This is a genomic window from Paracoccus niistensis (assembly GCF_042432925.1).
In the GTDB taxonomy this organism is placed as follows: domain Bacteria; phylum Pseudomonadota; class Alphaproteobacteria; order Rhodobacterales; family Rhodobacteraceae; genus Paracoccus; species Paracoccus niistensis.
On record NZ_JBHLWE010000019.1, the window covers coordinates 1 to 55,221 of the forward strand.

The following is a 55,221-nucleotide window of genomic DNA, read 5'->3' on the forward strand; positions in this document are numbered from 1 at the left end:
CCGTAGCGCCAAAACCCGTCATGCACTAAGATTGCAAACGGACCACCTCATTGGGGCAGGCCACCTTGGCCTTCAAGGGAGGTGTTTCCTTTGCTCTCGGAGTAGTGGAGTCGAACCTCCACCGTGACGCTTCCCGTTACATACCCATAGAGCTCATAGCTCTCGTAGTAAGCCGTTGCTGGGTTTGTCAGCCCAAAAAGGGGCAGAATGAGCAACGCTGCCCTTGATGGGGCGCCACTGAGAGCGAAATCCTTCATTGTCGCGCTCGGGTAAGATTGCGAAACGAGAAGATGTCTGTGTTGTTTTAGGATACCACACTTCCTTGCGCCTGTTAAGGCGAATCCTGGTCATTCAGTGGAGCGCGTGATTAAAGACTTGGCACGAACTCCTGACTTCGGAAGAGCAGATCAGGCTTTGATCGGCGCCTCGTGCCAGATCTTGATCCGCCTGCATCCCGGCAGGTCGTTGCTGATGAAGTCCAGCCGGCGCTCCTCTGCCTCGAGGGCGCTGATCAGCTCATCCTCTCCGGGCAGGTCCACCCAATCGTCATCATCCCTGGGCTCGTCGCCCGGCAGCCATCGCGAGAGATTGGTCCTGAAGCTTGCGGTCAGCATCCCGGCCTCATGAACATCGCGATCGAACTCGATCTCGACTTCGCGTTCGATCGGGAGATGGCAACTGTATCTGCCCTTCCTGCGTCTTGCGTTCTTGAGTACGGCTTCCGGGATCTGCACCTTCGGCAGTCCGCGGCGCAGGATGCCCGAGACGCGGGACAGGTCCGGGAGAGCGGGCCAGTGGTTGCGGCGCAGACCATCCAGATCGAAGTCGAGCTGGGAGCTCACCCGGCCGGTAAGTCTCGTCTCATCGAGCATGCGCCCGAGGGCCACGCATATCGCGTGGTGGGCCGCGACCATGCGTGGGGTAATCTCGCCCTTGGTGCCATGCTGCTTCAGATACTCCCCTCCTGGGATCGTTTCACTTGGCACCAGGTATGCTTCTACGCGATCGGCCACTCTCTTGACCACGAGGCCCGCGAAAGTCGCGATGCGCGTCTTGTCGTAGGTGCGCAGCATGTAGCGGCGCGGTGCCTTAGCAATGGGGAAATCATGCCCGGCGGCCCAGTCGAGCGCACGGACAAAGAGCTCGAGCCCCGTGAGGCTCCTGTCCTTCCAGTCCGGGAAGAGATGCGCGGCGCCGGCGAAGCGCAGGTCTGCCCTCTCCATCTTCCGCGTGTCCAGAACTGAGCGCCCTTGCCCCTGGAATTCACCCATCCAGGCTCGGGCTTCCTGGAAGCTCAGCTTCTCGCAGCAAAGATGAAGATCCTGTCCTGGCAGCCCCTCATCAGGGTCGAGCAGTCCCAAGGGAGGGATGATCGTCACATCGGGAACAGGCGCATCCTCTTCATGTGCCGAACGATCGGGGCTTGGTGTCGTCCGGGGGATGATCTCACCGGTCAGGCTCGCTTCCGAGCGCGTCTCCCAGTCATAATCGAGGACGACCCTGTAGGCGCAGCCCAGCTCCTGTGTGACGTCTTCGGAGAGGGAAAGGCCCTTAAGTCCCTGCCTGATCTCCTTCTTCGCCTGCCGCTCGTCCCATCTCCTCTCCGGCTGGTGCCGCAGGATGGGATTGCTGTGCCATGAGTCTGGAACCTTGGCCGAGAGGAGTTGCTGAACCCTGGCGCACTCCTCTTCAGGCAGTGGCCTGCGGCAGAGGGTAATCTCGATATCGACATCGCCGAAGCTCGAGGCTGCCTCATCCAGGAGGCTGCCATAGAGGCGCGCGTCCCGGACATAGACGAGCCGGTCGGGCGCGGCGTTGATCCTGCGGATGCGCTCGAGCACCTTGTCGAGAATGGCGGTTGCCTGGGCCCGGTTCATCCGCTCCTGCATAGGGTCGGCGATCAGCCGACTACCATGCGCCGTGAGGCTCCATTCCTCATTTGTGTCATGGGGCGCCATCCACTCGATATACCCAGCGGCCGCGACCTTCCTGAGCAATGCGTCTGCCTCGGGGGCATTGAGATCGAGTGCGTCCATGAAGACAGGAAGAAGCCAGCGGAGCCGGTTCTTCTCCCTGTAGGCAAGGAGACGCCGAAGGGTGGCCAGATCTATGCCCGGGACGGCTCTGTGCTTGGCGGGTATGGGCATGGCCTGGTTCATGTGTCTGTCTTTCTTTCTGGCGATCGGCAGCTTCATGTTGCGCGATGCCATGCGGATTTGACCTTCATGCAGGTGTCGCAGGTCATATTGGCCATTCATTCCGGCAACGAAATGCCGGCGTCAATCGCGTCATCCAGGTCGGGGGAGCGCCAGGATCTGCGCTTCCCCGGAGACGATCAGAACCGGATCCTCCGGCCATCGAGGGCCGTCATGACAAGATCCAAGGTGTTCTCGACCGTAACGGAGTCGCACGCCGCGCGTGCCTCCGGTTCCTTTGCCAGTTCCGGAACCAGGCGGAACGCTGTCCCGATTTCCTCATCAGACACGCCGAACTCCTTCACAAGCATCCCGAGGTTATCCCGCAGGTGCTTTATCCGCTCGGAGTATGACCAAGTCTCCCATCCCGAGAATACCGCGCCGACGCTGAAAGGCCAGGTGCAGCACCACCCACTGGGTAGGACATCTATGCGCGCCACATTGTCCGAGACAAAGATCGCATCATCGAGAGCGATCCGCCCGAAATGACTTCCCTCACCTCCGAAGTCGACGAAGCCCTGATCGTCCAGGTCATCCTGTGGGTGCCGGAATCATGATCAGGGAGTGAACCGGATCGATGGGTATCCCTCCCGTCAGTGAGAGGCAGTCATAGGCTGAACCAGCGCCATCTGTGCCGGTTTCGGCCCGGTGGCTCACCACATGGTCGATATTCTGCTGCCTCACCACGGAGAATGTAGCATGATGCCGCTGTAGGCTGACTTCCCATGATTTCGGTGCGGGCATGTTGAGGAGACGCCAGATGAAACCCGAAACAAAGGGTGCGATTATTGGCGCGATTGTTGGTGCAGTCGGTACTGTTCTTGCGTCAGTAATCGGGCTGATTCCTTGGATGTTTGGCCATGGAGAAACGACACGCGTCGTCCTTGCAACCCAAGATGGTTCTGAAGCATTACCCTTGAACCTTGCATCGCTTCCAAGACCATCAAATAGGGTTGCCAAGGTACTCGCCCTGCTAAACGAGCAGGATACACGACGAATTGTCGACATCGCGCTAATCGGACGCGACAACAGCGGCCTCTCAGGTCTTTGCCTTCATACCCCAGAAGACGAAGCCGAACTGGCCGCGTTCCGCAGGTTGGAAGAAATCGGCCTTGGAGCAGTTCATGTCGAGGAGGTGCCGGAGAGGCTTGGATCACATACGGTGCAAGCGGACTTTCCGGATGTTGATGGAACCTGGTATGCGCGGATAGATCCGGAAATGCTTGATGAGATGTGCAGGGGCGTACGTGTGTGCCCACGCTCCTTTTCGTTTACCCCGACGGATCTTGGTATCGAGACCAGGACCTTCCTGCGAGATCTGCTCGTCACCCAGATCAAGGATCCAGCGGCTGATGATGGATCCACGTGACCCTCATCCACCTCTTTCCATAGCCCTACGATCCGTTTGCATCCTGCCGGATGCATGAAAAGTGATGCTGCGCGTGGCGGATCGGCAATCAAGGGCCGGAGGACAAGAACGCCGGAATTCGTTTGCCTGGCTCTGCCGAGTCCATGTGCAGGAACGCGGAATGACGCCGAACTATTCATACGTGGATGTCATCAAGGCGATGGGCATGTCAGCAAAGTCTGTGGGTGACGCTTCGCGGTTGGCGTGATCCGCCAATATCTGCTCGTCCCTGTCATCAGAGGAGCGCAGCCATGCCAAAGCATCACACCCCTGCGGGCACCCTGGACCGCCTGCTGAGCCTTATCAAGCGACTCCCGTCCCACCAGATCGCGGAGGCCGAACGAGCGCTGACGGAGAGCCGGCGGCGTGCTGAGGCCGGCCTCGAGATCGACGGGGCGGCAGCCGAGCGCTCTTGTCCTAACTGCGGCGGCGACGAGCGGCGCAAGTGGGGTCGCACCGAGCGAGGCGAGCGGCGCTGGCAATGCAAGGCCTGCAAACGGACCTGGAGCGGCCTCACGGGAACCGCTGCGGCGGGGGTGCATCGTCCGGATCTGCTCTTGGAAGCGATCAAGGACATGTTCGGCGACGCTCCGCTCTCCTGTCGCAAGCCGGCCAGCAAGCTCGGGGTCTCACGCGACACGCTCTGGCGCTGGCGCATGCGCGTGCTGTCGGCGCTGCCGAGCGCCCCGGCCGAAGTGTTCCAGGGGATCGTGGAAGCGGATGAGACCTTCCAGCGCGAGAGCCGCAAGGGCAGCCGGGAATGGGTGCGGCATCGTGCGGAGCCCCACCTTCATCCGCGGCCGCCGCCACCGCTGGCGCGACTACGGCCGCCAGGGTCCGCCGCAGGCGATTGTCCGGCGCTTCCTCAAGCCATTGCTCGGGGTCGCGGATCGCACCGGGCGCACGAACCTCACCTACATCCCCGACCGGCGGCAGCCGACGATCGCCGCTGCGCTGCTGCCCCAGGTTGCGCCGGATGCTCTGCTGCTGTCGGACGGCGCTCCGCAATACGAGGCGATCGCCAAAGCCGCGGGAATGGGCTACTGGATGCTCGTCGGCGGACGCCGGAGCCGCCTGACGCCCACGACCTACCACCTGAACACGATTAACTCTCTACATGCGAGCTGGAAGGCCTTCCTGAAACCCTTCCGCGGTCCGGCGACCAAGAACCTCGATGGTTACGCCCGATGGCTCATCGCCCGGCGCGATGGATATCTCCCGGTATTCAGAAGGATTCTCGCGTGATCAAGAAGAGCACCAACAGACTTTGCTGACATACCCTTCCACTTCATATCTATCATACGCCGCCGCTGCCTGTGGGGCCGGAAGAAAGGTTAGACAAATAGGCCAAAACAGGCAAACCGACACTCGTCGAAATAAGATAGACAGCGGGTGCAGAGAGGATAGCGAAGGCCACAAAGATCAGTCTCGCACCGGCATTAAACAACTTGAATTTCCGGAGCGCAATTTGGCTATTGATGTTGGTCTGAGTAGAGAGATCGTCCAAGTAGTTGCGTGTTGTCGTTTCACCTTCAGGCGGATAATACCGATCGCGAATCCGATCACGGAAAGATTCCAGGGAAAAGGCAGCCGCGTCGCCAAAGAACAGCATGACCCTCTCGCGGTCAGGATTCTTGTGAAATCCTAATATGTTGGTCTTCGGCAAAAAGGAACAGAGCGCCGCAGAGGCGAAGAACGGGAGCGCAGCCATGAAGGCCACCCTCCATTCTCGCGCAAGCGGGTTGCTACCGTTAAGCAGGGTGACTGAGGCAATGACCCAGGCAGATGCGAAGGTGAGTAGCGCCGCATTCTTGGCCTCCGCAAATTTCGTAAAATCGATTGCTCTGGCCAAGCACAATGTCAGTAGCCTTTCATAAGCTTCCTGTTGATCGTCTTTTGCCATGCCATCCCCTCAACGTAGCCACATCAGGCAACTACCCATTATTGGCGCCGAGACGGAGCATATGCTCTCGCAGCTTGTTGCAGGCGGGCGACATAAGTCGGTGATTTTCTCCGCCCTTAGCAAAGCGGTACGGGATCGTAGTGACGCCCGCCAGATCGCTCGGCAGTTTCACGTCCACCCCACGGGGCTCCATGAGGATCGCACGGGATCGGCCCAGACGACCCATGAAGAGACCCAGTTCGAAGATTACGTTGTCGCGCGGAGCCGGCCACTTCTCTTCTCGACTCTCCGTGACATCATCGGCATGGGCGATGGCGACTGCGAAATCTGAGTTGTCGACGGCAGCTTCGAGATCCTGGAGAGTGTAGTTCGCCACCTTGAAGCAGCCGTGAGTCCAGAGCTGAACCGCGAAAGGGTCGTGCTCGAATGCGTCCTCGATGATCCGTGCAATGGGAAGAGCTTCTACCGAACTGATGATGAACACCCGGATCTGCTCGCGATAGGCGCCGATGGCCTTGTTGCGTTGAAGCAGACGTCTCGAGAGTTCCTGGGCAATGGCTCGATAGATCGACGAGTGGCGGTTTGCTATGTCCGAGAAAACCTCCTCAGATAGCCGCAGAACCACAACTTTTTCTGCGGCCTGAACGGTCGCAGATCGGGGCTGGATCGGCTGCACGGCGGCCATCTCGCCAACGTGGTCCCCCGGGCCGCGCTTCGCAATCAGCCTACCGTTGACAATCACATCGCAAGTCCCGGAGATGATGAGAAACACATCGTTCGTATCGGCTCCCTGCTCGATGAGTACATCGTTCAGTTGTAATTCCCGCAACTCGCCTCGTTCGGCCGTCTCCTCCGCGAGTCCGGCCGACCCTTGCAGCATCTTTTGGGTGGCGAGCGCCTCTACGAGAAGGCGCCGCCCTTTTTCCCCTTGAAACCTTTCGATCATTCCGCTCCCCTACTCAAGCCAAGCGACAGCGGACAGCAGTCCATCGTTCCACAGCAGGATGTACCCTCAAGCCCTGCCCAGAATGCCGCCTCAGCGGTGGCGCGGTCCTGAAGCGCGAAAGCAAGCTCAACAACGGCATCCGCATGGTCTCCGCAGCTCCGAAGAACTGCTGGAGGGCTGGCCCTCCCCATGATGCAAATGCAGCGCTGCCGAAGGTTCACAGCGCGTCGGGTGTCCTCCCAAACCGAGTAGAGCCTCCGACCGTCACGCAGCATCTGAAGTCCGGCCCCTCCGCTCCCATGTCCCTTGCGCGCGACCCCAAGCCGGCCCTGCGCTAAGTCCTCAACGAAGGGAGAGCCCAGCCGATGCGCAGCCCACTCCGCGCGAAATTGATGGCCTGCGGCATCCCCGTGAGGCCACGTCCGCCGATCCGGCCAGCGCCGGAGTCTTGTGGCACGCTCTTGAAGGGTGAGGAACTTGAAGAGGCGCGCCCACCAGGCTCGCGCGGTCTCCTCGTCACGAACCTCCAGATCGTCGGCCCTGCCCCATCCGAGACAGAAGGTGCCATCGCGGTTGATGTGGCGCTCAGGACAGAAGGCGGGCAGACGGGTCGGCGTGGCCTCACGCGCGGCGACCTCGTCTTCTCGTACTTCCGCCACGATGGCGTAGGTCGGGGCGGTGCCATCTGGTCGAAAAACGGGGAAGGTGAACTCCAGGTAGGTCGCCTGCACGGCCGTCACAGTTGCCCCGAACTCGGCGGCCCAACGGGTCAGGAGGTCGATCGGAGGCTGAGTCACGACCGGCGCGCATAGGGTCTAAGGGGCACGCTGGACGCGCTCTTGATCTCGGGGGCCGCTATGGCGAAGGCGGCATCCTGCGCGGCCTTGGCCGTGCTGTCCCCCTTGTCCGCGAGCGCGTCGACAGCCTCGTCATAGTCAACGTTGGCGGCCTTGCGATCCTGGCCGAACAGGCTCTTCACGCCTTGGCTCCCGGCCTTGTACGCCGCTTCGCCAATTGCCGTCTCGGTGCCGGCGCAGCCCCGCTGCTTATCCTCCGAGGCGAGAACGCCGCGGCTCACCGAGCAACGGACCCGGCGATCGCCCTTCAGGCCCAGCCGCGTGATCGTCATCGGCCCAAGCTCGAACCCAATCGCGAGGCCGAGATCATCCACGTCCACGTCCGCTTCCTCCAGCTTTTCGAGCGAGAGTTCGAAGCTGGACCGGAGCGCCCCGGCGCAGAGCGTGGCAGTGCTCACCGTTTCCTCCTCGTCGGTGGTCTGCGCGGTTCCCTCGCAGACCAGACCGTGCAGGCAGTCCCCGATGAAGCGGATTCGGCGGCCCGCGAAGTCGCTGGACAGGACCCGCTCCATTTCCGAGCGCAGCACATGAAGCGCCCTGACAACGTCCTCCGGGCTGTCCTCAATATGCCGGCCGACGTAGGCGGTAAAGTTGTCGATGTCCGCGTAAATAGAGATCGCCTCCTGCCGCTTCGAATTTCTGGGCGTCAGGGCCGTGATGTCCAAGTCGCGTAAGGGTGGCGTCTGACGGCTGAACTCGATGCTGCCGATCGGGTTCTTCTCGAGATCGTCGCGCCACTCCTTCACGATCTCATCGACTGTGACCCCGAGGTCCGCCGCCTCCTGACAGGCCGCGATCTCGCTCGTAGAGAGGCGCACGTTCTCAGGCTTATCGACCTTCTCGAGGCCGATCGCCTCCCGGGCCTTGTTTGTGAGAAAGATACCCTCAACACGGTCGGCGCCCGAAAGCTTCGCCGCATGGTTGGCGGGCTCTCCCAGAAAGAGCGGCTCGCGGTTGCCGCGGCGGCCGTTGTTCACAGCCAATGCCTGACCTGTGTCGATGCCGACCCGCATCTGAGCGTTCGGGATCTTGTCGTCATCGTCGCCCGTCTCTCGCAGGACGTCGATGATCAGTTTCGCAATGGCGATTGCCCGCTCGACCCGAAGACGCTCCGCCCCTGCCTCCGAGTTGTAGGGCTTGTGGACCACCCCGTGGAGGCGCTGGTTGTGGAAGTCCACCCGGCGGGCGTCCACACGGGAAAGGATGCGGTCCACCGCTCGGTAGTGGAGATTGAGGAAACGGAGGGTCCGGCGATGGCAGGTCACGCCCTCGTCGCCCGTCACGCCCAGCATCTCATCGAGATTGAGGATGTCGGCGTAGAGGTGGACAGCATCCATCCTGTAGGCCTTATTCACCCGGATGCTCTCGAGCGACATGTCGCGCGCGAAGTCGACGACCGTAACAGTCTCGACCTCCTTGAGCCGCTTTCCGATCTGCTCCTCCGCGCGCGTGCGCTTCCAGGTCTTCGCCACCGTCCTGCACTCCTCTACGTCTGCGTGGTCCATTGCTTCGGCCAACGCTTGCCCAAGTCGCGCCAGCAACCCGTCTGGAAAGTAGATGGATATAGCGTTAATATCCGTCAAGAGGTGCATAGGGGGACGTCATGGAAGAGCAGGACCGACGCCGCTGGAGCCAGAGACAACGCTTCGAATTCATCGAATGGAAGCTCATTTGGGAGGGGCTGCTCAACCGCAGCGACCTTGAGGAGACCTTTGGCATCTCGACGCCCCAAGCATCTCTTGACCTGCGTATGTATCGGGAGGTAGCGGGCGAGAACATCGTCTATGATTCGTCCGAGAAAGCCTACGTTCCGAGTCCGAAGGTTGCGCCAAAGTTCCTTCGGGTCTCGGCGGACCGCCTCCTCCTCCAACTGAGGGCTTGGCTTACGGAAGCTCTCCAACGCGAGGACCTCTGGTTCAAGACCATACCGCCCGTCGACATGGCGCCGGACATCACGCGCAACGTGAACCCCAACTGCCTACGAGAACTCCTCGGGGCCATACGCGCCCGTAAGGGGCTGCAGATCCACTACCAGTCGCTAACCAATACGCGTTGGCGGACCATCGCCCCTCATGCCTTGGCCTTTGATGGGTCCCGGTGGCATGTCCGTGCTTGGGCCTGCGACCGCGAGGAATTTCGCGATTTCGTCATCAGCCGGATCGACGAGATAGGAGAAACTTGCGAGGTCGGTTACGATCCGCAGGATGATGTCGAGTGGAGCACCAGGGCAACCCTGAAACTCCGCTCTCACCCGCGCCTCGGCGAGGCCCAGAAGCGGGCGATCGACCGGGATTACGCCATGACCAGCGGATATCGCGAAATCGAGGTTCGACTATCGATGGTCTACTACTTCATTCGTCGAATGAACCTCGACTTGGTAGACCTACCGCCCGAACGGGTCCAGTTGTGGGTCGAGAACCTCTCTGAGATTGAAGAGGCAGTCCAAGCAGCGAAGGACGAAAGCAAGGCACGGGTTGCAGAGCGTCGGCACCGATCGGTGTTGACCCAGTCCCGCAGTAAGTGAACTGCCATTTGTCAGCTCACGGAGCGTACTCAGTCTATTCCGTCGAACGAGACACTTTGGAGCCCTTGGGCAGTACTAACCAGAAGAGCTTGTTGAATGCCCCTCACGTTAAACATGGCGTTTTACCTCAGAAAAGAGCTTGCTGCGCACCAATGCAGGCCCGGAGGTGCATCAAAATGAACTCACCTTGACTGACTATCATGAATTCCTGCCACGAACTCCTGCCGATACGTACGTCACATCGCTTGCTCGCCTATCTGACAAACGCACCATGAACGCCACCTCCCCTACATCAGCTTTGACACAGCCAGGTGAAGGTGTGCTACACATGTGCTATCTGGATAGACCCGCCCTTCAACTCCATGAAAATGTTTAATGAATTCCCTGTCGCGCAAATCCATCATGGGGGCGACGGACAGGCGGGCGGCGCTGCGGACGGGGATCTCGGCGGTCATCGGGGTCTTGCGGCTTTCCTCGGGATCGCGCCTTCTAGCAGCCGGAGCCCGCGACGGCAAACCCTGCGGCAGCACGGCTTGAGCGATCCGGCTGGGCTGCCTATCTTGAGGGCCAGCGCGAAAGGCCTCTCCCATGTTCTCGATCCCCGGAAAACCGCCCGTCACCATCACCCCTGCCGCCGAGGCGAGGATCGCCCGGCTGATGGCCGAAAGGGGCGCCTCGGGTCTGCGCATCGGCCTGAAGAAGGGCGGCTGCGCGGGGATGGAATACACGATGGAACTGGCAGACATGCCCTCGCCCAACGACGAGGTCGTGGAACAGGGCGCTGCCCGCGTGCTGATCGCACCCACCGCACAGATGTTCCTGTTCGGGACCGAGATCGACTATCACACGGGCCTGCTGGACAGCGGCTTTCGCTTCGTGAACCCGAACGTCACCGACACCTGCGGATGCGGCGAATCGATCCGCTTCGAGCCGTTGGAGGGCTCGGCCGCGCGCCGTGACAGCTGAGGCGATCCATCGTCAGCGCCGGAGCCTCCGGCGGGGATATTTCCGGACAGAAGACGACCCGCGCCTTTTCTGACCGCAAGGCAGTTCTTCTTCGTTCAAATATCCCGGGGTCCGGGGCAGCGCCCCGGTCCGAGGGTGACGCCGGTACCCGCCCTTGATCCCCTGCACCCGGCCGCGCTAGGCCGTGGCCGACCCAACAGGAGGATCCCATGCCGCCCCGCAAGCTTGCCGCCGGAAACTGGAAGATGAACGGAACCCTCGCCTCACTGGCCGAGGTCGAGACACTGATGCACGACTGCGCCGGCGCCGGGGTCGATATCCTCATCTGCCCGCCAGCCACGCTGCTGCGCCTGATGGCCGAGCGCGTGAGCGCAGGCGCCGTCGCCGTGGGCGGCCAGGACTGTCATGCCAAGGAGTCAGGCGCCCATACCGGCGATATCTCGGCCGAGCAGCTGAGGGACGCGGGCGCAAGCTACGTGATCGTCGGCCATTCCGAGCGCCGCGCCGACCATGGCGAGACGGATGCCGCGGTTGCCGCCAAGGCCGTGGCTGCCCACCGCGCCGGCATCTCCAGCGTCATCTGCGTCGGCGAAACCGAGGCGCAGCGCGATGCAAACGAGACGCTGGACGTGATCGCGCGGCAGCTTGCGGGCTCGGTTCCTGATTGCGCCACCGCTGCGAACACCGTCATCGCCTATGAACCCGTCTGGGCCATCGGCACCGGCCGCACGCCGACCAACGACCAGATCGCCGAGGTTCATGCCGCCATGCGCGAGGCGCTGGTGGCGCGCTTTGCCGACGGGGCCAAGTTCCGCCTGCTTTACGGCGGCAGCGTTAAGCCCGCCAATGCCGCCGAGATCTTTGCCATTGCCCATGTCGATGGCGCGCTGGTGGGCGGGGCGAGCCTGAAGGCCGCCGACTTCACGCCCATCGTCAGGGCGCTGGACGCCGCCTGAGCCCCTGGCGCGGCCCGTCAGTCCGGGCCGCCCTTCTTCAGCGAAACAGGATCAGCGAACCCGGTGACCAGCTGACTCGGGTGCGGGTTCCCAGGTCCGGCAGGTCGCGGCCGAAGACGTTGCGCATCGAGACGCGGATCTGGTGTCCCTTCCCGTCGAAGCGCGCCGAGCCGTCCAGCCGCACGTCGTAATAGGTCATGTCGCCGTAATAGACGATTTCCTCGATCGCGCCGGCCGTCTCGAGGTTCGGTGCGGGCGCGTCGCGGGTCAGCAGCGTCACGGCCTCGGGGCGGAAGCCGACCGAGGGGCCGCTGTCGCCCGCATCCGCGCGGCTGACATTGGCGGCGGGAACCTCGAACTCGCCGAAGCCGGGAACGTCCACGCGGACGCCCGTCTTGGTGTCGCCCAGGATGCGGGCGGGCAGGAAGTTCATCACGCCGATGAAATCCGCGACGCGACGGCTGGCCGGGCGGGTGTAAAGCTCTTCGGCGAAGGAGAGCTGCGCGATCTCGCCCTCGAACATGACGGCGATGCGGTCGGACATGACCAGCGCCTCTTCCTGGTCGTGCGTGACCAGCACGAAGGTAATGCCGACCTGCCGCTGCAGCTTGATCAGTTCCACCTGCATCTGCTCGCGCATCTTGCGGTCGAGCGCCGACAGAGGCTCGTCGAGCAGCAGCACCTTTGGCTTGAGGATCAGGGCGCGCGCCAGCGCCACCCGCTGCCGCTGGCCACCCGAGAGGGCGTGCGCCGCGCGGGCGCCGTAGCCGCGCAAGCCGACCATCGCCAGAGCCTCCTCGACCGCCGCCGATTTTTCCGCCTTGGAGCGGGGATCGCGACGCAACCCGAAGGCCACGTTCTCGGCGACCGTCAGGTGGGGGAAGATGGCGTAGGACTGGAACACCATGTTCGTCGGCCGGACGTTGGCGGGGACATTCGCCATGTCCTTGCCATCGATCAGCACCACGCCCGAGCCGATGTCCTCGAAGCCGGCGATGGTCCGCAGCAGCGTGGTCTTGCCGCAGCCGGAGGGGCCGAGAAGCGAGAAGAACTCGGCTTCGCGGATCGTCAGGTCGATGCCGCGGAGGGCGTGATAGTCGCCGTAGTATTTATGGACGTCCCGGCACTCGATCATCGCGCGGCGCGTCTCGATGGGCGTGGGGCGGCCGTGTTCGTCGCGGGCGGGGCCGCCTTCGCGCATCACGGGCATGGGGTTTCGGGCGTTCACAGCAAGCCTCCGCTGCTCGACTGGCCGGTGCGGGCGGCGCCGCGCCGGCGGAAATATTCGGCGACTGCCAGAAGCAGGATCGACATCATCACCAGCACCGTCCCAAGTGCCATGATCATCGGGATCGACTTGGGGAAGCGCAGCTGGCTGAAGATGTAGGTGGGCAGGGTCGGTTCGTTCCCGGCTAGGAAGAAGGCGATGATGAACTCGTCCAGGCTGATGGTGAAGCTCATCAGCATGGCCGAGATGATGCCGGGCATGACCAGCGGCAGGATCACAAGGCGGAAGGCGCTCCACTTCGTCTCGCCGAGGTCATAGGCCGCCTCTTCCAGCGACTTGTCCAGCGATGAAAAGGCGGTGGTCATGATCGCCACGGCATAGGGCATGCAGATCAGCGTGTGGCCGATGATGACGGTCAGGATCGACAGCTGCACGCCCGCGGCCAGCAGCACCACCAGCAGCGAGATGCCGACGATGATCTCCGGCAGAATGAGCGGCAGCATGATCAGCCCCAGCGCCCCGCCCTTTCCCGGAAAGCGGTAGCGGGTCGAGGCGCGGGCCGCGAAGATCGCGAGGCAGGTCGCCAGCACGGCCGAGCTGAGCGCGATGGTGAGCGAGTTCCCCAGCGCGCGGCGCAGCGTGGCATTGCCCCACATCTGCTCGAACCACTGGGTCGTGAGGCCCTGCAGCGGAAAGGCGATGATGGTGCCCGAGTTGAAGGCGAAGATCGGCAGCAGCAGGATCGGCGCGTAAAGGAACAGCAGATACAGCAGCGCATAGGCGCGCAGGCCGCCCCCCCTCATTGCCGGACCTTCAGGAAGCGGCGGTTGAGGAACAGGAATATCACCGACAGCACCCCGACGATGCCCATGGCCGTCAGGGCGATGGCGGACCCCAGCGGCTTGTTGTCGATGTCCAGCATCTGCGCCTGGATCAGGTTCGCGACCATGGGGATCTTGCCGCCTCCGATCAGGGTGGGGGTGACGTAGTCGCCGATCGTCGGAATGAAGACGATCAGCACGGCGGCCAGCACGCCCGGCATGGCCAGCGGCAGGGTGACGCGCCAGAAGGTCATCAGCCGGCTTTCGCCGAGGTCGCGGCCCGCTTCAAGCAGCGAGCGGTCGATCTTTTCCAGCGCGACATAGATCGGCAGGATGGCGAAGGGCGCATAAGCGTGCGCCAGCGTCACGACGATGGACCCGGTGTTGTACAGAAGGAAGGACAGCGGCTGCTCGATGATCCCCAGGGATTTCAGCCCCGAGTTGATGACGCCGTTATAGCCAAGGATCACCTTCCACAGGAAGACGCGGATCAGGTAGCTGGTCCAGAAGGGGATGGTGATCAGGAAGATCCACATCGCCTTGTGCCGGGGCGCGACCACGAAGGACAGGAAATAGGCCACGGGAAAGGCCAGCACGACCGTCGCCAGCGTCACCAGCCCCGCGACCCACAGAGACCGCAGCATCAGCGTGCGGAAGATCGGGTCAGCCCAGACGGCCAGATAGTTCTCGAAGGTGAATTCGCGGATGACGGTCTGGTAGCCGTCCTTGAGGAACGAGAAGGTCAGGATCGTCAGCAGCGGGATCGCCAGCATCAGGATGGCATAAACCAGGGGCGGTGCGACCATGCGCAGCCCTTGGGCGGCCTCGCTGCCGTTTCCGGTCGCCATTTCCTGTCCCTGCCCCAGCTTGTTCCGGTCGCATCGATTCCACAGACGCGGCCAAAGGGAAAGACGCTTTCGCGCCGCGACACGGCGTCTTGCACAAAGGGCTGACCTGCTGGCGCGCTTTCCTTCGCATGACCGCAACGTCATGTGGACAGAGGCCTGCCTGCAATGCAATCTGCACCGCGCGAACGGGTGGCGGCCGGGTCAAGGCCGCACGCCCGGCACAGAGGAGGACATGACTTGACCGACAATACCAAACTCGACCGCCGCCGGTTCCTGACGACCGCCTCGCTGGGTGGCGCCGCGGCGGCGGCGGGCGCGACGCTCGCCGCTCCTGCCATCGCGCAGGAAATGCCCACGATCAACTGGCGCGTGGCCTCGTCCTTCCCGAAGTCGCTGGAAACGATCTACGGCAGCGGCGTGGACGTGTCCGAGCGCGTCAGCGCCATGACGGATGGCAAGTTCACCCTGCAGGTCTTCGCGGCGGGCGAGATCGTTCCCGGCCTGCAGGCCATCGACGCGGCGACCGACGGCACGGTCGAGGCCGCGAACTCGGTCGGCTATTACAGCTGGGGCAAGGACCCGGCCTTCGCCTGCGGCGCGGACCTGCCCTGGACCTTCAACGCGCGCGGCAAGGCGGCCTACAACTATCACGGCGGCGGGATCGACGCTTACAACCAGTTCCTGGCCACGCAGAACCTGGTCTGCTTCCCCGTCGGCAACACCGGCGCGCAGATGGGCGGCTGGTACCGCAAGCAGATCAGCAGCGTGGCTGACATGCAGGGCCTGAAGATGCGGATCTCGGGCCTCGCTGGCCGCGTGGTGGAAAAGCTGGGCGTCGTGCCGCAGCAGATCGCCGGCGGCGACATCTATCCGGCGCTGGAAAAGGGCACCATCGATGCCGCCGAGTGGGTCGGCCCCTATGATGACGAGAAGCTCGGTTTCCAGAAGGTCGCGCCTTATTACTACTATCCGGGCTTCTGGGAAGGCGGGCCGACGGTGGGGATGTTCTTCAACCTCGCCAAGTGGAACGAGCTGCCCGAGGTCTACAAGTCGATCCTCCGCACGGCCTGCCAGGCGACCGACCTGAACACGCTGTCGGAATACGACTTCAAGAACCCGCCGGCGCTGAAGCGGCTGGCCCAGTCGGGCGCACAGCCCCTGCCCTTCCCGGAAGACGTGATGATGGCCGCCTTCGATGCCTCGCGGCAGGTCTATGACGAGCTGTCGAACGAGAACGCCGAGTTCAAGCGGATGTGGGAGGCGCAGAAGCCCTTCCTGAACGACTGGTATCTTTATGGCCAGACGACGGACTACACCTTCGACACGATGATGATGATCCAGCAGCGCAACGGCAAGCTGTAAGCCGACGCCGAGGCAAAGAAGCCGCCGTCCCTTGGGGCGGCGGCTTTTCTGTTGTCCGGGCAACGCGAGAAATGAAAAGGGCGCCTCTGTGGGCGCCCTTTCTTTGTTCAGTTGGCCGCGGGGGCCGGCGGTGCGGGCGTGACCGGGACGGTCACCGTCTCGCTCGTCGCCGTTCCGCTGGCAGGGTTACCGGCCGCAGGCGCCCCGAAGTTCGGCGGAGTGCCGAGACCACTAGCAGGCGCTGGCGCAGGTGCAGGCGCCGCGGGCGCTCCGAAGTTCGGCGGAGCGCCAAGGTCGGCGCCCGGCGATGCCGGAGCCGGAGTCGGCGCCGCAGGGGCAGCAGGCGCGCCGAAGCTCCGGGGCGAGTTCAGCCCGCCCAGCCCTCCCGCGGCAGGAGCCGCGGGAGCCGCCGCATCAGGCTGCGTGGGCGCAGGCGTCGCGGGCGCTCCGAACGGATTGCCCAGGCCACCCAGGCCACCGGGTGCCGCGCCCGGTGCGGCCGGCGAACCGAAGGGGTTGCCGCCAAGTCCGCCCAGGCCGCCGCCCAGTCCTCCGCCGAGGTTGCCCGCAGGGAAGCTGACCTCGACATTCGAGGTGTCGATCGCCGGCCCCTTGTAGTGCATGACCAGTCCGGGGAAGGCCATGACGATGCCGACCATCACCAGCTGGATGCAGACATAGGGCACGGCACCCCAATAGATCTGGCCGGTCCGCACAGGCTCCATCATCAGGCCCGTGACCTTGTCCTTGTAGGGGACCTTGGGCGCGACCGACCGCAGGAAGAACAGCGAGAAGCCGAAGGGCGGGTGCATGAACGAGGTCTGCATGTTCACGCCCAGAAGGACGCCGAACCAGATGAGATCGATGCCCAGGCTTTCCGCCGCAGGGGCCAGCAGCGGGACGATGATGAAGGCCAGCTCGAAGAAGTCGAGGAAGAAGGCCAGCAGGAACACGAGGATCGAGACAACGATCAGGAAGCCGTATTCGCCCCCCGGCAGCGAGGTCAGCAGGTGCTCGACCCAGATATGCCCGTTCACCCCGTAGAAGGTCAGCGAGAAGACCCGCGCCCCGATGAGGATGAACATGACGAAGGCTGACAAGCGCGTCGTCGCCGTAAGCGCCTGCGGAATGACGCCGCCACCCAGGCGGCCCTTGGCGCCCGCCAGGATCAGCGCGCCCACGGCACCCATCGCGCCGCCCTCGGTCGGCGTGGCGATCCCGAGGAAGATCGTCCCCAGCACCAGGAAGATCAGCGCCAGCGGCGGGATCAGCACGATGATGACCTGCTGCGCCAGCCGGCTCATCACGTTGGTCTTCAGCGTCCGGTCCAGCAGCGCCAGCACGTAGATCACGAGAACGGCGGCCGAGGGCGCGAGGATGTCGGCGTTCGTGCCGTAGGTCGGGTGCATGCGGACGAAGAGCGCGTAGGCCAGCGCCCCGGTCAGCACCAGCGCCACCAGCAGCGAGGTCACGCCCGACCCCAGCGTCCGCGCCTCTTTCGGCAGCGCGGGCATCGAGTTCGGCCGGATGATCGTCATCACGAAGATATAGGCCATGTAGAACCCGGTCAGCACGAGACCCGGGATCATGGCGCCCTTGTACATGTCGCCCACCGAGCGGCCGAGCTGGTCGGCCAGCACGATCAGCACCAGCGACGGGGGGATGATCTGCGCCAGCGTCCCCGAGGCCGCGATGGTCCCCGAGGCGATCCGCCGGTCATAGCCATAGCGCAGCATGATCGGCAGCGAGATCAGGCCCATCGCGATCACCGAGGCCGCGACCACGCCGGTCGTTGCCGCCAGCAGCGCGCCCACGATGATGACCGCATAGGCCAGACCGCCGCGCACGGGACCGAACAGCTGGCCGATGGTGTCCAGCAGGTCCTCGGCCATGCCCGATTTTTCGAGCACGATCCCCATGAAGGTGAAGAAGGGGATGGCCAGCAACGTCTCGTTGGATAACAGACCCCACAACCGTTCCGGCATGGCCTGAAGCAGGTTCCAGGACAGGTTGATGTTGCCGCCCGACAGCGGCGCCAGTTCCACGCCGATGATGAAGAACAGCAGGCCGTTGGCGGCCAGCGCAAAGGCGACAGGATAGCCCAGCAGCAGGAACACCACGAGGCTTGCGAACATGATCGGCGCCATGTTCTGCGCGATCAGTTCCATCATTTGCGCGTTCCCCGGTCGGTGTAGTTGGTGCTGTGGTCGGCCGGATGGCCAAGCAGCTCGTCCGTGACCGGATGGTCAGGATCGGCAAAGCCCGCCTCGGACAGCAGCTTGTCGTCGATCTCGACCGCGCCATGGGCCGAGAACTGCGCCTGCGTGTCGGGAATGATGCCGCGCATCACCGCGATCTTCTTGATGATCTCGGAAACGCCCTGGAAGAACAGCAGGATGAATCCCGCCAGCAGCAGCGCCTTGGCCGGCCACAGGACCAAGCCGCCCGCGTTCATCGAACGCTCGCCCGAGGCGATGGACCGTTCAAGCCAGGGCACCATCAGCCAGATCATCAGGATCACGAAGGGCATCAGGAACAGCAGGTGCCCGATCAGGTCGATCCAGTGCTGGGTGCGCCGCGAGCGGCCCCCGTAGATGATGTCGATGCGGATATGTTCGTTTTCCAGCAGCGTATAGGCCGCCGCCAGCAGGAAGGCCGCGCCAAACAGATACCATTGCAGTTCAAGCCAGGCGTTCGAGGAAATCGACCACACCTTGCGGATGATCGCGTTCCCTGCGCTTACGAGCACGGCGACCAGGATCAGCCAGCTGACGCTGCGCCCGATCACCGTGTTGATGCGGTCGATGCCGCGAGACATGGCCAGCAGGCCGCTCATGTCGAGATCCCTCCCCGTCGCTGCCGCCCGCATGGCCTTGCCGGCCTGTCTCCTGCGGCCTGGTTGTCGCGCGGATATGGAGGAGCAGCCTGCCACGGGTCAAGCATTTCCGTGGGGTTAAGGAACCGGGCAGATGATGAGCGGCCAAAGCTCCACTAGGGATGCGCGCAGCCTCGCCGCCCGCCGATGCGGATCGTGCTGGTCCGGCGATTTCCTGTGATCAGAAATCGCCCGGCACGAGACCGGAGCGGCATGACGAAGGCCCGGCCGGGGATCACCGGCCGGACCTGCCATTCCGGACGTCCGATCAGAAGCGGGTCGTCAGGCCCAGCTTGAACAGGCGGCCGTCCTCGCGATAATCCACGTCCGCGTCCGGCTGGTCGTTGAACAGGTTGTCCACGCTTGCGTAGAACAGCGTGCTTTCGGTCAGGTCATAGCGCGCCGAGACGTCCACGATGTAATAGGGATCGCTGTTCTGCCCCGCCGGAACCGACGGCTGTTCGCCCGGCCCGAGATCCACATCATCCGCAACGACATATCCCGCCTGCTTGCCGACATAGGTGACCTGCCCCGACAGGTTCAGGCGGTCGTTCGTCTGCCATGCCAGGCCGGTCGTGACGTTCCATTCAGGCGTTGTCGCCATGGGGTAGGCGGTGTCGAAGTCGCCATACTTGAACTCGGACTTGGCGATCCAAGTGCCCGAGGTCGTCCAGACGAGATCGTCGTTCACCTGGCGCTCGACGCCGAACTCGATGCCCGAGGTCTTGCCGTAGTCGAAGTTGTCGCGCTGGAACAGGGGGCTGCGGTCGGGCGCAAACTCGCCGGTGCGGCGGGCGCTCAGCATGTTCTCGATGTCGTTGTAGAAGGCGGTGACTTCCCAGCTGGTATCCGCGCCCTGGTAGTTCAGGCCGATCTCGTAGTTGTCCGAGGTCTCGGGGTCGAGGTCGGGGTTGCCGATGATCGTGCAGGGGCCGACATAGGGTTTGCAGCCGTTCCCGCGCGAGCCCATCTGGTAATTCGGGTTGAGGTTGCGCAGATCGGGCGCGACGAAGGCCTGCGCATAGCCCGCCTTCAGCATCAGCCCGTTGCCCAGGTCATAGTTCGCGTAAAGCCGCGGCGTCAGGTGGTTGCCGTATTTCTCGTGATGGTCGAGCCGCAGGCCGCCGGTCAGGCTCAGGGCGTCCGTCACCTGCCACCGCCCCTCGGCATAAAGCGCGGCGGTGTCGACCGAGCCCTCGATCAACGCATCCGAGGTCGTGATCGGATCGGTCAGTTCCTCGCGCGCCACGAGCCCGCCAAGGGTATAGTCCAGCGCGCGGCCGCCCACCGTCGCCTGCGACGTGTAGCGGGATTCGAGCGTGACCGTGTCGTATTCGATCGGGTCGTTCCAGTCTGACCCGGCCGCGTCCCAGGTCTTGTTCTCGGACTGCTCATATCGAAGATAGCTGGACAGCGAACCGTTGCCGAGCTGCCATTCGTTCGTGGCCGCAAGGCTCAGCTTCGAAACCTCGTTCGAGTCGGGCTCGTCACCCGCGCCCAGGTAGTCGTCCACCGAGGCCTGCGCCTCGAAGCCCCATTCCTGCCCATCCCGCGGCGTCCAGGTCAGGCGGGCGCCGGCGGTCTGGGTGCGGGTGCCGTTGCTGGTATAGTTGGGGATCAGCTCGCCCCGGCTTTCGGTGAAGCCATAGGGCTCGTCAGGCGACTCGATCTCCGACAGCTTCAGCCAAGCCGCGAGGCTGAGGTTCTGGGCCAGCGGCCCCGAGATGTAGCCCGAGACCGAGCGGCTGTCGGCGGTCGTGCTTTCATCCGCGATGCCGAACTCGGTCGTGACCGATCCCGACCAGACCTCCTCGCCCTTCTTCGTGATGATGTTGACGACACCACCCATCGCGTCCGAGCCGTACAGCGTGGACATGGGCCCGCGCACCACCTCGATCCGCTCGATGGCATCCACCGGAACGATCTGCAGGTCGCCGCTGTAGTGCCGCGCAAAGGTGTTGCGGGTGCTGACCCGCTTGCCGTCGATCAGCGTCAGGGTGCGATTGCTGGAAAGGCCACGGAAGGACACGCCCGAGTTGCCGTCGTTGCTGCGGGTCAGGTTCAGCCCCGGAACGGTCCGCAACAGATCGCGGACATCGCGCGCGCCGCTGGTCTGGATCGTTTCCTGGTCGATCACGGTGATCGACGCCGGCGCATCCTGAACAGAGGTCGCGATCGAGGACGCGGAGGTCACCAAGATCTCGTCCAGAACGATGTTTTCGGCGGCATCCTGGGCATACACGACAGGCGCACATACAGCGGTCAGGGCCGTGACGGACAGAAGAAGGGAACGGGCACGGCGGGAGTGTGCGCGGCTGAGCGGCATGGGCGACCTTTGGCAAAGACGAAAGATGTTGCCTGGGAGCCGATCTGGATGCGAACCGACATACCTTGGTAATTCAGTCGGGTTCTACTTAGAAGGCACCCGGCTGCAACCTGAAAATGCCGCGGAAATGAAAATCCGTGCTCTTTTCGTCACATATGCCCGATGTGTTCAGCCCAAGACACGCTTGCGCTGCCACGCATTCCACAGCGAGAAAGCGATCAGGCCGATCGTGACCAGCACGAAGCCCGCTGCAATCGGCCGTTCCAGGAAGATCATCGGGTCGCCGCGAGAGATCAGCATAGCGCGACGCAGGTTCGTCTCGATCAGCGGCCCCAGCACGAAGCCCAGCAGCAGCAGCGCCGGGCTGAAGCGGGCAAGCGACAGCAGGTAGCCGCCCAGACCGATTGCCGCGACGGCAAGGATGTCGAAGCCGGACCCCCGCACGGACCAGGCGCCCATGCACATGAAGACGATGATCGCCGGGTAGAGCCAGCGGAAGGGGATGCGCAGCATCGACACCCAGATCCCGATCAAGGGCAGGTTCAGGATCAGCAGCAGCAGGTTGCCGATGCCGAAGCTGACGACAAGGCCCCAGAACATGTCGGGACGCGCTTCCAGCATCATCGGTCCCGGCTGGATGCCATGGATCACCAGAGCGCCCAGCATCAGCGCCATGATCGGGTCGCCCGGGATGCCAAGCGTCAGCGTCGGCACGAAAGCGGTGATGGCGGCGGCGTTGTTGGCGGCCTCGGGTCCGGCCACGCCCTCGATCGCGCCATTGCCGAAGCGCTCGGGCTCGCGGGCGACGCGACGTTCCATCGCATAGGACAGGAAGGACGAGATGGTCGAGCCCGTCCCCGGCAGCGCGCCGAAGAAGCTGCCCAAGGCCGTGCCGCGCAGCGTGGGCCAGGTCATGCGGCGCATGTCGTCGCGGGTCGGCATCAGCTGGCGCAGGGTGACGCGCTCGGGCGTGCCCTGCCGCTCGGCGCTGCGGATGTTGCCGATGACCTCGGCCACGCCGAAGAGGCCCATCGCCAGCGCGACAAGGTTCACGCCGTCCATCATCTCGGTCACGCCGAAGGTGAAGCGCTGCGTGCCCGAGTTCACGTCCGTGCCCACGGTGCCAAGGATCAGCCCCAGCGTGACCATGGCAAAGCCCTTGGCAGGCGCGTCCGACCCGACGGTCGAAGCCGCGACCAGCCCCAGCAGCATCATCGCCGCGTAATCCGCCGCGCCGAACTGGGTCGCGGCACGGGACAGCCAGCCCGCCAGCACCACCAGCACCACGATGGCCAGGATCGAGCCCACGAAGGACGACATCATGGACGCGAACAGCGCCACGCCCGCGCGGCCCTGCCGGGCCATGGGATAGCCGTCCAGCGTCGTCACCGCCGACTGCGGCGTTCCCGGGAGGCGCAGCAGGATCGACGCCACCGCGCCGCCGTATTGCGAGCCGTAGTAGACGCCCGCCAGCATGATCAGCGCGGATTCTGGCGTGATGTAATAGGTGATCGGCAGCAGCAGCGAGATCGCGGCCATCGCCCCAATCCCGGGCAGTACGCCGATGAAGGTCCCCAGCACGACGCCGATGACGCAATACAGCATCACCGTCGGCTGAAGGGCGACTGAAAAGCCGTGCAGCAATCCCTCCCAGGCGGTCATGCGGGCCACACCGGGATGGACAGGCGCAGGCTGACCGAGAAGACCAGCCAGGTGAGCAGGCTGACGATGGCTGCAAGGACCACACGCCACGCAATGCCGCCTTGGGGCGCGGGAACCGAGGCGACCAGCACCGCAAGCATCGTTGCGGGGACCAGCCCCAGCCGCGTCATGCCGAGGCCGAAGATCAGGATCGAGGCCAGCACGCACAGCGCCTCGCGCCATGCGACCGCCACTGCCTGCCCCGGACGCGACCACGCAGGCAGCGCGATGATCGCGCCGAAGATCGCCAGCATCACGCCCAGTCCAAGGGGAAGGAAGCCCGGCCCCATGCGGCGCAGGGTGCCCGTGTCGTAATGCGCGGCGCTATAGGCGGCGACCGCCAGCCCCAGCGCCACCATGGCGCCGCCGCCCAGCAGGTCCGTCCAGTCGCGCCGCATCGCTCAGTCCGCCGCGCCGATCCTGTCGATCACCGCGCCCCACAAGGCGGTGTCGTCCTTGATCCGGGCGCCCAGGTCCTCGGGCGTGCCGCCTTGTGCCTGCCAGCCCATGTCCAGAAGCTTCCCCTGCACCTCGGCATCGGCCAGGATCGCGTTGATCTCGGTGTTCAGGCGCTGGATCACGGCCGGGTCGGTGCCGGCGGGCGCGATGACGGCGTTCCACAGCTCGGCGTTGAAATCGGCGGGCAGCCCCGCCTGCCCCGCGATCACCGGCGCGTCCGGCACCTGCGGAAAGGGCTCGGCCGAGGTGACGCCCAGGATCTTCATCGTGCCGGCTTCGGCATGGGGCAGCGCGGCCGAGGGCGCCATGAAGCCCGCGTCGATCTCTCCGCCCAGGATCGAGGTCGTGACCTCGGCGTAGCTGGCGAAGGGGATGTGCAGCATCTCGACGCCTGCGGCATCCGCGAACAGCTCGGCCGTCAGGTGCGCGCCCGAGCCCTGCCCGACCGAGCCGTAGCTGATGGCCTCGGGCTCGGCCCTGGCCGCCTCGATGAAGCTGGCGATGTCGGTGGGTTCGGCCTCGGTCGCCATCGCCAGCACCAGTGGCGAGGTCGCCAGCAGCGCCACGGGGGCGATGTCCTTGGCCACGTCATAGCCCAAGTCGGGCGTCAGGCGGGCCGAGGTGGTCAGCGGGCCGTTGATCGTGACGCCAAAGGAATGGTTGTCGCGCTTGGCCGCCAGCATCTGCTGGACACCGATCACGCCACCCGCGCCTGCCTTGTTCTCGACCACCACCGGCTGCCCGAGGCGCTGGGCCAACGGCTCGGTGATCAGCCGTGCCAGGGTGTCGGGCGAGGACCCTGCCGGGAAGCCGACATAGACATGGACCGGCCCGGTCGGCCAGGCGGCCTCCTGCGCCCAGGCGGCAAGCGGCGACAGGCCGACCGTCAGGGCGGCGGTCAGGATCGTGCGGCGGGTGGGCAGGGTCATGGGCGCGGTCCTTCGATATGCGTGGTCGGCCCGGGTTCTGCCCATGCCCGCGCCGGCCCGTCAACCCCGCCGGGTGGAAACGTGACGGCCCTGCCTCAGCCCGGCAGGACGTCCCGCCAATCCGCGTGCCGTCGGAACTGCGCGGCGGCGAAGCTGCAGATGGGCAGGATCTTGCGGCCGCTCCGGCGCGCATCCTCGACCGCACGCCAGACCAGCGCCTCGCCCAGGGACCGTCCGCGCAGTTCGGGCGGGACAAAGGTGTGGTCGATCACGTCCACGCTTTCCGAGGCAGTCCAGGTCATCTCGGCCTCGGCCCCCTCGATCCGGGCGACATAGCGCCCGCCCTTGCCGCCTTCCTCGCGTTCGATCTGAAACTCGGCCATCCTCGCGTCCTTTCCTTGCCGCCGGTTCCGGGCGGGATCAGCTGTCCTCGGCAAAGCCCTCGGCCCCGATCAGGGGCACGAAGGCCACGGCGCCCACGTCGTCCTGCCGCAGCCCGTCCGGCGTGCGGCACAGGCGGACAAGCTGCTGCGGCCCAAATCGTTCCCCCACCGGCATCACAAGCCGCCCGCCCGGCGCAAGCTGCGCCACCAGCGCGCCCGGCACCTCGGGACCCGCGGCAGAGACGAGTATCACGTCGAAAGCGCCGCCGCCGGGCCAGCCCCCGGTCCCGTCGCCCTGCCGGACCTCGACGTTGTCATAGCCCAGCCGCGCCAGTCTTTCGCGCGCGGCCTCTGCCAGCGCCCCGATGCGTTCCACGGCGCAGACCTGCGCGCCGAGGCGGCTTGCCACGGCGGCGGCATAGCCGGACCCTGCCCCGATCTCGAGCACGCGGTCCTGCGGCCCGATCCCGGCCGCGTCCAGCATCAGCGCCACGATGAAGGGCTGCGAGATGGTCTGGCCTTCGCCGATGGAGAGGGGCCGGTCGACATGCGCCTCATCTGCCAGATGCGGCGGAACGAAGGCTTCGCGCGGCACCTCGCGCATGGCCCGCAGCACCCTCGGATCGCGGACTCCGCGTGCCGCGATCTGCGTCTCGACCATGCGCTCGCGTTCCATCCGAGGGTCCGGCATCGCCCTGGTCCCATCTTACCGGTGCAGGGTTTAACGACCGACCGGCCCACCCGTTCCGGCCGATAAATGGCCCGCCGACGCAACCCCTTCCCGCACCTGCCCGTTCCTGTCGCATCAGGACGCACGGGGGAAGGACGATGGCCGATACGGTTGCCGATTTCATCATGCAGCGCGCATACGACTGGGGTGCGCGCCGGGTCTACGGTTATGCCGGCGACGGCGTCGGCGGGCTGATCGGCGCCCTGCAGCGCATGGAGAAGGCGCGTGAGGCCGATCCCGAAGCCCCCCTGATCGAGTTCGTCCAGGTCCGGCACGAGGAGATGGCGGGCCTTTGCGCCACCGCCCACGCCAAGTTCACCGGAGAGGTGGGTTTCTGCCTTGCGACCTCGGGGCCCGGCGCGGTGCATCTGCTGAACGGGCTCTACGACGCGCGGGGCGACCACATGCCGGTGGTGGCGCTGGTCGGTCAGCAGGCGCGGGCGGCGATGGGCTCGCATTACCAGCAGGACCTTGACCTGCAATCGCTGTTCAAGGACGTGGCGGGGGCCTTTGTCGCCACGGCCACCCTGCCCAACCAGGTCCCTCACCTGATCGACCGCGCCTGGCGCATTGCCAAGGCGGAACGCCGCGTGACCTGCGTGATCCTGCCCAACGACCTGCAGAACGAACCGATGGAGATGCCCCAGCGCGAGCATGGGTCCACCTTCTCGGGCGTGGGCCTTGCAGATACGGTGCCGGTCCCCACTGACGCCTCGCTGCGCGCCGCGGCCGAGGTGCTGAACGCGGGCGAGAAGGTGGCGATCCTTGTCGGCGCGGGGGCCATCGGGGCGGACGCCGAGGTCACCGAGGTGGCCGAGATCCTGGGCGCGGGTGTCGCCAAGGCGCTGCTGGGCAAGACGGCGCTGCCGGACGACCTGCCCTGGGTCACGGGCTCGATGGGCTTTCTGGGAACGCCCGCCAGCGATGCGCTGATGAAGGGCTGCGACACGCTGCTGTGGGTCGGCTCGGGGTTCCCTTACGCCGAATACCTGCCCAAGCCCGGCAGCGTGCGGGCCGTGCAGATCGATCTCGATGCCGGGATGCTGGGCCTGCGCTATCCGATGGAGGTCAACCTGCAGGGCGACTCTGCCGCCACCCTGCGCGCCCTGATCCCGCTGCTGAAGCGCAAGGAGGATCGAAGCTGGCGCGAGCAGGTCGAGAAATCCGTCCGGGACTCGCGCGAGGCCTTGGCCGGCGAGGCGGCGGTCGAGGCCGATCCGATCAATCCCCAGAAGATCGCAACCGAGCTGACGCCCCGCCTGCCCGACCGTGCGATCGTCACCGCAGACAGCGGCACCACGACCGTATGGTGGGCGCGCAACCTCGATTTGCGCGAAGGCATGATGGGCTCGGTCTCTGGCACGCTGGCGACGATGGGCTGCGCGGTGCCCTATGCCATCGCGGCCAAGTTCGCCCATCCCGACCGGCCGGTGATCGCGCTTGCAGGCGACGGCGCGATGCAGATGAACGGGATGTCGGAACTCATCACCATCTCGCGCTATTGGCGGCAGTGGAAGGATCCGCGCCTGATCGTCATGGCGCTGAACAACCGCGAGCTGGCCTTCGTTACATGGGAGGAGCGCGTCCAGATCGGCGATCCCAAGTGGCCCGCCAGCCAGACCCTGCCCGACATTCCCTATGCCGACATCGCGAAGCTGATGGGTCTCGGCGGCCGCCGCGTGGAACGGCCCGAGGACATCGGCGCCGCCTGGGACGAGGCGCTGGCTTCGGACCGTCCCTTCGTGCTGGACATCCTCAGCGACCCGAACGTGGCGCCCCTGCCGCCTCACATCACCCTGGATCAGGCCCGCGCCTATGCCACGGCGATGTGGCACGAGCAGCGGCCCGCAGGCATGATCGCGGGAACGGCCAGGCAGATCTTGGGCCGCATCCTGCCCGACTGACGCGGCCCCTGGGCGCGGGGGCGGCCCCCTTGCGCCCCCCTGCACCCCGTCCTAAGTCAGTCCGGCAGAGCAACCCGGAGGATGCGTCATGGCGATGGAAGCCTATGAGATCGAGGCGCTGATCCGCGAGGCCTTCCCCTCGGCCCGGATCACCATTACCGACCTTGCGGGGGACGGAAACCACTTCGCCGCCGAGGTCATCGACGAAAGCTTCCGCGGCCAGAACCGGGTGCAGCAGCAGCGCATGGTCTATGCCGCGCTGAAGGGTCGCATGGACGGGCCTGCCGGCGCGCTACATGCGCTGGCGCTGACCACCAGGGCGCCCGAGTGAACGCAACCTCTCCGAGGACACCAGGAACATGACCGACATCCGCACCGACATCCAGGAACTGATCGACAGCAATGACGTCGTTCTGTTCATGAAGGGCACGAAAGAGGTTCCGCAGTGCGGCTTCTCCAGCCGCGTGGCCGGCGTGCTGAACTACATGGGCGTGGCCTACCGCGACGTGAACGTGCTTTCCAGCGACGACATGCGTCAGGGCATCAAGGACTTTTCCGACTGGCCGACGGTTCCCCAGCTTTACGTCAAGGGCGAGTTCGTGGGCGGCTGCGACATCGTCACCGAGATGACCCTGTCGGGCGAGCTGGATCAGCTTCTGGACCGCACCGGCGTGGCCTATGACAAGCAGGCCGCCGAGAAGATCCGCGAAGCCAACAGCTGAGCCGCACCACCCGCATGTAAAAAAGGGCCGCGATCGCCGCGGCCCTTTTTCATGTGCAGAGGCAGGGAATGCCTCAGGGATAGTAGTCGTCGTCCTCGTCATCGTAGCGATCGTACCGATCATAGCGGTCGTCATGACGTTCCCAGTCGCGGTTGTCCGACCGGCGCCAGGCCTGCACACGGTTCGCGATCGCGATGCCCACGGCAAAGGCGCTGAGCAGGGGCGGGATGGTGGCGGCGTTCGAGTTCTTGACCCGCTCGACCGTGTCCTGCGCTTCGGCGAAGAACTGGGGCGTCAGCCCGACCTTCTGCGCCGCCTGCCCCGCCACGTTGCGGGTGAAGCCCTGCACCTTTGCCTCGGCGTCATCGACAAAGCGCTCGGCCTTGTGGGTGACGTCATCGACGAAGGAGTGGACGCGGTTCTCGACGTTGTCCACCACCTCGACCGCCTTGATGCGGGCCTTTTCCAGCGCCGCATCGGTGGCCAGGCTCAGCCGCGTCTCGACCTCGGCCTTCAGCTCGTCGGTGCTGGGCACTGGGTGGTTCACCTTCTTCGACATCGACAGGAAGACGATGCCGACCACCACGAACAGAAGACCGATGGCGAGCGAGGCCCCGACGGGGCCCCAGCCGAGGTTCCAGGCCAGGAACGACCACAACGCCGCGATCAGGAAGCCCGCGCCCAGCGCGATCACGACCCCGGCTGCCGCCTTCAGGGCGACCCTCCGACCCGCGTCGCTCAGGGCGAGCTGCATGTTGCGCGCGTAATCGAACATGGGATCAGCGCCGCGCCAGGATCAGGCCGACAAGGAAGCCCACGCCCGCGGCGATGCCCAGCGCCTGAGCGGGCTTGCGGCGGACCATTTCGGACATTTCGTCGTAGTAATCACCGGCATATTCCGCGACCTCATGGGCGCGGCGCTCGCCTTCCCGGTACAGGCGGTCGGCCTCGGAGCGGGCGCGGCCCACGAACTCCTCGCCCCGCTCGCGGGCGGCGGCGGCCAGATCGGCGGCGCTTTGCTTGACCTTGTCGGTGGTGGTATTGCCCGTGGCCTCGTTCCACGCGTCCTTGGCGTTGTCAGCCAGCTTGTTGATGCCCGACTTCACATCCTTCGAAGTGTCCTGCGCTGCGTCCTTCACGTCCTTGGCGGCGTCGTTCAGGTCGTTCTGCGCGTCCGAGGCGGTGTAGTTGTTGGCCATCTCCGGGTCCTTTCCAGTAGGGGCACTTGCTTATGGCATCCGAACACGACTTCACCGCCATTTGTTCCATCACCGGCCAAAGATCGGGCTTGGCACGGGGTTCGCCACCCGGGGAACGCCGCACGCGCGGGATCGTTGGAGGGGTGGAAACCTGCCACCGTCCCCATCGCGCGGCAGGCAGCGGTCACTGGCGGAGCACGACCATGGCTGTCCCTTGTCTTCCCGGCGCTGGCCGGACCCGGTGCTGAGCCCTCATGCCGGTGGCGCGCAACCCTTTCTATGACGGGCCGGTGTCGGATCACTTCGACGGGCTGCGCTTTCATTCCCCGTCCGAGCCGCCGGCGAACGGGCTGCTGGAACTGGCCTGGATGAACGCGGTCAAGGCAGCCCGATACTGGCCGACGGTCACGCCGCCCGCCCGGTTCGACCGCCCCCCGCGCCGGGTCGGTGGCCTGCGAATCTCCATGATCGGGCATGCGAGTCTTCTGGTGCAGGTCGGCGGCACCAACCTGCTGATCGACCCGGTCTATGCCGACCGCCTCGGCCCCGTGCCTGGCACCGGTCCCCGACGCGCCCAGCCTCCGGGCATCCGCTTCGACGACCTGCCGCCGATCGATGCCATCCTGATCACGCACAACCACTACGACCACATGGACATCCCTGCGATCCTGCGGCTGTCGCGGCGGTGGGAGCCCCGGATCATCGCCCCCCTGGGCAATGACGTCGTGATCCGCCGCCACGACCCCGGCATGGCGGTCGAGACTCATGACTGGGGCGAAAGGGCCATCCTGTCGCCCCGCCTTGCCGTCCACCTGGAACCGGCCTTCCACTGGTCTGGCCGGGGGGTGGCGGACCGGCGCATGACGCTGTGGTGTTCCTTTGTGCTGACCAGTCCCGGAGGGAGCGTCCTTTATCATGTCGGCGACACCGCCTATGGGGACGGCAGCATCTTCCCGCGCATCCGCGCCCGTTTCGGACGTCCCGACGTGGCGATCCTGCCCATTGGCGCCTATGAGCCGCGCTGGTTCATGCAGGGCCAGCACGTGGACCCGACCGAGGCGGTGCAGATCATGCTGGACTGCGGCGCCCGCCGCGCCTTCGGCCATCACTGGGGCACCTTCCAGATGACCTACGAGGCACAGGAGGCCCCGCCCCTCGACCTGTCGCGCGCCCTTGCCGATCGGGACATGCCCCCTGAGTGTTTCCGGCCGCTCGGCCCCGGCGTGGCAGTGGAACTGCCCTGGTGCTGAGGCTCACATCAGGGGCGAGAACAGCCGCGCCACGGAATCGCGGAAGCGGACCGGCGCATTGCGGCTGCGGTACTCGGCGACCGTGAACTCGCGGCAATCCGCCATATCGCGCAAAAAGCCGGCTTCCAGTTCCTGCGACAGCGTCTTGTCGTAGATCACCGCGTTCAGTTCGTAGTTGATGCTGAAGCTGCGGATGTCGATGTTGGCCGAGCCAATGGAGCAGACGCAGCCGTCGGTGATGACGGTCTTGGCGTGCAGGTAGCCTGGTTCATACAGCAGGACCGTGGCGCCCGCGGCCGCGATCTCCTCCATGTAGGTGTTGGCCGCCCAGTAGGGCACATACTGGTTGGTGCCGCGCTCGCTGATCATCACCCGCACGTCCACACCCGACAGGGCCGCGGCCTTCAGCGCCTCGGCGATGCTGGTGTCGAGGATGAAGAAGGGCGACTGCATGTAAACGCGTTTCCGCGCGCTGGTGATCATGGCGAAGTAAAGCTGCCGGATCGCCTGCCATTCAGAATCCGGCCCCGACAGCGTCATCTGCACGGGCAGTTGCGCGTGCTTCAGCCGCTCGGGTGTTGGCGGGAAGGTTGCGGGCTGGAAGAGATCCTCGCCCGTGGCGTTGTGCCAGTCCACGGCAAAGACCGCCTGCAGAAGGGTCGCCGCCGAGCCCTCGACCCGGATGTTCGTGTCACGCCATAGCCTGAAGCCCTTGGGCGGTGTCACATGCTCGCCGCCGATGTTCAGCCCGCCCGTATGACCGACACAGCCGTCAAAGACGGCGATCTTGCGGTGGTTGCGATAAGAGATCGTGTGCAGGCGCCACAGCTTGGAAAAGGGCTCCATGCGGATGCCCGCACGGCGCATCCGGCGGATATAGCCGTGCCTCAGCATCAGCAACGAGCCGACGGGATCATAGACGATGCGCACGTCCACCCCTTCGGCCACCTTGGCGGAAAGGATTGCGAACAGCTCCTCGGCCAGCTCATCGGTGTTCCAGCTGAAATATTGCAGGTGGATCGACCGGCGCGCGGCCTTCATGTCCGCGATCAGCGCCGGATAGGCCTCGGCCGCGTTCTGCAGGATGCGGACCTCGTTGCAGGTCGTCACTGTCGAATGGCTGGTGTTGCGCACCAGTTCCGCCAGCGATGCCCCCGAGCCCTCGTCCGGGTGCATGAGATGGACCGCGCGCGCATGTTCCGGCCGCAAGGCGGCAAAGACGGGATCGAGGCGCTGGGCAAGCTCCTGCCGCATGAGGGTGGCGGTCTGGCCGAACTGCCGGTGCTTGCGCCCGAACAGCAGGTAGACGATCACCCCCGCGCCCGGCAGCACGAAGAACAGCAGCATCCAGGCGAAGGTCGCGCTGGGACGGCGGTTCTCGGAAATGATGTAGACTGCGGTGGCGGCGAGATAGGCGGCGAAGGCAAGGGACAGGCCTGTTGCGATCTGCGGCGGCATCACGTCGCTCCGGTGGTCCTTTCACCCGCATACTGCGCGCACAGGTTGCAAAGGGCCAGCGGTTCCTGACGGGTGCGCCCGGCACGGGAAGGACCCCCGCCGGTCGCGGGGGTCCGGCGGGCCGTCACTCGGTAACGGTGACCTTGGCCATGTAATCGGGCGCCTCGACCGCGCCGTTGGCGTTCTGGTCGCCCTTCTTGATCGCGTTCAGCACGTCCCAGCCTTCCACCAGCTGACCCACGACGGTGTACTGCCCGTCAAGGAAGGGCGCAGGCGCCAGGTCGATGAAGAACTGGCTGTTGGCGCTGTCCGGGTCCTGGCTGCGGGCCATGCCAACGGTGCCGGCCTGGAAGCTCTGGTCGTTGAACTCGGCTTTCAGGTCGGGAAGGTCCGACCCGCCCATGCCGGCACGCGAGGTGTCGCCGTCCTGCTTGCCGAACTCGACGTCGCCCGTCTGGGCCATGAAGCCTTCGATGACGCGGTGGAACACGACACCGTCATAGGCGCCCTGTTTGGCCAGCGTCACCAGCCGCTCGACATGGCCGGGCGCCTTTTCGGGCAGCAGGTCCAGGACGATGGTGCCCTTGGGCTGGCCCGCGGCATCGGCGACCTCGATCACCATGTTCGGGCCGGGGCCATCGGCCGCCTGCGGGGCCTGCGCGAAGGCGGCCCCCGCCGACAGGATCAGGGCCGAGGAGATCAACAGCTTACGCATCGGCGGCCACCTTCATCGAGACGATGCGGTCGGGACTCGCCGGCGGCTCGCCGCGGGTGATCTTGTCCACGTGCTCCATGCCTTCGATCACCTGGCCGTACACCGTGTACTGGCCGTTCAGGAAATCGTTGTCCTTGAAGTTGATGAAGAACTGGCTGTTGGCGCTGTTGGGGTTCTGCGACCGCGCCGCGCCGATCGAGCCACGCGCATGCGGAAGGCGCGAGAACTCGGCCGGAAGGTCCGGCAGGTCCGATCCGCCCGTGCCCGCGCGCCGCGCGTCCCAGCCCTTTTCCATGTTGGCGTGCTGGACGTCGCCGGTCTGGGCCATGAAGCCCTCGATCACGCGGTGGAAGGCCACGTTGTCGTATTTTCCGGCGCGCGCCAGTTCCTTCATGCGGGCGACATGCTGGGGGGCGACATCGGGCAGAAGCTCGATCACCACGCGGCCGTCCTTCAGTTCCATGATGATCGTGTTTTCCGGGTCCTTGATCTCGGCCATCGGAGTTCCTTTCGTTCGTGCGGCCTTGGTCTAGGTCGGCCGCGGCACCGACGCAACGCATGAGCGGCGGGGTGGGTCCGCCACTTGTGTCCCTGATGGACGCGCGACCCGCCGATCCGTGCTACCCTTCTTCAAGATCCCGCTGGCCCCGCAGAGCACGATCATGGCAAAGCGACAGATGGACCTGACACCGAACTGGTCGCCCGCGCTGCCCGCGTGGTCGAGGATGCGGGGCCCAGCACCGGCGCGGTCTACCTGACCGATGCCGATTACGACGGGATCGTGGGCTCGATGCTTGCCAATGCGCCCGAGGGCGACCTGTGGCTGTTCGGCTACGGCTCGCTCCTGTGGAAGCCCGAGTTTCAGTATACCGAGCGCCGGATGGCAACCGTGCGGAGCTGGCACCGCGCCTTCTGCATCCAGCCTTGGCAGGCACCCGATCCATGACCCGGACCCGGATCCCGGCGGAAGCGGCCAAGCGGCTTCGTGTTGACGCAGAGTTGACGCGCCTTCACGCTTGACGGACAAGCACCGGCAAATCCGCAAGGCAGGAAGGATGCCCGATGGCGCGCTTCAATACCATTGACGACATGGACCTGAACGGAAAGGTCGTCTTGACCCGAGTGGACCTGAACGTGCCCGTGGAAAACGGCCGCGTGACCGACGCGACGCGGATCGAGAAGATCGTCCCGACCGTCAAGGAAATCCAGAAGAAGGGCGGCATTCCCGTGCTTCTGGCCCATTTCGACCGCCCCAAGGGCAAGCGGGTGGACGCCATGAGTTTGGGCCAGATCGTACCCGCGCTGGAACAGGCGCTGGGTCAGCCCGTGGCCTTCGCCTCGGAAGCGATCGGAGGCGATGCCAAGCGCGCGGTCGCCGCGCTGAAGGCGGGTGACGTGCTGGTGCTGGAAAACACCCGCTTCTACCCGGGCGAGGAAGAGAACGAGCAGACCTTCACCGCCTCGCTCGCGGCGCTGGGGCAGGCTTATGTGAACGATGCCTTCTCGGCCGCGCATCGTGCCCACGCCTCGACCGAGGGGTTGGCACGATTGATGCCGTCCGGCGCGGGCAAGCTGATGGAAGCCGAACTGAACGCGCTGGACGCGGCGCTGGGCACGCCCGAGCGGCCGGTGGTCGCCGTCGTGGGCGGGGCCAAGGTGTCCACCAAGCTGGACCTGCTGTCGAACCTCATCACCAAGGTCGAGCACCTGGTGATCGGCGGCGGCATGGCCAACACCTTCCTGGTCGCGCAGGGCATCGAGGTCGGGAAAAGCTTGGCCGAGCGCGACATGGCCGACACCGCGCGCGAGATCCTCGCCAAGGCGCAGGGCGCGGGCTGCACCATCCACCTGCCCGTGGACGTGGTCGTCGCGCGCGAGTTCAAGGCAGGCGCCCCCAGCGAGGTCGTTTCGGCCAACGCCTGCCCGAGTGATGCGATGATCCTGGACGCCGGGCCGGAAACGGTGGCGCAGGTCCGCGCGGTCTTCGCCCAATGCCGCACACTGATCTGGAACGGCCCGCTGGGCGCCTTCGAGATCGAGCCTTTCGACGCGGCCACCAATGCGGCGGCGGCGGCGGCGGCGGAACTGACCCGCGCGGGCAAGCTGATTTCCGTGGCAGGCGGGGGCGACACGGTCGCCGCGCTGAACAAGGCGGGGGTCGCCGAGGACTTCACCTTCATCTCGACAGCGGGCGGCGCCTTCCTGGAGTGGATGGAGGGCAAGGACCTGCCGGGCGTCGCGGCCCTGATCGCCGCCAAGCGCTGAAACGAAAAGGGCGGCCCCGGAGGCCGCCCTGTCCGTTCCCAAGTGCCTCAGTTGCTTGCGGGGGCCGGGCTTGCGCCTGCAGGGGCCGAGGCGGTGCCAGGCTCGGCGTCTTCCCGCGCCGAGGCGTCATTCCCGCTGCCGCCCGCGGTGCCCGCCGCCGTGTCCGTGCCGGGCGCCACCACCTCGGGCTGCCCCCCTGCGGGCTCATCGCTTCCCATCGAGGAAAACAGCAGGAACGCCACGAGTGCCAGGCCGATCGCCGTGCCGAGCGCCCAAAGCGCGGGTCGGTGCTTGCGGGCCGACCTTTCAGGGATGTTGTCGTTGTGGGACATGGGCCACCTTCCTGTTCCGTTATGCGCGAGTCCGTTGTTCTCACGCAAACGTGGATGGCCTGCCCTGCGTTCCGTCAGGTCACGTGTTCCGGTGGCTGCGGCCCTCCGTTAGCGCAACCGCCCTTTCCCTTGCCCTGCCGTCTGATATGGCATCGCCGACCATGACCACAGCAAGGGCCGTCCGATGCAGATGACCGATACCGTCAAGAAGATCCTCGCCAACTACGAAGGCGAGAACCCCGGCGTGAAGGGCAACCTGGCCCGCATGCTGATGACCGGCAAGCTGGCCGGCACCGGCAAGATGATCATCCTGCCCGTCGACCAGGGCTTCGAGCACGGCCCCGCCCGCAGCTTCGCCAAGAACCCGCTGGGCTACGACCCCCACTACCACTACCAGCTGGCGATCGACGCAGGCCTGAACGCTTACGCCGCGCCGCTGGGCATGATCGAGGCGGGCGCCGACAGCTTCGCCGGCCAGATCCCGACGATCCTCAAGTGCAACTCGGCCAACTCGCTGATGTCGGACACGGCCGGCAAGAACCAGGCCGTGACCGCGACCGTGCAGGATGCGCTGCGCCTGGGCTGCTCGGCCATCGGCTTCACGATCTACCCGGGCTCGGACATGGCGCTCGACATGTTCGAGGAGATTTCCGAGATGCGCGCCGAGGCCGCCTCGGTCGGCATCCCGACGGTGATCTGGTCCTATCCGCGCGGCGAGGCGATCAGCAAGGACGGCGAGACCGCCATCGACATCGCGGCCTATGCCGCGCAGATCGCGGCGCTGCTGGGCGCCCATATCATCAAGATCAAGCTGTCCACCGACCATCTTGAGAACAAGGACGCCAAGAAGGTTTATCAGGAACAGGGCATCGATATCTCCACGCAGGCGGCCCGCGTGCGTCACTGCATGGACGCGGCCTTCGGCGGCCGCCGGATCGTGGTCTTCTCGGGCGGCGCGGCCAAGGGCTCGGACGCGGTCTACGAGGACGCCATCGCCATCCGCGACGGCGGCGGCAACGGCTCGATCATCGGCCGCAACAGCTTCCAGCGTTCGCGCGCCGACGCGCTGGAAATGCTGGGCAAGCTGGTGGACATCTATCTCGGCAAGGCCTGAGACTTTCGGTCTCGGACGGGCGGGCGGCGAGGATTTCGCCGCCCGTTGTCATTTGCACCGTTGTGGGGGCGCTGCCCTGCCGCCTGACGGCGTGAATGGGCCCCCACCCCCATTCACCCCCCCCGATATTTGGGCGAAGAAGAAGTTCCCTGCGGGGTTTTCCTTTGGCGCGGGACTGAATAGCTTGTCGGGCCAAGCGAAAGGGCGGTCTCATGTCGTTTTTCTCGAAACTGCGCGAGCGGTTGACGAAGTCCTCGTCGAAGATCGGCGCGGGGCTGGACAGCATCGTGTCCGAAGGAGCAGCCGAGGCGCCCCCGACGGCGCCCGTGACCCCTCCTGCGGCCGCCCCGGTCGCGGCGGCGCCCGCACCTTCCGCTGCGCAGGCACCTGTGCCCTCACCGGCACCAGCACCCTCCCCCGCGCAGGCACCTGTGCCCTCACCGGCACCAGCACCCTCCCTCGCGCAGGCTGTGCCCCAGCCTGCCGCTGAAAGCCGGCCGGGCCTGATGGGCCGCCTGTTCGGCCGCACCGAGGCGGCCCCGGCCGAGCCTCGGCGCGAGCTGGACGACGCGATGCTGGAAGAGCTTGAGGACATGCTCATCTCGGCCGACATGGGCACCGATACGGCGCTGCGGGTGACCGCCAACATCGCCGAGGGACGCATGGGTCGCCGCATCAGCGCGACCGAACTCAAGCAGGCCCTGGCCGACGAGGTCACGCGGATCATGACCCCCGTGGCGCGGCCCTTGCCGCTTTATCCCAAGCGGCCGCAGGTGGTGCTGGTGGTGGGTGTCAACGGCTCGGGCAAGACCACGACCATCGGCAAGCTCGCCAGCCAGCTCAAGGCGGCGGGCAAGAAGGTGGTGATCGCGGCCGGCGACACCTTCCGCGCGGCGGCGGTCGAGCAGCTGCAGGTCTGGGGCCAGCGTGCAGGCGTCCCGGTGATGGTCGCCGCGCAGGGCTCGGACCCGGCGAGCCTTGCCTGGGACGCCATGACGCGGGCCGAGGCAGAAGGCGCGGACCTGCTGCTGATCGACACCGCGGGCCGCCTGCAGAACCGCGCCGACCTGATGGAGGAACTGGCCAAGATCGTCCGAGTCATCCGCAAGAAGGATCCCTCGGCCCCGCACAATACCCTGCTGGTGCTGGACGCCACCACCGGGCAGAACGCGCTGAGCCAGGTGGAAACCTTCCGAAAGTTGGCGGATGTTTCGGGGCTGGTGATGACCAAGCTGGACGGCACCGCGCGCGGGGGCGTTCTGGTTGCCTTGGCGGACAAGTTCGGCCTGCCGATCCATGCCATCGGCGTGGGCGAGCAGATCGACGATCTGGACGCCTTCGAGCCGAGCGAGTTCGCGCGCGCGCTTGTCGGCCTGTAAACTGGCCGACGCGGCCGGGCTGCCCTGACCGCGCCGCGCCGGGTGCTGTGGTCAGCCGGTATGCTCGACCGGGCTGCCGTCTTCTTCCTCGAAAAGCTGCCGCGCGTTGGCGGCTTCGGCCGACAGCCAGACCTTGCCGCCGTCGACCGAGGCCACAGCGGAAAGCTGCACGAAATGGTGGTGCTGGTTGTCCTGACCGTGCTCTTCGTCCTTGCGCACCATCTTGATGCGGTCGCCCTTGACGCCATCCACCTTTCCGACGTGCACGCCGTCGGCGCCCACGATTTCCATGTGCTCGGTGATGTCGCTTGCGTTGACCATGTCGGTTCTCCTGCTTTCCGGGCCTGTGCGCCCGGGCCTCAACGCGGCTGGACGCAAAGGCGATCCCTCAGTCTTGGGAGAAGCTGGAGGTCAGGGAGAGAGCTTGATCAGGCCGGCCGCCGCTCAGGCTGCGTGAGGCGGCAGACCGAGGTGCGCGACGATGGGGGCGATCGCGCCTGTCTCTACCGAGCGACGGTTGGCGACCAGCGTGGCCTGACTGGCGTGGATCAGGGCGTCGGGCAGGATCTTCAGGTGGTTTGCCCGCAGCGTCTCGCCGGTCGAGGTGATGTCGGCGATGGCCTCGGCGGTCAGGTTCGCCACGGTGCCCTCGGTCGCGCCCTGGCTGTCCACCAGTTGGTAGTCCGCGATCTCGTGATCGGACAGGAAGGCGCGGACCAGACGGTGATACTTGGTCGCGATCCGCAGGCGGAAGCCATGCGCCGCGCGGAAGTCGCGCGCGATCGAGGCGAAGTCGTCCAGCGTTTCGCAGTCGCGCCAGCAGGCGGGCACGCCCAGCACCAGGTCGGCATGGCCGAAGCCCATCGGCGCAAGTTCCACCACGTCCGATCGCCAGCCCGCCAGCTTCTCGCGGATCAGGTCCGAGCCGGTCACGCCAAGCTGGATGCGCCCGGCGGCAAGCTCTCGCGGGATCTCTCCAGCCGAAAGCAGGACCAGGGACAGGCCCTCGATCCCCTCGGCTCGGGCGGCATACTCGCGGTCCGAGCCGGTGCGGGCAAGCCGGATGCCCCGCCCGGCAAACCAGTCGAAGCTCTGCTCCATCAGCCGGCCCTTGGACGGCAGGCCCAGCTTCAGCATGGCGCGCACTCCAGTTCCGCGACAAGGCCGGGGCGGATGATGCCGCCGACGGCGGGGATCGCCTCGCCCTGCCCCAGCACGCGGGTCAGCGCGTCGTAGCGGCCGCCCGAGGCAACGGGGGGCCAGTCGGGCCGGCCTTCGGCGGTGAAGCTGAAGGTCATGCCGTCGTAATATTCCATGGTCCGGCGGCCGTGGCTTGCGTCGAAGCGGATGGTGCCCGGGTCGATGCCGCGCGCGGCGATGGCGTCCAGGCGCGCCGCGAGACGATCCACTGCTTCGGCAATGGCGGGGATGTGGTCGGCAAGGATGCGCAACTCGTCGCAAGCCACGGGCGCGGGCCCGGCAACGGCGAACAGGCGGTGCAGGCGCTCGCGCCAGATGGCGGGCAAGGGCGGGCCTTCGGCGGCGGCCTCCAGCCGGGCAATGCGGGCCTCCATCTCGGATTCCGAGCGGAGGCCGGTCCAGGGGGCGCTGTTCACGGCGAAATGACGCGGCCGCTCGGGCGTCGAGAAGCGGTCGAGCAGCCGCTCGAAGCGCCGGGGCCGCCAGATATGATGCGCCAGCAGCGCGCGGCGCGAGTCCGACAGCGGCAGGCCCGCGACGGCGTCCAGCAGCAGGTCCATGTCGCCCATGGTGGCCGACAACCGGCAGGGCGCGAGGATGCCATGGAACAGGGCGAAGACCTCGGCATCGGCCTCGGGATCGCGCGAGAACAGCTCGAACCCCGCCTGCAGGTATTCATTGTCGCGCGGATGCGGGGGGCGCGTGTCGCCGTGGTCCTGCTTTCGGAAAATCTCGCCCAGATAGCAGTATCGGGCCGGTTCCGCCCCTTGGGCCATGTGCATCTGCACGACCGGCACGGTGAAGTCGGGGCGAAGCACGACCTCGCCCCGGATCGGATCGGTAGTCAGGTAGGCGCGGGCACGGATGTCCTCGCCATAGAGGTCCAGCAGCGTATCGGCGGGCAGCAGGATGTCGGGCGCGACCTCGACCGCGCCTGCGGCAACGAAGGCGTCGAGGATGCGGCGGCCCACCTGCGCCTTGACGGTGCGGGTGATCATCTAGCCAGCATCTCGCGGACGGTGGCAACCAAGGCCTCGCACGGGATCTCAACCTGAGCCGGTTGAGATTTCCATTCCTCTACAGAGGCTTGCGCGGAAATCTTCGCGCCAAGGATCAGGTCCTTGACCTGCACGACGCCGCGCGCCGCCTCGTCCGCGCCTTGGATGATGGCGATGGGCGAGGCCCGCTTGTCGGCATACTTGAGCTGGTTGCCGAAGTTCTTCGGGTTGCCCAGGTAGACCTCGGCCCGGATACCTGCGGCGCGCAGTTCGGCGGCCATTGCCTGATAATCGGCCATCCGGTCGCGGTCCATGACGGTGACGACCACCGGCCCCTGCGCCTCGGCACCGGCCAGCCCCTTCTCGCGCAAAGCGGCCAGCAGCCGGTCCACGCCGATGGACACGCCTGTCGCGGGCACCTTCTGCCCGGTGAAGCGTTCCACGAGGTCGTCATAGCGCCCGCCGCCCGCGACCGAGCCGAACTGGCGCTTACGGCCCTTCTCGTCGAGGATCTCGAAGGTCAGTTCCGCCTCGAACACCGGACCCGTGTAGTAGCCCAGGCCCCGCACGACCGAGGGGTCGATCACGACGCGATCCGCGCCCATCCCCATCGCGTCCAGCATCGCGGCGATCTGGGCCAGTTCGTCCACGCCCTCGGCGCCGACAGCGGAGCCGCCGACAGCCGCGCGCAGGTTCTGCAGCGTTGTCGCGTTGTCGGCGCCCTTTGAGGTGAGGAAGCGCAGCACCGGTTCGGCCTGCGTGGCGTCAAGCCCCACGCCCTCGATCTCGGCGCCCGAGGCGTCGGTGCGCCCGGTGGTCAGCAGTTCGCGCACGCCCGCCTCGCCCACCTTGTCGAACTTGTCGATGGTACGGAGGATCGCATCTCGTTGATGTTTGTTGCGCGCACCAGTTACAGCATCAAGCATCGACTGTGGAGCTTTGTCAGCCGCGCCTTCGTCGATCCCAATCGCCTCGAGCACGCCATTCAGGACCTTGCGGTTGTTCACCCGCACCAGATAGTCGCCGCGGGCGATGCCTGCCGCTTCCAGCGCGTCGGCCAGCATGGCGATGATCTCGGCATCCGCCGCGACGCTGGCCGCGCCCACGGTGTCGGCATCACATTGATAGAACTGACGATAGCGGCCCGGCCCCGGCTTCTCGTTGCGCCAGACCGGACCCATCGCATAGCGGCGATAGGGCGAAGGCAGGTCATTGCGATACTGCGCGGCGACCCGCGCCAAAGGAGCCGTCAGGTCATAGCGCAGGGCCAGCCAGTCGCCGGAACCGCCGCCGGGCACCGCTTCCTCCTGCCACGCAAACACGCCGGCATTCGGGCGGTCCACGTCGGGCAGGAACTTGCCAAGCGCCTCGACCGTCTCGACCCCGCTGGTTTCCAGCGCTTCGAAGCCGTGCAGGTGATAGACGGCGGCGATGCGGTCCAGCATCGCCTTGCGTTCCGTCACCTCTGGCCCGAAATAGTCGCGGAAGCCCTTGGGCGTTTCGGCGCGCGGGCGGCGCGGTTTCTGATCCTTGGCCATGCGGGTATCCTTCAGGTCGCGGGCTTCGATTAGCGGAAGGGGGCGGCATGGACAAGTTGCAGGCGCTGGAAGAACGGATCGCCCATCTTCAGCGCACGGTCGAGGACCTGTCCGACGTGGTCACGCGGCAGGCGACCGAGATCCGCGCCCTGTCGCGCCGCGTTGGCCTGCTGATGGAACGCGAGGCCGAGCGCGAAGCCGCCGAAGGCACGATCCCGCTGGCCGACCAGCGCCCGCCGCATTGGTAAGCGCGCCCGCGGCGTGATGCCGGCGCGCAGGTCCTACCGTTCGGCCGGTCCCAGCCGGGTCGTGCTGCCGGGCATGGGTTCCGAGAAGATGCCGCCTGCCTTGGGCTCGGGCCGCTGCGCCGCCAAGGGGGGACGCTGGACGAAGGGCGGCGGCTCGGCCGGGCCTTCGGTGCGGTCGGGGTCGAAGCCGGGCTCGTCGTAGTCGTCCACCCGCGCGGCTTCGGTTCTAGCGGGCTCGGGAAGGGTCGCCTCGGCCGGGTCGCCGTCCGGCCAGTCCGAGGGCGGCTCGGACTTGGGCGCCGGCTCGGGGGCGGGTTGCGCCGCAGCCAGTGGACGTAGAACGGGACCCGCTTCGTGAGAGGCCGCAAGCGGGCGCTGCGCCGCGGCCCACTCGTGCTGAGGATAGGCAGGCGCAAGCGCGCGGCGGAAGACCAAGACGTTGTGATAGACGGTGGTGCGGCTGGTCAGGCCGCTGCGTTCCTCGCAGGGCAGCGTCTCGGCGCGGACATATTCCCAGCCCGCCTGCGCCATGCGGTTCATTTCCATAGTCAGCGCATGGGCGAAACGTTCCGCCCCGCTTCGGGCGCCCCGGACCTTCTCGCCCCGGTTCGGCGCGGGCAGGACGGTGTATTCATAGGCTTGCATCGCACGCTCCTTGCGCTGGGTCGCTTCGGGTGCAGCCGAACGCCCCGCCCCCGGCCCGCGTTGCAGGCCGCGGCGCGGGAACGCCTCAGAGTCCGAGCTTCTTCGCCACCATCTCATTCACTGCCGCCGGGTTGGCCTTGCCGCCCGTCGCCTTCAGCACCTGCCCCGTGAACCAGCCCGCGAGCTTGGGGTTGGCCTTGGCCTTTTCCACCTGCGCGGGGTTCGCGGCGATGATCTCGTCCACGGCCGCCTCGATCGCGCCCAGGTCGGTGACCTGCTTCATCCCACGCGCTGCCGCGATCTCGGCGGGGTCGCCGCCCTCTGTCCAGACGATCTCGAACAGGTCCTTGGCCATCTTGCCCGAAATCTCGCCCGAGGCGATCAGGTCCAGCACGCCGCCAAGCTGCGCGGCCGAGACCGGGCTTTCGCCGATGGACAGCCCTTCCTTGTTCAGCCGCCCGAACAGCTCGTTGATGACCCAGTTCGCGGCCTGCTTGCCGTCGCGGCCCTTGGCCACGACCTCGAAAAAGTCGGCGTTCTCGACCTCGGCCGTCAGCACGCCCGCGTCGTATTCGGACAGGCCGAGTTCCGTGACGAAGCGCGCCTTCTTCTCGTCCGGCAGCTCCGGCATCGATCCGGCGATGTCGTCCACCCAGCCCTGCTCGATTTCCAGCGGCAGCAGGTCGGGATCGGGGAAGTAGCGGTAGTCGTGCGCCTCTTCCTTGGACCGCATCGAGCGTGTTTCGCCCTTGTCGGGATCATACAGGCGGGTTTCCTGCACGACCGTGCCGCCGTCCTCGATGATGGCGATCTGGCGGCGGGCCTCGTATTCGATGGCGGCCTGGATGAAGCGCAGCGAGTTCATGTTCTTGATCTCGCAGCGGGTGCCGAGGTGGCTGAAGTCCTGCGTTGCCTGATAACGCTCGTAGTCGCCGGGCTTGCAGACCGACACGTTCACGTCGGCGCGCAGGTTGCCGTTCTGCATGTTGCCGTCGCAGGTGCCCAGATAGCGCATGATCTGGCGCAGCTTGGCGACATAGGCGGCGGCCTCCTCGGGGCCGCGGATGTCGGGGCGGCTGACGATCTCCATCAGGGCGACGCCGGTGCGGTTCAGGTCCACGAAGGACAGCGCCGGGTCCATGTCGTGGATCGACTTGCCCGCGTCCTGTTCCAGATGGATGCGCTCGATCCGCACGCGGCGGGCAATACCGGGGGCCATGTCCACGATGATCTCGCCCTCGCCCACGATGGGGTGGTAAAGCTGGCTGATCTGGTAGCCCTGCGGCAGGTCCGGATAGAAATAGTTCTTGCGGTCGAAGGCCGACATCAGGTTGATCCGTGCCTTCAGCCCCAGCCCGGTGCGGACGGCCTGCGCCACGCAGAATTCGTTGATGACCGGCAGCATCCCCGGCATCGCCGCGTCCACGAAGCTGACGTTCGAGTTCGGCTCGGCCCCGAAGGCTGTCGAGGCACCCGAGAACAGCTTCGCGTTGGATGCCACCTGCGCGTGGACTTCGAGCCCGATGACCAGTTCCCAGTCTCCCTTGGCCCCGGCGATGACCTTGGGTTCGGGGGCGGTATAGGAAAGGTGATCCAGCATCTTCGTCTCCGGCAGCGTTGGGGTGGTTTCTATTGCCGTGGCCCTCTCGCGACAAGGGCTGGTTGCGCCGCTGCCGGTCGCCGGAATGTTCATTGAGATCCGGCAGGGCGCGGGCTAGGCCGCGCCGAAAGGTGCAAGGGGAAATGTCATGGGCAAGGGAATCATGGTTCTGGCGGCGCTGGCGCTGGCCGGATGCGGCGCGGTCGAGGCCGGGCGGCAGGCCACGACCGCCCCCACCATCGCCCCGGTCGAACGCGCCTCGGTCACCGGCCGCCTCGCCTCGGCCGTGGGCCTGCGCAAGGAACAGCCCGCGATGCGTTGGGGCGAGGACAACCCCGAATGGACCGAAGCCGCGCTGGCCGCGCTGGACTCGGAAGGCGTGACGCTGCTGTCCACCGTGCCCTCGGATGTGATGCAGTTCTGCCCCGGCTACGCCACCCAGACGCGCGAGAACCGGAAGGCATTCTGGGCCGGGCTGGTGTCGGCCGTTGCCCATCACGAGGGCGCCTCGCAGGGCTCGCCCCGCGGATTGCTGCGCTTGTCGCGTCCCCAGACGCAGGACGGGGGCTGCGGCGCGGGAGAGGACGGCGCGGACAACCTGCGCTGCGCGGTGCGGATCATGGCGCGCGAGGTCAGCCGCGACGGCGCCATCGCGGGCGGGGCCGAGGCGCAGGGTGGCCGCAGCTGGCGCGGGTTGGCGCGCAGCTGGATGCCGCTGCGGTCCCGGGAAAAGCGGGCCGAAATCGCCAGCTGGACCCGGCGGCAGAGCTATTGCAAGTGAAACGAGGGCGCTGATCAGCGCCCGTTCAGGATCGGCAGGTTGTAGGTCCGGCCGCCCTTGACATAGGTGATCTTGCCGTTGCCGATCGAGTTGATCGCGCCGCCGTCGATCCGGTCGCCAAGGCGCACCGTCACGACCTTGCCGTTGCGCAGCCGGATCAGGCCGCGGCTGGCCCGCCCCGCGCCCACCACGCCGATGACCTGGGTCTTGTTCGTCTCGATCCCGCGCAGCGTCGCGTTCTTGGCCACATCGCCCGTGGTGCGGCCCTCGACGGGCTTCTGGGCGATCTCAGGCTCGTCGTCGATCTCGGGCGGGCGATAGCTGCCCCGCGCGGCGATGGCGGCGCGTTCCTCGGCTTCGGCCTGGGCGCGGGCGCGGGCCTCGGCGGCGGCGCGGGCCTGCCTTTCGGCCTGGGCATCGGCGGCGGCGCGTTGGCGGGCACGCTCCTCGGCCTGCCGCTGCAACTGCTCGTCCCGCATGCGCTGACCCGCATCATCCGGCACTGGCGCCGCGCTGGCGGTCGTCGTCGGGGCTGCCTGGGGAACAGGCGTCGGCACGGGGACCGGCGCCGGGGTGGGCGCACGCAGCGCCGCGGCGGCAGCGGCGGCGACCGCCTGGGCTTCGGCATCGGCCTGGGGCGCGGGTGTTGCGGCGAGGCGCGCGGGCTTGCGCACGGGCGCGAGAGAGGCGGCCGACGCCAGCGCGACGGGCGCAGGCTTGGCGGTCGCCACCGCCTCGGCCAAGGCGCTTTCGACGGCCGAGGAGGATTTCGCCGTTCCGCCACGGCTCGGACGCGCGGCCGGGCGTCCGTTGGCGTTGGCTGCCGCCTTCACGGGCGCGGCTTTCGCGGATGACGGTTCGGACGCGGCGGACTTCGACGCACGCGCGGCCGGGCGGTCGCCCGAGGATTTCGCCGCAGGTTTGCTGGCCACGGCCTCGGCCACCGCCGCATCTACGGCAGAAGCCGCCGCAGCAGGACGGCGCGACGGCCGCGCCTCGGCAAAGCGCGGTCCATCGGCCGCCGGAGCAGCCGAAAGGCGCGGAAGCGTTGGGTGCAGCGCGTAAAGCCCAGCCAGCAGCGCGTCGGCGGCGACCCGCTCGGCGGGGGTCATCTCGGCTGCGGTCACCGACTCGTCGGCCGAACCTTCCTCGGGACGCGGACGGGGCCGCGAAGACGAGACCGGCTCACGGGTTGGGGCGGGCCGCGTCGAGGCACGGGGCGCCGCCTCGGGGCGGGACGGTGCGGGACGCGAGGCCGCCGTGGCCGCCGGACGCGTTGTCCCGGCAGGACGCGCAGCCTCGGGCGCCGCGGCACGGGGAGCAGCGGTGGCGCGAGGGGCCTGCACCGACGCGGGACGGGAGGCGGGTCGCTCGGACCGGGTCAGCGCACGGCGACCCGGCACCACGGCAGGAAGCGGGTCGGCCTCGGACACGGCCGGCGCGGCGGCAGGCTGGGGCCGACGCGGTCCCGTGGTCGGCCGCGTGGCTGTCGTCCCGGTGGGCGCGGCAGATTGCGCCGGGGACGCAGGAGCAGCCGCTGCGGGCGACGCAGGCGAAGTGACCGGAGACGCCGCCTCGATCTCGGCAGGTGAGCGGGCCGACGTGGCCGGAGGCACGGCTTGAGCCTCGGTTGCAGCCGATCCGCCGTTGTCTTCGGCAATCGCGGGCGCCGGGGTGGAAGGGGCATTCGCGGCCGGCGCCGAACCGGCCGCCGTGCTGGCCGGAGCCACGGGCGCAGCAGCCGGCTGAGCCGTGTCGGCAGAAGCTGTGCCGTCAGTGGCGGTGTCCGGGGCAGCAGGAGCCGCGACAGTCGACGTGGCACCCTGGACGTCTGCCGGGTCAGGCGACCGCAAGTCCGGCACGGCGGGTGCCACCGGCGCAGCCGTGGTCGCGGGAACGGTATCCGCGGCATCGGTCTGCGCCGCATCGGAAGTTGGGGGCGTAGCCGAGGAAGACGTCGGCAGGATGGTGACGGGCTGAACCTGAGCAACCGCACTCCCGGTTGCGCCGGGGCCCTGTTCCGGCGCCTGGACGGGATTCGTCTGCGTGGCCGCAGCAACCGGAGCCTCGATCCGGGAAGGTTCGGCCGGCACCGGAGTCTCAGCTACCTCGGCCTGTGCCGGGGCCGCCGCGCCGGAAGGCGTCGGAGGCACCGTCGTCCCCGCTTCCTGTGCTTCGGGCTGCGCGGCAGCCTGCGCCGGGTCCTCGGCGGGCACCGGGACAGTTGGAGCAGTGGCCACCGGCCGGTCACCCGGGGTGGCAAAGGCCCAGATCAGCATCAGCCCGACCAGCAGCGCGCCGAGCATCACCAGCAGGCCGCCGACGCCGCCGCGCGCGCCCGGGTGCTGCGCGACCGGAGCAGGCGGGTCCACGCGCAAGGCACGGGCCGCCGCCGCGCGTTCGATCACCACGCGGCCCCGTTCCGGCAGGGAGGGCTTGTCAGGTGACGCCTCGGCCTCGCCCTCTTCCGGCGACGCAAGCGCCCGAGCCTTCGACAGCCGGGGTGCTGCAGGCCTGTTGCCGGGCAGAACCGCGGCCGGACCGGCTGCCTTGGCGACACTGGCTGAAGCCGCTGCAGGAGCAGGATCGGCATCCCCGGGGCGCAGCTCCGCCGACGCAAGCTCGGCGGCCGGGCGCGGGTTCTCGCCCGTGGCCTCGTCCGTGCCGGAGACCGGGGGCTCGGACTGCTCGGACGTATCCGCCACCAAGCCATCGCCGATCTGATCTTGAGCCGATGAAGCATCATTGACCTCGTTGGACGCCACGACAGCGTCCGGAGCCTGTCCCTCGGCTATCTCGGCAGTGGCCGCGGCTTCATCTTCCCCAGCAGCAGAAGAACCGCCCTCCGGCTCCGCCTCGTTCGGAGCGGAACTGTCCTCCGCCACCGCTGCGACAGCACCAGGATCATCTGAGCTATCGGCCTGACCTTCTCCGGACGGCACCCAGGCATCACCAGCCGCCGTTTCGACAGCATCGGCCTTCACCGCGTCATCTGCCACAGGCGTATCCTCTGCGGCAGCCTGCGACGCGGTGGCCTCGGGCTGGTCCGCCGGAAGGTCACCGGGCAGGTCGGCATCGCCGAGAACCTCGTCCGTCGCAACGGGCTCGCCGAAGCGGGGGGTCGCCGGGAACAGCCCGTCGGCCGGATCGGCCAGGAAGCCCGCAGCTGCGAAGCCGTGGCGGCGGGCGAAATCCTCGGCCTCGCGCAGGGTCTGGCGCGCGACCGCCGCCACGCGCACGTCGCCCGCCTCGCTCGGACGCCAGTCCCAGGCAAGATCCGCCACGGGATAGGGCGTCAGCCCGTCCAGGGCTTGGCCAAGCTCGGCCGGCTTGTGGTCGTCACCGGGAATGGGCAGCGAGGTGTAAAGGATCTGGTCGTCGGGAATGATCAGCGCGACCTTGGCGTCGCGCCCGTTCGCCGCCAGCTTGCGCAGCCGGGCCATCTCGGCCCGGAAGTCGGGCGCGTCGAAAGCGGCGACCGCCCGCTCCTTCCACCGCACCGAGGCGGCTGCCGGCGGATCGGCCCGTTCCATCAGGTGAACGGCATCGTTGCTGAATGACAGGGCGAAATCGGGCGCGGAACGCTTGCTCATGGGCCGGGGCTTATCCGTTCTGGCCGGTCGTCGTTCATGCGCGATCCGGTCCGTTGCTGCTCAACCCCATGGATAACCGAACTGCGCCCCTCTGCAAAGCGAAACACCTCATCGTGAGAAGGCCCCTCGCGGATTTGCGGCCCTTCCCGAAGCAAGGCAGACTGGCCCGGGCGCGGGGTCCCGCGCAAAGGCAAGGCAAGGAGTTTCCATGAGCCCGCTCCCCTCGATTTCCCTGCGAACCGCCGCGCGGCTGCCGCTGTCGGCCGCGCTGGCGCTTGCAATGCTGGCGCTTCCGGCCGCGGCGCACCCGAAGATGGCCGGCTGCGGCATGGGCGCGGGGACCCAGGCGCCCACGATCAACGTGCAGGGCGAGGGCCGCGCAAGCGTTGCCCCTGACCTTGCCACCGTCTCGCTGGGGGTGACCACGCAAGCGCCCACGGCGGCACAGGCAATGTCGGACAACGCCACCCGCCAGACCGCCATCATCGAGGCCCTGCGTGCGCAGGGCGTGGCGCCAGCCGATCTGCAGACCCAGGGGCTGAGCCTGTCGCCGCTGCAGGATTACTCGCGCGAGGGACAGCCGCCGGTCATCACGGGCTACCAGGCGCAGAACATCGTGACGGCCCGCATCCGCGACCTGCCCCGGCTGGGCGCCATCCTGGATACGATGGTGGGTGCGGGCGCGACGGACGTGCAGGGCATCACCTTCTCGCGCGAGGATGCCGCCGCGACCGAGGATCGCGCGCGGACCGAAGCCGTGGCCGAGGCACGTCGCCGCGCCGAGGTGATCGCGCGGGCGGCAGGGATGGAGCTTGGGCCGCTTGTGTCGCTTACCGACACCAGCATGACGCAGGGGCCGCGGCCGATGGCCATGATGGCGCGGGCGGCCGATGCCGAGGCCTCGACCCCCGTCGAGGCGGGCGAGTTGACGCTGAGCGCGCAGGTCACGGGCGTCTGGTCGCTGCTGCCTACGGGCGGTGACGCAGGAGGATGCGAGCCGCAGGGTAACCATCACGGCGGCCAGGGGCATCACCACGGGATGCCGATGCACGGGCATGGGCACGGGCACGGGCATGGGCACGACGTTATGCCGGGCCATCATCCCGGCATGATGCCGCATCCGGGCGACGGGATGGGGGATCATCACGGCACGATGCCGCCCGGTCACATGGAAGGGGCCATGCCTTCCCCGAGTCCGGAAAGCGCGGGCGCACCTGCCCCTGGCACGTCGGACGCGCCGGCAGGAAACGACCCTGCAGGAAGCCCGGGGCCGGCCGCCGAAACCGGGCCGGCCGAGCCCGCCGCGCCGGTCCAGCCTGCGGATGGCAATCCTGCGGGGCAGGACGCCTCGCGGGCGGACGACACTGGGGCCCCTGCCCCGGCAGCGCCGTCGAACTGACAGGCCCTTCCACATGAAGGAAAGGAGGGCCAGGGCTCTCCTTTCCCATCGCCCGCAGGACAGCCGTTGTGCGCACGGATCCAGGTGCCCCGCGCCTGCGGCAGTGTCGCAATCCTGTCTTCGACTCGATGAAATTGAGGCAGAATGACGCAGTCCGGGCATTGCCCTTGTCCCGGCCAGCGTCTATCCGGCCGCCCAGGCAAGGCGGCCCCGATAGACTCGGAGGCCTGCGGCCATCCGCAACGGAACGCCGGCTGTCTCGGTCCGGTGAAACAAAGGGAACAGCATGGATTTCATCACAGGTGACTGGCTTGTGGCGCTGTTCCAGGTCATCGCGATCGACCTGGTGCTGGCGGGCGACAACGCCATCGTGATCGGCCTGGCCGCCGCAGGCCTGCCCAAGGATCAGCGCAACAAGGCGATTCTGGTCGGGATCATTGCCGCCACGATCATGCGGATCGGCTTTGCGCTGATCACCACGCAGCTTCTGGCGATCACCGGCCTTCTGCTGGCGGGCGGCCTGCTGCTGCTGTGGGTCTGCTACAAGATGTGGCGCGAACTCAGCGCGGGCCAGCACCAGCACGAGGTCGAGGCCCACGAGGCGCTGGAAGACGCCGACCTCAACAAGGACGGCCGCGTCGCCGGCGCGCCGCGCAAGACCTTTGCGCAGGCGGCGACCCAGATTGTCATCGCCGACGTGTCGATGTCGCTGGACAACGTGCTGGCCGTGGCCGGCGCCGCACGCCACCACTTCGAGGTGCTGATCATCGGCCTCGTGCTGTCGATCGCGCTGATGGGCCTTGCCTCGACCTGGATTGCCAAGCTCATCAACCGCTATCGCTGGATCGCCTGGGTCGGCCTGCTCATCATCCTCTTTGTTTCGCTGAAGATGATCTGGGAAGGCTGGCACGAGATCGCGGTGCGCATGGCTGTCTGAGAACAGAGCCACTTGAACCTGGAAACCCCGGCCTTTGCGGCCGGGGTTTTTCCTTTCGGCGCCTCTCAGGCCAGGATGCGCGGATCGGGGCCGAGGTCGAGGCCGGGGAAGATCGCCCGCTCGATCAGCCCGGTTTCGGTGCCGAACAGCCCCCGCATGGCCCAGCCCGCATAGGCGCGCACGTCGCGCGTGGGCAGCAGGTCGCGGTCCTGGTAAAGCCGCCCCTCGCCCAAGCCCGGCCAGTCACCATGGACGCGCCCGCCGCGGACCGCGCCGCCCGCCATCAGCAGCGCGCCGCCCGTGCCGTGGTCGGTCCCGCCCGAGCCGTTCTCGCGCGCCGTGCGGCCGAATTCTGTCATCGCCAGCACGGTCGTGCGCGCCCAGTTCGCGCCAAGGCCCTCGCGCAGGGTCAGGATGGCGCTCGCGAGATCTCCTAGCGGACGCTTCAGCACCTGTGCCTGCCGGGCATGGCTGTCCCAGCCCGACAGCGAGAACGAGGCGATCCGCGTTCTGCCATTCAGCCGGTCCGCCGCAAAAGCAGCCAGCCGCGCCGCGTCACCCTTGGGTCCCTTGCCCATCTCGCCGGTCAGCGAGGCCCCGATCTCCTCGGCGGCGCGGGCGGCGTCGCGGAACAGCGGGTCGTCGTGATACACCTCGGCCAGCAGCAGCCGGGCCTGCGGGGACAGCGTCAAGGTCGCCTCGGGTGCCCAGCTGAGCGCGCGGGCGGGACCGGAGAGGATCAGCATCTCCTCGGTCCCGACACTGTAGGCGGTCTCGGCCGTGGCGCCGGGCATGGCCTGCAGCAGCCGGTTCAGCCAGCCGCCCTTCTGCTGGTCGATGGGCAGATCGTTGCCCGTCCCGGCTTCCAGCAGGTCCTGCCCATCGAAATGGCTGCGCTTGTCGCGGTAGGGGGTGGCGACCGCATGGGCGAAGGCCAGCTCACCCGCCTGCCACAAGGGCATCAGGCCCTCCAACGCCGGGTGCAGGGCGAAGAAATCGTCCAGAACGAGCGCGCCGCCCTCGGGGCCTGCCGACAGGCCGGGGCGCAGCGCCCGCAGGGCCGGATCGCCATAGGGCCGCACCACGTCCAGCCCGTCCATCGCACCGCGCAGGACGATCACGACCAGCCGGTTCTCTCCCGGCGCCGAGGCAAAGGTCATGGTGGACAGCAGCGGATGCGCCGCGGCGGAACAGGCGGTGAGGGCTGCGGTCTTCAGCAAGGCGCGGCGCGTCGGCATGGGCGGCCCCTTTCAGCGGCGGTTGAACTCGGCCGAGGCCAGCACGATCGCCACCCCCTCGCGCGCGTTCTCGGCGCGGGGGACGGCGCGGGCCAACGCTTTGGAAATGGTGGCGCCCAAGGCGGTGGACAGGAACGCGCGGGGATCGGGAAAAGGTTCGATCAGGCGCTGCGGGGTGGACAGCGCCCAGCCGATGCGGGCGGACAGAAGCTGCGGCGTGATCCAGTCGGCCGCACGCTCGGGCCAGCCGTCAGGGCCGCGCGCCTTGCCGAAGGGCTGGCCCATGCGCTGCATCGGCACCAGCAGGTGTTGGCGCACCTGCGGGCGTTCCAGCGCAAGGATCTCGCCTGCTCCCATCCCCAAGGCGCGCAGGGCAGCGGCAATGAAATCGAAGGGCTGCCGCGACTTCTGCCCGAAACTGGCGGCAATCCCGGGATGGGCGACCAGCGCGGCATTGATCGCGCTCAGGTCGCCGCCAGTGTCCAGCCATACCGCCGCGAGATCGGCCACCAGCGCCTCGGGCGGGTCGTCAGCGGCGAAATGGATGGCGAGCTTGCGCGAAAGGTGGCGGGCCGTCGCCGGATGCATGGCCAGGTTGCCCAAGGCACGCGCGATCTCGGGCAGGCCGTCGCCATAGGGCACTCCCAGGACCGTCTCGGCCCCCGGCTCGGCCACCTGGGGGCGAAAGCGGCGGTCATCCTTTGGGTTGTAGGTCAGCCCAGTCAGCAGCTCGGCGAGTTCCCGCACGTCGGATTGCGTGTAGTCGGCCCCGACCCCAAGCGTGTGCAGTTCCAGGATCTCGCGCCCGAGATTCTCGTTCAGCCCGGCGTGCTTTTCGGGCCGACGCCGCGCGAATTGCGAGTTCGGACCGACACTTGCGTTCTGGTTCAGGTAGATCAGCATCATCGGATGCGTCGCGGCGGCGAACAGCATGTCGCCGAAGCGGCCCTTCAGATGCGGGCGGATGGCCTCGTCCACGAAGGCGGCGGCCATCAGGTGCTGGGTCGGGTTCTGCGCGACCACGGTGAAATGGTCCGCCCAGAACTGGACCAGCCGCTCTCCGAAGCCTGCCGGCGCACCCGCCGCACGGGCGATGCGGTTGCGCAGCGCGTCAAGGCGCTGACCTTCCAGCTCCTGCACATGGGCGCGGTAATCTTCGGGGCTCAGCGCGCCTTCGTCACGGGCCTGCCGGATCTCGGCAAAGACGAGATACGCAGCCGTTGCGGCCGTGGTCGTCCAGCCGTCGGGCTTCGTGGCCTGCCCCACCGATTCCAGAAGAAAGCCGGTGTCCGCAGGAGGCACCCGGGGCGACGGGCCGTAGCCCAGCCGGATCGCCGCACGCTCTGGATCGATCGCCATCACCCGCCTTTGCCACGCGGCGCAAGCGCACACCGCCGCCCCTTATTTCATGGGCGGCGGCGACAGGCATTTCACGCTTTGCTGACGGCGGGATGCCGCTCAGGCGTCCTTGGGCAGCGCCCGCAGGCGCAACTCGCGCATCTGCTCGTTGGTGGGTTCGCTCGGCGCACCCATCATCAGGTCCTCGGCCCGCTGGTTCATCGGGAACATGATGACCTCGCGGATGTTCTGCTCGTCCGCCAGCAGCATCACGATCCGGTCGATGCCGGCCGCGCAACCGCCGTGAGGAGGAGCGCCATAGCGGAAGGCCTTGACCATGCCGCCGAAGCGCTTTTCGACCTCGTCCCGGCCGTAACCGGCAATCTCGAAGGCCTTGAACATGATGTCCGGCGTGTGGTTGCGGATGCCGCCCGAGATCAGTTCGTAGCCGTTGCAGGCAAGGTCATACTGGTAGGCATGGACCTTCAGCGGGTCGCCCTGCAGCGCCTCCATCCCGCCCTGCGGCATCGAGAAGGGGTTGTGGCTGAAGTCGATTCTTCCGTCGTCGGTCTTCTCGTACATCGGGAAATCGACGATCCAAGCGAACTTGAACTGGTTCTCGTCGACCAGCCCCAGCTCACGCCCGATCTCGGTCCGCGCCCGCCCCGCGACCGCCTCGAAGTCCGAGGGCTTGCCGCCGAGGAAGAAGACGGCATCGCCTTCCTTCAGGTTCAGCGCCGCGCGGATGCCTTCAGTCTTTTCAGGGCCGAGCGCCTTGGCGATGGGACCGGCCGCCTCGGTCGCGCCCGCGTCATCCTTGCGCCAGAAGATATAGCCCATCCCCGGCAGGCCCTGCTGTTGGGCAAATGCGTTCATCCGGTCCGCGAACTTGCGGCTGCCGCCGGTCGGCGCGGGGATGGCGCGAACCTCGGTGCCCTCCTGCTCCAGCAGCTTGGCGAAGATGCCGAAGCCCGAGCCGCGGAAGTGTTCGGAGACGTCCACCATCTCGATGGGGTTGCGCAGGTCGGGCTTGTCGGTGCCGTATTTCTTCAGCGACTCGACATAGGGGATCAGCGGCCATTCGGCGTCCACGCGGCGGCCGTTGCCGAATGTCTCGAACAGGCCCTGGATCACGGGCTGGACGGCGGCGAAGACGTCCTTCTGCTCGACGAAGCTCATCTCGATGTCGAGCTGGTAGAAGTCCGTTGGCGAGCGGTCGGCGCGCGGGTCCTCGTCGCGGAAGCAGGGGGCGATCTGGAAATAGCGGTCGAAGCCCGCGACCATGATCAACTGCTTGAACTGCTGCGGCGCCTGCGGCAGTGCATAGAACTTGCCCGGATGCAGGCGCGAGGGCACGAGGAAGTCGCGCGCGCCTTCGGGCGATGAGGCCGTGATGATCGGCGTCTGGAACTCGGTGAAGCCCGCGTCCCACATGGCGTCGCGCAGCCATTTGATGACGCGCGAGCGCAGCATGATGTTGTTGTGCAGGCTCTCGCGGCGCAGGTCGAGGAAGCGATAGGCGAGGCGCGTTTCTTCCGGGTAGTCCTGGTCGCCGAAGACCGGCAGCGGCAGGTCGTCGGACGCGCCCAGCACCTCGACTTCGGTCGCATAGACCTCGATCTCGCCGGTGGACAGCTTGGGGTTCACCAGCGAGGCGTCGCGCAACTTTACCTTGCCGTCGATGCGGATCACCGTCTCGGCCCGCAGTTTTTCCAGCGTGGAAAACGCCGGAGAGTCGCTGTCGGCGATCACCTGCGTAATGCCGTAATGGTCGCGCAGGTCGATGAACAGCACGCCCCCGTGGTCGCGCACCCGATGCACCCAGCCCGACAGGCGCACGGTGTTCCCGGCGTCGGCGGCGGTCAACTGGCCGCAGGTGTGGCTGCGATAGGCGTTCATGGCGCGTCCTCTTGTGGTCCGGTGCCGCATGAACGCCGCGGCGGCAGTCAAG

At 66.8% G+C, this 55,221-nt stretch carries 51 protein-coding genes and 1 pseudogene; 19 read left to right on the plus strand and 33 right to left on the minus strand.

What is annotated here, in order from left to right:
- Positions 1–407: 407 nt before the first annotated feature.
- Both ACFFII_RS07160 and ACFFII_RS07165 read right to left on the minus strand, forming a co-directional pair.
- A complete protein-coding gene (locus ACFFII_RS07160) occupies positions 408–2,210 on the minus strand; it encodes a hypothetical protein (protein WP_377698204.1) in 1,803 nt (600 codons plus the stop codon).
- Between the two features lie 125 nt (positions 2,211–2,335).
- Entirely contained in the window at positions 2,336–2,635 is a 300-nt protein-coding gene (locus ACFFII_RS07165; protein WP_377698205.1) for a hypothetical protein, read from the minus strand.
- Between the two features lie 320 nt (positions 2,636–2,955).
- Here ACFFII_RS07165 and ACFFII_RS07170 point away from each other — a divergent pair, with 320 nt between their 5' ends.
- The 3 genes and pseudogenes from ACFFII_RS07170 (at position 2,956) to ACFFII_RS07175 (ending at position 4,848) form a co-directional block, all read left to right on the plus strand.
- Positions 2,956–3,564, plus strand: coding sequence for a hypothetical protein (locus ACFFII_RS07170; RefSeq protein WP_377698206.1), 609 nt, complete (start codon positions 2,956–2,958; stop codon positions 3,562–3,564).
- A 290-nt stretch (positions 3,565–3,854) separates the two neighbouring features.
- A pseudogene (locus ACFFII_RS17790) lies at positions 3,855–4,100 on the plus strand (transposase-like zinc-binding domain-containing protein); the annotation flags it as partial.
- 277 nt (positions 4,101–4,377) lie between these two features.
- A complete protein-coding gene (locus tag ACFFII_RS07175; RefSeq protein ID WP_377698207.1) occupies positions 4,378–4,848 on the plus strand; it encodes a transposase in 471 nt (156 codons plus the stop codon).
- A 52-nt stretch (positions 4,849–4,900) separates the two neighbouring features.
- Here the strand turns inward: ACFFII_RS07175 and ACFFII_RS07180 are convergent, their stop codons facing one another.
- From ACFFII_RS07180 to ACFFII_RS07195, 4 genes are read right to left on the minus strand one after another with little or no spacing between them, the layout of a single operon-like run.
- Positions 4,901–5,506, minus strand: a complete 606-nt coding sequence (locus tag ACFFII_RS07180) for a Pycsar system effector family protein (RefSeq protein WP_377698208.1) — start codon at positions 5,504–5,506, stop codon at positions 4,901–4,903.
- Between the two features lie 31 nt (positions 5,507–5,537).
- Positions 5,538–6,452, minus strand: a complete 915-nt coding sequence (locus ACFFII_RS07185; protein WP_377698209.1) for a TIR domain-containing protein — start codon at positions 6,450–6,452, stop codon at positions 5,538–5,540.
- Positions 6,449–7,249 (minus strand): E2 domain-containing protein, encoded by an 801-nt coding sequence (locus ACFFII_RS07190; protein ID WP_377698210.1) that lies wholly within the window; start codon positions 7,247–7,249, stop codon positions 6,449–6,451. Before ACFFII_RS07190 ends, ACFFII_RS07185 begins: the two co-directional genes overlap by 4 nt.
- Positions 7,246–8,781 carry an adenylate/guanylate cyclase domain-containing protein gene (locus tag ACFFII_RS07195; RefSeq protein WP_377698211.1) on the minus strand — a complete coding sequence of 512 codons (1,536 nt, stop codon included), beginning with the start codon at positions 8,779–8,781 and terminating at the stop codon, positions 7,246–7,248. The genes ACFFII_RS07190 and ACFFII_RS07195 overlap by 4 nt, the downstream gene beginning before the upstream one ends.
- A gap of 131 nt (positions 8,782–8,912) precedes the next feature.
- Between ACFFII_RS07195 and ACFFII_RS07200 the strand changes: the two genes are divergently transcribed.
- The 3 genes from ACFFII_RS07200 to tpiA all read left to right on the plus strand — a co-directional run bounded on the left by ACFFII_RS07200 (position 8,913) and on the right by tpiA (position 11,755).
- Positions 8,913–9,833, plus strand: coding sequence for a helix-turn-helix transcriptional regulator (locus ACFFII_RS07200; protein ID WP_377698212.1), 921 nt, complete (start codon positions 8,913–8,915; stop codon positions 9,831–9,833).
- Between the two features lie 588 nt (positions 9,834–10,421).
- Positions 10,422–10,799 carry a HesB/IscA family protein gene (locus ACFFII_RS07205; protein WP_377698213.1) on the plus strand — a complete coding sequence of 126 codons (378 nt, stop codon included), beginning with the start codon at positions 10,422–10,424 and terminating at the stop codon, positions 10,797–10,799.
- 209 nt (positions 10,800–11,008) lie between these two features.
- The gene (tpiA, locus tag ACFFII_RS07210; protein WP_377698214.1) at positions 11,009–11,755 is read left to right on the plus strand and encodes a triose-phosphate isomerase; all 747 of its coding nucleotides are present in this window, start codon (positions 11,009–11,011) and stop codon (positions 11,753–11,755) included.
- 37 nt (positions 11,756–11,792) lie between these two features.
- On the opposite strand, the gene ACFFII_RS07215 is transcribed toward tpiA, so the two are convergent.
- The 3 genes from ACFFII_RS07215 to ACFFII_RS07225 all read right to left on the minus strand — a co-directional run bounded on the left by ACFFII_RS07215 (position 11,793) and on the right by ACFFII_RS07225 (position 14,652).
- Positions 11,793–12,890 carry an ABC transporter ATP-binding protein gene (locus ACFFII_RS07215; protein WP_377698347.1) on the minus strand — a complete coding sequence of 366 codons (1,098 nt, stop codon included), beginning with the start codon at positions 12,888–12,890 and terminating at the stop codon, positions 11,793–11,795.
- Between the two features lie 89 nt (positions 12,891–12,979).
- Positions 12,980–13,786: an ABC transporter permease gene (locus ACFFII_RS07220; RefSeq protein WP_377698215.1), complete on the minus strand. Its 807-nt coding sequence runs from the start codon at positions 13,784–13,786 to the stop codon at positions 12,980–12,982.
- Positions 13,783–14,652: an ABC transporter permease gene (locus ACFFII_RS07225; protein ID WP_377698216.1), complete on the minus strand. Its 870-nt coding sequence runs from the start codon at positions 14,650–14,652 to the stop codon at positions 13,783–13,785. The genes ACFFII_RS07220 and ACFFII_RS07225 overlap by 4 nt, the downstream gene beginning before the upstream one ends.
- Positions 14,653–14,889: 237 nt before the next feature.
- Here ACFFII_RS07225 and ACFFII_RS07230 point away from each other — a divergent pair, with 237 nt between their 5' ends.
- Complete coding sequence (locus ACFFII_RS07230; protein WP_377698217.1) at positions 14,890–16,014, plus strand: TRAP transporter substrate-binding protein; 1,125 nt, start codon at positions 14,890–14,892, stop codon at positions 16,012–16,014.
- Positions 16,015–16,121: 107 nt separating this feature from the next.
- On the opposite strand, the gene ACFFII_RS07235 is transcribed toward ACFFII_RS07230, so the two are convergent.
- The 8 genes from ACFFII_RS07235 to ACFFII_RS07270 form a co-directional block, all read right to left on the minus strand.
- Positions 16,122–18,185 carry a TRAP transporter large permease gene (locus tag ACFFII_RS07235; protein WP_377698218.1) on the minus strand — a complete coding sequence of 688 codons (2,064 nt, stop codon included), beginning with the start codon at positions 18,183–18,185 and terminating at the stop codon, positions 16,122–16,124.
- The gene (locus tag ACFFII_RS07240) at positions 18,182–18,850 is read right to left on the minus strand and encodes a TRAP transporter small permease subunit (RefSeq protein ID WP_377698219.1); all 669 of its coding nucleotides are present in this window, start codon (positions 18,848–18,850) and stop codon (positions 18,182–18,184) included. The genes ACFFII_RS07235 and ACFFII_RS07240 overlap by 4 nt, the downstream gene beginning before the upstream one ends.
- Positions 18,851–19,157: 307 nt before the next feature.
- Complete coding sequence (locus ACFFII_RS07245) at positions 19,158–21,131, minus strand: TonB-dependent receptor domain-containing protein (protein WP_377698220.1); 1,974 nt, start codon at positions 21,129–21,131, stop codon at positions 19,158–19,160.
- 252 nt (positions 21,132–21,383) lie between these two features.
- A complete protein-coding gene (locus tag ACFFII_RS07250; RefSeq protein ID WP_377698221.1) occupies positions 21,384–22,877 on the minus strand; it encodes a tripartite tricarboxylate transporter permease in 1,494 nt (497 codons plus the stop codon).
- Positions 22,874–23,314, minus strand: coding sequence for a tripartite tricarboxylate transporter TctB family protein (locus ACFFII_RS07255; protein WP_377698222.1), 441 nt, complete (start codon positions 23,312–23,314; stop codon positions 22,874–22,876). The genes ACFFII_RS07250 and ACFFII_RS07255 overlap by 4 nt, the downstream gene beginning before the upstream one ends.
- Before the next feature lie 3 nt (positions 23,315–23,317).
- Positions 23,318–24,304 carry a Bug family tripartite tricarboxylate transporter substrate binding protein gene (locus tag ACFFII_RS07260; RefSeq protein WP_377698223.1) on the minus strand — a complete coding sequence of 329 codons (987 nt, stop codon included), beginning with the start codon at positions 24,302–24,304 and terminating at the stop codon, positions 23,318–23,320.
- 95 nt (positions 24,305–24,399) lie between these two features.
- Complete coding sequence (locus ACFFII_RS07265; protein WP_377698224.1) at positions 24,400–24,687, minus strand: GNAT family N-acetyltransferase; 288 nt, start codon at positions 24,685–24,687, stop codon at positions 24,400–24,402.
- A 37-nt stretch (positions 24,688–24,724) separates the two neighbouring features.
- Positions 24,725–25,363, minus strand: a complete 639-nt coding sequence (locus ACFFII_RS07270; RefSeq protein WP_377698225.1) for a protein-L-isoaspartate(D-aspartate) O-methyltransferase — start codon at positions 25,361–25,363, stop codon at positions 24,725–24,727.
- Between the two features lie 152 nt (positions 25,364–25,515).
- On the opposite strand from ACFFII_RS07270, the gene ACFFII_RS07275 reads away from it, so the two are divergent.
- The 3 genes from ACFFII_RS07275 to grxD all read left to right on the plus strand — a co-directional run bounded on the left by ACFFII_RS07275 (position 25,516) and on the right by grxD (position 28,043).
- On the plus strand, positions 25,516–27,321 hold the full coding sequence (locus tag ACFFII_RS07275; RefSeq protein WP_377698226.1) for a thiamine pyrophosphate-requiring protein: 1,806 nt from the start codon (positions 25,516–25,518) through the stop codon (positions 27,319–27,321).
- A gap of 88 nt (positions 27,322–27,409) precedes the next feature.
- A complete protein-coding gene (locus ACFFII_RS07280) occupies positions 27,410–27,652 on the plus strand; it encodes a BolA/IbaG family iron-sulfur metabolism protein (protein ID WP_090753398.1) in 243 nt (80 codons plus the stop codon).
- A 28-nt stretch (positions 27,653–27,680) separates the two neighbouring features.
- Positions 27,681–28,043, plus strand: a complete 363-nt coding sequence (gene grxD / locus ACFFII_RS07285; RefSeq protein ID WP_090753396.1) for a Grx4 family monothiol glutaredoxin — start codon at positions 27,681–27,683, stop codon at positions 28,041–28,043.
- A gap of 73 nt (positions 28,044–28,116) precedes the next feature.
- On the opposite strand, the gene ACFFII_RS07290 is transcribed toward grxD, so the two are convergent.
- Together ACFFII_RS07290 and ACFFII_RS07295 are read right to left on the minus strand one after the other, a co-directional pair.
- Positions 28,117–28,818 carry a phage holin family protein gene (locus tag ACFFII_RS07290; protein ID WP_377698227.1) on the minus strand — a complete coding sequence of 234 codons (702 nt, stop codon included), beginning with the start codon at positions 28,816–28,818 and terminating at the stop codon, positions 28,117–28,119.
- 4 nt (positions 28,819–28,822) lie between these two features.
- Positions 28,823–29,242 (minus strand): ElaB/YgaM/YqjD family protein, encoded by a 420-nt coding sequence (locus ACFFII_RS07295; protein WP_090753394.1) that lies wholly within the window; start codon positions 29,240–29,242, stop codon positions 28,823–28,825.
- Between the two features lie 254 nt (positions 29,243–29,496).
- On the opposite strand from ACFFII_RS07295, the gene ACFFII_RS07300 reads away from it, so the two are divergent.
- Positions 29,497–30,492: an MBL fold metallo-hydrolase gene (locus tag ACFFII_RS07300; RefSeq protein ID WP_377698228.1), complete on the plus strand. Its 996-nt coding sequence runs from the start codon at positions 29,497–29,499 to the stop codon at positions 30,490–30,492.
- A gap of 3 nt (positions 30,493–30,495) precedes the next feature.
- Here the strand turns inward: ACFFII_RS07300 and cls are convergent, their stop codons facing one another.
- The 3 genes from cls to ACFFII_RS07315 all read right to left on the minus strand — a co-directional run bounded on the left by cls (position 30,496) and on the right by ACFFII_RS07315 (position 33,164).
- Complete coding sequence (gene cls / locus ACFFII_RS07305) at positions 30,496–31,950, minus strand: cardiolipin synthase (protein ID WP_377698229.1); 1,455 nt, start codon at positions 31,948–31,950, stop codon at positions 30,496–30,498.
- Between the two features lie 124 nt (positions 31,951–32,074).
- Entirely contained in the window at positions 32,075–32,665 is a 591-nt protein-coding gene (locus ACFFII_RS07310; RefSeq protein WP_377698231.1) for a peptidylprolyl isomerase, read from the minus strand.
- Entirely contained in the window at positions 32,658–33,164 is a 507-nt protein-coding gene (locus ACFFII_RS07315) for a peptidylprolyl isomerase (RefSeq protein ID WP_377698232.1), read from the minus strand. Before ACFFII_RS07315 ends, ACFFII_RS07310 begins: the two co-directional genes overlap by 8 nt.
- Before the next feature lie 216 nt (positions 33,165–33,380).
- Between ACFFII_RS07315 and ACFFII_RS07320 the strand changes: the two genes are divergently transcribed.
- Both ACFFII_RS07320 and ACFFII_RS07325 read left to right on the plus strand, forming a co-directional pair.
- Positions 33,381–33,611, plus strand: a complete 231-nt coding sequence (locus ACFFII_RS07320) for a gamma-glutamylcyclotransferase (protein ID WP_377698233.1) — start codon at positions 33,381–33,383, stop codon at positions 33,609–33,611.
- 116 nt (positions 33,612–33,727) lie between these two features.
- Positions 33,728–34,930: a phosphoglycerate kinase gene (locus ACFFII_RS07325; RefSeq protein WP_377698234.1), complete on the plus strand. Its 1,203-nt coding sequence runs from the start codon at positions 33,728–33,730 to the stop codon at positions 34,928–34,930.
- A gap of 47 nt (positions 34,931–34,977) precedes the next feature.
- Here ACFFII_RS07325 and ACFFII_RS07330 read toward each other — a convergent pair whose 3' ends face one another.
- The gene (locus ACFFII_RS07330; RefSeq protein WP_090753381.1) at positions 34,978–35,262 is read right to left on the minus strand and encodes a hypothetical protein; all 285 of its coding nucleotides are present in this window, start codon (positions 35,260–35,262) and stop codon (positions 34,978–34,980) included.
- A gap of 184 nt (positions 35,263–35,446) precedes the next feature.
- On the opposite strand from ACFFII_RS07330, the gene ACFFII_RS07335 reads away from it, so the two are divergent.
- Together ACFFII_RS07335 and ftsY are read left to right on the plus strand one after the other, a co-directional pair.
- Positions 35,447–36,376 (plus strand): class I fructose-bisphosphate aldolase, encoded by a 930-nt coding sequence (locus tag ACFFII_RS07335; protein ID WP_377698235.1) that lies wholly within the window; start codon positions 35,447–35,449, stop codon positions 36,374–36,376.
- A gap of 212 nt (positions 36,377–36,588) precedes the next feature.
- Complete coding sequence (ftsY, locus tag ACFFII_RS07340; RefSeq protein WP_377698236.1) at positions 36,589–37,755, plus strand: signal recognition particle-docking protein FtsY; 1,167 nt, start codon at positions 36,589–36,591, stop codon at positions 37,753–37,755.
- A 51-nt stretch (positions 37,756–37,806) separates the two neighbouring features.
- On the opposite strand, the gene ACFFII_RS07345 is transcribed toward ftsY, so the two are convergent.
- From ACFFII_RS07345 to hisS, 4 genes are all read right to left on the minus strand, one after another.
- Positions 37,807–38,076 carry a DUF2171 domain-containing protein gene (locus tag ACFFII_RS07345; RefSeq protein ID WP_377698237.1) on the minus strand — a complete coding sequence of 90 codons (270 nt, stop codon included), beginning with the start codon at positions 38,074–38,076 and terminating at the stop codon, positions 37,807–37,809.
- A gap of 123 nt (positions 38,077–38,199) precedes the next feature.
- On the minus strand, positions 38,200–38,892 hold the full coding sequence (gene hisG, locus ACFFII_RS07350; protein WP_377698238.1) for an ATP phosphoribosyltransferase: 693 nt from the start codon (positions 38,890–38,892) through the stop codon (positions 38,200–38,202).
- Entirely contained in the window at positions 38,886–39,953 is a 1,068-nt protein-coding gene (locus ACFFII_RS07355; protein ID WP_377698239.1) for an ATP phosphoribosyltransferase regulatory subunit, read from the minus strand. The genes hisG and ACFFII_RS07355 overlap by 7 nt, the downstream gene beginning before the upstream one ends.
- The gene (gene hisS / locus ACFFII_RS07360; protein ID WP_377698240.1) at positions 39,950–41,491 is read right to left on the minus strand and encodes a histidine--tRNA ligase; all 1,542 of its coding nucleotides are present in this window, start codon (positions 41,489–41,491) and stop codon (positions 39,950–39,952) included. Before hisS ends, ACFFII_RS07355 begins: the two co-directional genes overlap by 4 nt.
- A 47-nt stretch (positions 41,492–41,538) precedes the next feature.
- Between hisS and ACFFII_RS07365 the strand changes: the two genes are divergently transcribed.
- Positions 41,539–41,739 (plus strand): SlyX family protein, encoded by a 201-nt coding sequence (locus ACFFII_RS07365; protein ID WP_377698241.1) that lies wholly within the window; start codon positions 41,539–41,541, stop codon positions 41,737–41,739.
- A gap of 33 nt (positions 41,740–41,772) precedes the next feature.
- Here the strand turns inward: ACFFII_RS07365 and ACFFII_RS07370 are convergent, their stop codons facing one another.
- Both ACFFII_RS07370 and gatB read right to left on the minus strand, forming a co-directional pair.
- Entirely contained in the window at positions 41,773–42,384 is a 612-nt protein-coding gene (locus ACFFII_RS07370) for a DUF4177 domain-containing protein (RefSeq protein ID WP_377698242.1), read from the minus strand.
- An 85-nt stretch (positions 42,385–42,469) separates the two neighbouring features.
- Positions 42,470–43,984: an Asp-tRNA(Asn)/Glu-tRNA(Gln) amidotransferase subunit GatB gene (gene gatB / locus ACFFII_RS07375; RefSeq protein ID WP_377698243.1), complete on the minus strand. Its 1,515-nt coding sequence runs from the start codon at positions 43,982–43,984 to the stop codon at positions 42,470–42,472.
- Between the two features lie 148 nt (positions 43,985–44,132).
- Here gatB and ACFFII_RS07380 point away from each other — a divergent pair, with 148 nt between their 5' ends.
- Positions 44,133–44,765, plus strand: a complete 633-nt coding sequence (locus ACFFII_RS07380; RefSeq protein ID WP_377698244.1) for a lytic transglycosylase — start codon at positions 44,133–44,135, stop codon at positions 44,763–44,765.
- 14 nt (positions 44,766–44,779) lie between these two features.
- Here ACFFII_RS07380 and ACFFII_RS07385 read toward each other — a convergent pair whose 3' ends face one another.
- Positions 44,780–48,358, minus strand: a complete 3,579-nt coding sequence (locus ACFFII_RS07385; protein WP_377698245.1) for a hypothetical protein — start codon at positions 48,356–48,358, stop codon at positions 44,780–44,782.
- Positions 48,359–48,566: 208 nt separating this feature from the next.
- On the opposite strand from ACFFII_RS07385, the gene ACFFII_RS07390 reads away from it, so the two are divergent.
- Positions 48,567–49,757, plus strand: a complete 1,191-nt coding sequence (locus tag ACFFII_RS07390) for an SIMPL domain-containing protein (RefSeq protein ID WP_377698246.1) — start codon at positions 48,567–48,569, stop codon at positions 49,755–49,757.
- Between the two features lie 286 nt (positions 49,758–50,043).
- Positions 50,044–50,694 carry a TerC family protein gene (locus tag ACFFII_RS07395; RefSeq protein WP_377698247.1) on the plus strand — a complete coding sequence of 217 codons (651 nt, stop codon included), beginning with the start codon at positions 50,044–50,046 and terminating at the stop codon, positions 50,692–50,694.
- A gap of 65 nt (positions 50,695–50,759) precedes the next feature.
- On the opposite strand, the gene ACFFII_RS07400 is transcribed toward ACFFII_RS07395, so the two are convergent.
- The 3 genes from ACFFII_RS07400 to aspS all read right to left on the minus strand — a co-directional run bounded on the left by ACFFII_RS07400 (position 50,760) and on the right by aspS (position 55,169).
- Entirely contained in the window at positions 50,760–51,932 is a 1,173-nt protein-coding gene (locus ACFFII_RS07400) for a DUF1501 domain-containing protein (RefSeq protein ID WP_377698248.1), read from the minus strand.
- A gap of 12 nt (positions 51,933–51,944) precedes the next feature.
- A complete protein-coding gene (locus tag ACFFII_RS07405) occupies positions 51,945–53,291 on the minus strand; it encodes a DUF1800 domain-containing protein (protein WP_377698249.1) in 1,347 nt (448 codons plus the stop codon).
- A 99-nt stretch (positions 53,292–53,390) separates the two neighbouring features.
- Positions 53,391–55,169 carry an aspartate--tRNA ligase gene (gene aspS, locus ACFFII_RS07410; RefSeq protein WP_377698250.1) on the minus strand — a complete coding sequence of 593 codons (1,779 nt, stop codon included), beginning with the start codon at positions 55,167–55,169 and terminating at the stop codon, positions 53,391–53,393.
- Positions 55,170–55,221 lie beyond the last annotated feature (52 nt).

What these genes read in the sequence shown, in the direction of transcription:
- ACFFII_RS07160 (WP_377698204.1), bottom strand. Translation starts at nt 2,210, where the DNA reads ATGGCATCGCGCAACATGAAGCTGCCGATCGCCAGAAAGAAAGACAGA.
- ACFFII_RS07170 (WP_377698206.1), top strand. Translation starts at nt 2,956, where the DNA reads ATGAAACCCGAAACAAAGGGTGCGATTATTGGCGCGATTGTTGGTGCA.
- ACFFII_RS07180 (WP_377698208.1), bottom strand. Translation starts at nt 5,506, where the DNA reads ATGGCAAAAGACGATCAACAGGAAGCTTATGAAAGGCTACTGACATTG.
- ACFFII_RS07185 (WP_377698209.1), bottom strand. Translation starts at nt 6,452, where the DNA reads ATGATCGAAAGGTTTCAAGGGGAAAAAGGGCGGCGCCTTCTCGTAGAG.
- ACFFII_RS07200 (WP_377698212.1), top strand. Translation starts at nt 8,913, where the DNA reads ATGGAAGAGCAGGACCGACGCCGCTGGAGCCAGAGACAACGCTTCGAA.
- ACFFII_RS07205 (WP_377698213.1), top strand. Translation starts at nt 10,422, where the DNA reads ATGTTCTCGATCCCCGGAAAACCGCCCGTCACCATCACCCCTGCCGCC.
- tpiA (WP_377698214.1), top strand. Translation starts at nt 11,009, where the DNA reads ATGCCGCCCCGCAAGCTTGCCGCCGGAAACTGGAAGATGAACGGAACC.
- ACFFII_RS07215 (WP_377698347.1), bottom strand. Translation starts at nt 12,890, where the DNA reads ATGATCGAGTGCCGGGACGTCCATAAATACTACGGCGACTATCACGCC.
- ACFFII_RS07220 (WP_377698215.1), bottom strand. Translation starts at nt 13,786, where the DNA reads ATGAGGGGGGGCGGCCTGCGCGCCTATGCGCTGCTGTATCTGCTGTTC.
- ACFFII_RS07225 (WP_377698216.1), bottom strand. Translation starts at nt 14,652, where the DNA reads ATGGCGACCGGAAACGGCAGCGAGGCCGCCCAAGGGCTGCGCATGGTC.
- ACFFII_RS07235 (WP_377698218.1), bottom strand. Translation starts at nt 18,185, where the DNA reads ATGATGGAACTGATCGCGCAGAACATGGCGCCGATCATGTTCGCAAGC.
- ACFFII_RS07240 (WP_377698219.1), bottom strand. Translation starts at nt 18,850, where the DNA reads ATGAGCGGCCTGCTGGCCATGTCTCGCGGCATCGACCGCATCAACACG.
- ACFFII_RS07250 (WP_377698221.1), bottom strand. Translation starts at nt 22,877, where the DNA reads ATGACCGCCTGGGAGGGATTGCTGCACGGCTTTTCAGTCGCCCTTCAG.
- ACFFII_RS07255 (WP_377698222.1), bottom strand. Translation starts at nt 23,314, where the DNA reads ATGCGGCGCGACTGGACGGACCTGCTGGGCGGCGGCGCCATGGTGGCG.
- ACFFII_RS07260 (WP_377698223.1), bottom strand. Translation starts at nt 24,304, where the DNA reads ATGACCCTGCCCACCCGCCGCACGATCCTGACCGCCGCCCTGACGGTC.
- ACFFII_RS07265 (WP_377698224.1), bottom strand. Translation starts at nt 24,687, where the DNA reads ATGGCCGAGTTTCAGATCGAACGCGAGGAAGGCGGCAAGGGCGGGCGC.
- ACFFII_RS07270 (WP_377698225.1), bottom strand. Translation starts at nt 25,363, where the DNA reads ATGGAACGCGAGCGCATGGTCGAGACGCAGATCGCGGCACGCGGAGTC.
- ACFFII_RS07275 (WP_377698226.1), top strand. Translation starts at nt 25,516, where the DNA reads ATGGCCGATACGGTTGCCGATTTCATCATGCAGCGCGCATACGACTGG.
- ACFFII_RS07280 (WP_090753398.1), top strand. Translation starts at nt 27,410, where the DNA reads ATGGCGATGGAAGCCTATGAGATCGAGGCGCTGATCCGCGAGGCCTTC.
- grxD (WP_090753396.1), top strand. Translation starts at nt 27,681, where the DNA reads ATGACCGACATCCGCACCGACATCCAGGAACTGATCGACAGCAATGAC.
- ACFFII_RS07290 (WP_377698227.1), bottom strand. Translation starts at nt 28,818, where the DNA reads ATGTTCGATTACGCGCGCAACATGCAGCTCGCCCTGAGCGACGCGGGT.
- ACFFII_RS07295 (WP_090753394.1), bottom strand. Translation starts at nt 29,242, where the DNA reads ATGGCCAACAACTACACCGCCTCGGACGCGCAGAACGACCTGAACGAC.
- ACFFII_RS07300 (WP_377698228.1), top strand. Translation starts at nt 29,497, where the DNA reads ATGCCGGTGGCGCGCAACCCTTTCTATGACGGGCCGGTGTCGGATCAC.
- cls (WP_377698229.1), bottom strand. Translation starts at nt 31,950, where the DNA reads ATGCCGCCGCAGATCGCAACAGGCCTGTCCCTTGCCTTCGCCGCCTAT.
- ACFFII_RS07310 (WP_377698231.1), bottom strand. Translation starts at nt 32,665, where the DNA reads ATGCGTAAGCTGTTGATCTCCTCGGCCCTGATCCTGTCGGCGGGGGCC.
- ACFFII_RS07315 (WP_377698232.1), bottom strand. Translation starts at nt 33,164, where the DNA reads ATGGCCGAGATCAAGGACCCGGAAAACACGATCATCATGGAACTGAAG.
- ACFFII_RS07325 (WP_377698234.1), top strand. Translation starts at nt 33,728, where the DNA reads ATGGCGCGCTTCAATACCATTGACGACATGGACCTGAACGGAAAGGTC.
- ACFFII_RS07330 (WP_090753381.1), bottom strand. Translation starts at nt 35,262, where the DNA reads ATGTCCCACAACGACAACATCCCTGAAAGGTCGGCCCGCAAGCACCGA.
- ACFFII_RS07335 (WP_377698235.1), top strand. Translation starts at nt 35,447, where the DNA reads ATGCAGATGACCGATACCGTCAAGAAGATCCTCGCCAACTACGAAGGC.
- ftsY (WP_377698236.1), top strand. Translation starts at nt 36,589, where the DNA reads ATGTCGTTTTTCTCGAAACTGCGCGAGCGGTTGACGAAGTCCTCGTCG.
- ACFFII_RS07345 (WP_377698237.1), bottom strand. Translation starts at nt 38,076, where the DNA reads ATGGTCAACGCAAGCGACATCACCGAGCACATGGAAATCGTGGGCGCC.
- hisG (WP_377698238.1), bottom strand. Translation starts at nt 38,892, where the DNA reads ATGCTGAAGCTGGGCCTGCCGTCCAAGGGCCGGCTGATGGAGCAGAGC.
- ACFFII_RS07355 (WP_377698239.1), bottom strand. Translation starts at nt 39,953, where the DNA reads ATGATCACCCGCACCGTCAAGGCGCAGGTGGGCCGCCGCATCCTCGAC.
- hisS (WP_377698240.1), bottom strand. Translation starts at nt 41,491, where the DNA reads ATGGCCAAGGATCAGAAACCGCGCCGCCCGCGCGCCGAAACGCCCAAG.
- ACFFII_RS07365 (WP_377698241.1), top strand. Translation starts at nt 41,539, where the DNA reads ATGGACAAGTTGCAGGCGCTGGAAGAACGGATCGCCCATCTTCAGCGC.
- ACFFII_RS07370 (WP_377698242.1), bottom strand. Translation starts at nt 42,384, where the DNA reads ATGCAAGCCTATGAATACACCGTCCTGCCCGCGCCGAACCGGGGCGAG.
- gatB (WP_377698243.1), bottom strand. Translation starts at nt 43,984, where the DNA reads ATGCTGGATCACCTTTCCTATACCGCCCCCGAACCCAAGGTCATCGCC.
- ACFFII_RS07380 (WP_377698244.1), top strand. Translation starts at nt 44,133, where the DNA reads ATGGGCAAGGGAATCATGGTTCTGGCGGCGCTGGCGCTGGCCGGATGC.
- ACFFII_RS07385 (WP_377698245.1), bottom strand. Translation starts at nt 48,358, where the DNA reads ATGAGCAAGCGTTCCGCGCCCGATTTCGCCCTGTCATTCAGCAACGAT.
- ACFFII_RS07390 (WP_377698246.1), top strand. Translation starts at nt 48,567, where the DNA reads ATGAGCCCGCTCCCCTCGATTTCCCTGCGAACCGCCGCGCGGCTGCCG.
- ACFFII_RS07395 (WP_377698247.1), top strand. Translation starts at nt 50,044, where the DNA reads ATGGATTTCATCACAGGTGACTGGCTTGTGGCGCTGTTCCAGGTCATC.
- ACFFII_RS07400 (WP_377698248.1), bottom strand. Translation starts at nt 51,932, where the DNA reads ATGCCGACGCGCCGCGCCTTGCTGAAGACCGCAGCCCTCACCGCCTGT.
- ACFFII_RS07405 (WP_377698249.1), bottom strand. Translation starts at nt 53,291, where the DNA reads ATGGCGATCGATCCAGAGCGTGCGGCGATCCGGCTGGGCTACGGCCCG.
- aspS (WP_377698250.1), bottom strand. Translation starts at nt 55,169, where the DNA reads ATGAACGCCTATCGCAGCCACACCTGCGGCCAGTTGACCGCCGCCGAC.